This window comes from Novosphingobium sp. KCTC 2891 (assembly GCF_025938155.1).
Taxonomy (GTDB): domain Bacteria; phylum Pseudomonadota; class Alphaproteobacteria; order Sphingomonadales; family Sphingomonadaceae; genus Novosphingobium.
In genome coordinates this window covers 109593-162912 of record NZ_JAPCZG010000004.1, presented here as the reverse complement: position 1 = coordinate 162912, position 53320 = coordinate 109593, and the positions used below count along the sequence as shown (strand labels likewise).

61 protein-coding genes and 1 riboswitch (1 of these 62 running past the window's edge) are annotated in these 53320 nt (G+C 67.3%); of the genes, 43 read left to right on the top strand and 18 right to left on the bottom strand.

Annotated elements, in window-relative coordinates:
* Nucleotides 1–54: 54 nt before the first annotated feature.
* Together OLX02_RS09780 and OLX02_RS09775 are read left to right on the top strand one after the other, a co-directional pair.
* Nucleotides 55–924 (top strand): 3-hydroxyacyl-CoA dehydrogenase NAD-binding domain-containing protein, encoded by an 870-nt coding sequence (locus OLX02_RS09780; protein WP_264422362.1) that lies wholly within the window; start codon nt 55–57, stop codon nt 922–924.
* Between the two features lie 66 nt (nt 925–990).
* Nucleotides 991–1356 (top strand): hypothetical protein, encoded by a 366-nt coding sequence (locus tag OLX02_RS09775; protein ID WP_264422361.1) that lies wholly within the window; start codon nt 991–993, stop codon nt 1354–1356.
* Here OLX02_RS09775 and OLX02_RS09770 read toward each other — a convergent pair.
* A complete protein-coding gene (locus OLX02_RS09770; protein ID WP_264422359.1) occupies nt 1350–1685 on the bottom strand; it encodes a hypothetical protein in 336 nt (111 codons plus the stop codon). The genes OLX02_RS09775 and OLX02_RS09770 overlap by 7 nt on opposite strands.
* A gap of 154 nt (nt 1686–1839) precedes the next feature.
* Here OLX02_RS09770 and OLX02_RS09765 point away from each other — a divergent pair, with 154 nt between their 5' ends.
* Entirely contained in the window at nt 1840–2187 is a 348-nt protein-coding gene (locus OLX02_RS09765; protein ID WP_264422757.1) for a DMT family protein, read from the top strand.
* Nucleotides 2188–2190: 3 nt separating this feature from the next.
* Here OLX02_RS09765 and OLX02_RS09760 read toward each other — a convergent pair whose 3' ends face one another.
* Nucleotides 2191–2373 (bottom strand): hypothetical protein, encoded by a 183-nt coding sequence (locus OLX02_RS09760; protein ID WP_264422357.1) that lies wholly within the window; start codon nt 2371–2373, stop codon nt 2191–2193.
* Nucleotides 2374–2506: 133 nt separating this feature from the next.
* On the opposite strand from OLX02_RS09760, the gene OLX02_RS09755 reads away from it, so the two are divergent.
* A complete protein-coding gene (locus tag OLX02_RS09755) occupies nt 2507–2965 on the top strand; it encodes a thermonuclease family protein (RefSeq protein WP_264422356.1) in 459 nt (152 codons plus the stop codon).
* Between the two features lie 10 nt (nt 2966–2975).
* Here OLX02_RS09755 and OLX02_RS09750 read toward each other — a convergent pair whose 3' ends face one another.
* Nucleotides 2976–3611 (bottom strand): TetR/AcrR family transcriptional regulator, encoded by a 636-nt coding sequence (locus tag OLX02_RS09750; RefSeq protein ID WP_264422354.1) that lies wholly within the window; start codon nt 3609–3611, stop codon nt 2976–2978.
* A gap of 216 nt (nt 3612–3827) precedes the next feature.
* On the opposite strand from OLX02_RS09750, the gene OLX02_RS09745 reads away from it, so the two are divergent.
* Nucleotides 3828–5522 (top strand): bifunctional metallophosphatase/5'-nucleotidase, encoded by a 1695-nt coding sequence (locus OLX02_RS09745; RefSeq protein ID WP_264422755.1) that lies wholly within the window; start codon nt 3828–3830, stop codon nt 5520–5522.
* Here the strand turns inward: OLX02_RS09745 and OLX02_RS09740 are convergent.
* Together OLX02_RS09740 and OLX02_RS09735 are read right to left on the bottom strand one after the other, a co-directional pair.
* Nucleotides 5497–6285 (bottom strand): DUF1295 domain-containing protein, encoded by a 789-nt coding sequence (locus tag OLX02_RS09740; RefSeq protein ID WP_264422352.1) that lies wholly within the window; start codon nt 6283–6285, stop codon nt 5497–5499. The two genes, OLX02_RS09745 and OLX02_RS09740, sit on opposite strands and share 26 nt — an antisense overlap.
* Nucleotides 6278–6892, bottom strand: coding sequence for a lysophospholipid acyltransferase family protein (locus OLX02_RS09735; protein WP_264422350.1), 615 nt, complete (start codon nt 6890–6892; stop codon nt 6278–6280). Before OLX02_RS09735 ends, OLX02_RS09740 begins: the two co-directional genes overlap by 8 nt.
* 98 nt (nt 6893–6990) lie before the next feature.
* On the opposite strand from OLX02_RS09735, the gene OLX02_RS09730 reads away from it, so the two are divergent.
* The 5 genes from OLX02_RS09730 (at nt 6991) to OLX02_RS09710 (ending at nt 11845) form a co-directional block, all read left to right on the top strand.
* Nucleotides 6991–7800, top strand: a complete 810-nt coding sequence (locus OLX02_RS09730) for a histidine phosphatase family protein (RefSeq protein WP_264422347.1) — start codon at nt 6991–6993, stop codon at nt 7798–7800.
* A complete protein-coding gene (locus OLX02_RS09725) occupies nt 7793–8680 on the top strand; it encodes an NAD(P)H-hydrate dehydratase (protein WP_264422346.1) in 888 nt (295 codons plus the stop codon). The genes OLX02_RS09730 and OLX02_RS09725 overlap by 8 nt, the downstream gene beginning before the upstream one ends.
* A 64-nt stretch (nt 8681–8744) precedes the next feature.
* Nucleotides 8745–9212 carry a MarR family winged helix-turn-helix transcriptional regulator gene (locus OLX02_RS09720; RefSeq protein ID WP_264422345.1) on the top strand — a complete coding sequence of 156 codons (468 nt, stop codon included), beginning with the start codon at nt 8745–8747 and terminating at the stop codon, nt 9210–9212.
* A complete protein-coding gene (locus OLX02_RS09715; RefSeq protein ID WP_264422344.1) occupies nt 9205–10275 on the top strand; it encodes an HlyD family secretion protein in 1071 nt (356 codons plus the stop codon). Before OLX02_RS09720 ends, OLX02_RS09715 begins: the two co-directional genes overlap by 8 nt.
* The gene (locus OLX02_RS09710; protein WP_264422343.1) at nt 10259–11845 is read left to right on the top strand and encodes a DHA2 family efflux MFS transporter permease subunit; all 1587 of its coding nucleotides are present in this window, start codon (nt 10259–10261) and stop codon (nt 11843–11845) included. The genes OLX02_RS09715 and OLX02_RS09710 overlap by 17 nt, the downstream gene beginning before the upstream one ends.
* A 31-nt stretch (nt 11846–11876) precedes the next feature.
* Here OLX02_RS09710 and OLX02_RS09705 read toward each other — a convergent pair whose 3' ends face one another.
* Both OLX02_RS09705 and OLX02_RS09700 read right to left on the bottom strand, forming a co-directional pair.
* Nucleotides 11877–12539: a ferritin-like domain-containing protein gene (locus OLX02_RS09705; RefSeq protein ID WP_264422341.1), complete on the bottom strand. Its 663-nt coding sequence runs from the start codon at nt 12537–12539 to the stop codon at nt 11877–11879.
* A 7-nt stretch (nt 12540–12546) separates the two neighbouring features.
* Entirely contained in the window at nt 12547–13101 is a 555-nt protein-coding gene (locus tag OLX02_RS09700; protein WP_264422339.1) for a glutathione peroxidase, read from the bottom strand.
* A 159-nt stretch (nt 13102–13260) separates the two neighbouring features.
* Here OLX02_RS09700 and OLX02_RS09695 point away from each other — a divergent pair, with 159 nt between their 5' ends.
* Nucleotides 13261–13686, top strand: a complete 426-nt coding sequence (locus OLX02_RS09695; protein WP_264422338.1) for a DUF983 domain-containing protein — start codon at nt 13261–13263, stop codon at nt 13684–13686.
* Between the two features lie 12 nt (nt 13687–13698).
* On the opposite strand, the gene OLX02_RS09690 is transcribed toward OLX02_RS09695, so the two are convergent.
* The 4 genes from OLX02_RS09690 to OLX02_RS09675 all read right to left on the bottom strand — a co-directional run bounded on the left by OLX02_RS09690 (nt 13699) and on the right by OLX02_RS09675 (nt 17014).
* The gene (locus OLX02_RS09690; RefSeq protein WP_264422336.1) at nt 13699–14835 is read right to left on the bottom strand and encodes an NAD(P)H-dependent flavin oxidoreductase; all 1137 of its coding nucleotides are present in this window, start codon (nt 14833–14835) and stop codon (nt 13699–13701) included.
* 121 nt (nt 14836–14956) lie between these two features.
* A complete protein-coding gene (locus OLX02_RS09685) occupies nt 14957–15640 on the bottom strand; it encodes a glutathione S-transferase family protein (protein ID WP_264422335.1) in 684 nt (227 codons plus the stop codon).
* 28 nt (nt 15641–15668) lie between these two features.
* Nucleotides 15669–16304, bottom strand: a complete 636-nt coding sequence (locus OLX02_RS09680) for a CoA transferase subunit B (protein WP_264422333.1) — start codon at nt 16302–16304, stop codon at nt 15669–15671.
* Nucleotides 16304–17014, bottom strand: a complete 711-nt coding sequence (locus tag OLX02_RS09675) for a CoA transferase subunit A (RefSeq protein ID WP_264422331.1) — start codon at nt 17012–17014, stop codon at nt 16304–16306. The genes OLX02_RS09680 and OLX02_RS09675 overlap by 1 nt, the downstream gene beginning before the upstream one ends.
* A gap of 91 nt (nt 17015–17105) precedes the next feature.
* Here OLX02_RS09675 and OLX02_RS09670 point away from each other — a divergent pair, with 91 nt between their 5' ends.
* Nucleotides 17106–17978, top strand: coding sequence for a LysR family transcriptional regulator (locus OLX02_RS09670; protein WP_264422329.1), 873 nt, complete (start codon nt 17106–17108; stop codon nt 17976–17978).
* A gap of 40 nt (nt 17979–18018) precedes the next feature.
* On the opposite strand, the gene OLX02_RS09665 is transcribed toward OLX02_RS09670, so the two are convergent.
* Nucleotides 18019–18675, bottom strand: coding sequence for an HAD-IA family hydrolase (locus tag OLX02_RS09665; RefSeq protein ID WP_264422328.1), 657 nt, complete (start codon nt 18673–18675; stop codon nt 18019–18021).
* Nucleotides 18676–18828: 153 nt separating this feature from the next.
* On the opposite strand from OLX02_RS09665, the gene OLX02_RS09660 reads away from it, so the two are divergent.
* The 4 genes from OLX02_RS09660 (at nt 18829) to OLX02_RS09645 (ending at nt 23511) form a co-directional block, all read left to right on the top strand.
* Nucleotides 18829–19608: a universal stress protein gene (locus tag OLX02_RS09660; RefSeq protein ID WP_264422326.1), complete on the top strand. Its 780-nt coding sequence runs from the start codon at nt 18829–18831 to the stop codon at nt 19606–19608.
* Nucleotides 19609–19663: 55 nt separating this feature from the next.
* Nucleotides 19664–20140: a COG3650 family protein gene (locus OLX02_RS09655; protein ID WP_264422324.1), complete on the top strand. Its 477-nt coding sequence runs from the start codon at nt 19664–19666 to the stop codon at nt 20138–20140.
* A gap of 23 nt (nt 20141–20163) precedes the next feature.
* The gene (locus tag OLX02_RS09650) at nt 20164–20913 is read left to right on the top strand and encodes a class I SAM-dependent methyltransferase (RefSeq protein WP_264422322.1); all 750 of its coding nucleotides are present in this window, start codon (nt 20164–20166) and stop codon (nt 20911–20913) included.
* 285 nt (nt 20914–21198) lie between these two features.
* Nucleotides 21199–23511, top strand: a complete 2313-nt coding sequence (locus OLX02_RS09645) for a CDC48 family AAA ATPase (RefSeq protein WP_264422320.1) — start codon at nt 21199–21201, stop codon at nt 23509–23511.
* 36 nt (nt 23512–23547) lie between these two features.
* Here the strand turns inward: OLX02_RS09645 and OLX02_RS09640 are convergent, their stop codons facing one another.
* Entirely contained in the window at nt 23548–24864 is a 1317-nt protein-coding gene (locus tag OLX02_RS09640; protein WP_264422318.1) for a sensor histidine kinase, read from the bottom strand.
* A 191-nt stretch (nt 24865–25055) separates the two neighbouring features.
* Between OLX02_RS09640 and rpmH the strand changes: the two genes are divergently transcribed.
* The 7 genes from rpmH (at nt 25056) to dapE (ending at nt 30262) form a co-directional block, all read left to right on the top strand.
* Nucleotides 25056–25190, top strand: coding sequence for a 50S ribosomal protein L34 (rpmH, locus tag OLX02_RS09635; RefSeq protein ID WP_264422316.1), 135 nt, complete (start codon nt 25056–25058; stop codon nt 25188–25190).
* Nucleotides 25191–25258: 68 nt separating this feature from the next.
* Entirely contained in the window at nt 25259–25642 is a 384-nt protein-coding gene (gene rnpA / locus OLX02_RS09630) for a ribonuclease P protein component (protein WP_413630184.1), read from the top strand.
* Entirely contained in the window at nt 25639–25848 is a 210-nt protein-coding gene (yidD, locus tag OLX02_RS09625; protein ID WP_264422313.1) for a membrane protein insertion efficiency factor YidD, read from the top strand. Before rnpA ends, yidD begins: the two co-directional genes overlap by 4 nt.
* Before the next feature lie 52 nt (nt 25849–25900).
* On the top strand, nt 25901–27697 hold the full coding sequence (gene yidC, locus OLX02_RS09620; RefSeq protein ID WP_264422311.1) for a membrane protein insertase YidC: 1797 nt from the start codon (nt 25901–25903) through the stop codon (nt 27695–27697).
* A gap of 14 nt (nt 27698–27711) precedes the next feature.
* On the top strand, nt 27712–28365 hold the full coding sequence (gene yihA / locus OLX02_RS09615) for a ribosome biogenesis GTP-binding protein YihA/YsxC (protein ID WP_264422753.1): 654 nt from the start codon (nt 27712–27714) through the stop codon (nt 28363–28365).
* A 98-nt stretch (nt 28366–28463) separates the two neighbouring features.
* A complete protein-coding gene (locus tag OLX02_RS09610; RefSeq protein WP_264422309.1) occupies nt 28464–29132 on the top strand; it encodes a glutathione S-transferase family protein in 669 nt (222 codons plus the stop codon).
* Nucleotides 29129–30262: a succinyl-diaminopimelate desuccinylase gene (gene dapE / locus OLX02_RS09605; RefSeq protein ID WP_264422307.1), complete on the top strand. Its 1134-nt coding sequence runs from the start codon at nt 29129–29131 to the stop codon at nt 30260–30262. The genes OLX02_RS09610 and dapE overlap by 4 nt, the downstream gene beginning before the upstream one ends.
* Before the next feature lie 13 nt (nt 30263–30275).
* Here the strand turns inward: dapE and OLX02_RS09600 are convergent, their stop codons facing one another.
* The 4 genes from OLX02_RS09600 to OLX02_RS09585 all read right to left on the bottom strand — a co-directional run bounded on the left by OLX02_RS09600 (nt 30276) and on the right by OLX02_RS09585 (nt 33834).
* Complete coding sequence (locus tag OLX02_RS09600) at nt 30276–30851, bottom strand: Smr/MutS family protein (RefSeq protein ID WP_264422306.1); 576 nt, start codon at nt 30849–30851, stop codon at nt 30276–30278.
* Nucleotides 30848–32035 (bottom strand): murein transglycosylase A, encoded by a 1188-nt coding sequence (locus tag OLX02_RS09595; RefSeq protein WP_264422304.1) that lies wholly within the window; start codon nt 32033–32035, stop codon nt 30848–30850. The genes OLX02_RS09600 and OLX02_RS09595 overlap by 4 nt, the downstream gene beginning before the upstream one ends.
* 26 nt (nt 32036–32061) lie before the next feature.
* Nucleotides 32062–32739, bottom strand: a complete 678-nt coding sequence (locus OLX02_RS09590; RefSeq protein WP_264422302.1) for a Tim44/TimA family putative adaptor protein — start codon at nt 32737–32739, stop codon at nt 32062–32064.
* 150 nt (nt 32740–32889) lie between these two features.
* A complete protein-coding gene (locus OLX02_RS09585; RefSeq protein WP_264422301.1) occupies nt 32890–33834 on the bottom strand; it encodes an AraC family transcriptional regulator in 945 nt (314 codons plus the stop codon).
* Between the two features lie 203 nt (nt 33835–34037).
* Here OLX02_RS09585 and OLX02_RS09580 point away from each other — a divergent pair, with 203 nt between their 5' ends.
* From OLX02_RS09580 to OLX02_RS09560, 5 genes are all read left to right on the top strand, one after another.
* On the top strand, nt 34038–34817 hold the full coding sequence (locus tag OLX02_RS09580; RefSeq protein WP_264422751.1) for an inositol monophosphatase family protein: 780 nt from the start codon (nt 34038–34040) through the stop codon (nt 34815–34817).
* Between the two features lie 12 nt (nt 34818–34829).
* Nucleotides 34830–35276 (top strand): gamma-glutamylcyclotransferase, encoded by a 447-nt coding sequence (locus OLX02_RS09575; RefSeq protein WP_264422299.1) that lies wholly within the window; start codon nt 34830–34832, stop codon nt 35274–35276.
* 84 nt (nt 35277–35360) lie between these two features.
* Nucleotides 35361–36647 (top strand): amidohydrolase family protein, encoded by a 1287-nt coding sequence (locus OLX02_RS09570; protein WP_413630144.1) that lies wholly within the window; start codon nt 35361–35363, stop codon nt 36645–36647.
* A 172-nt stretch (nt 36648–36819) separates the two neighbouring features.
* Nucleotides 36820–37026, top strand: a complete 207-nt coding sequence (locus OLX02_RS09565; protein ID WP_264422297.1) for a cold-shock protein — start codon at nt 36820–36822, stop codon at nt 37024–37026.
* Between the two features lie 102 nt (nt 37027–37128).
* Nucleotides 37129–37326, top strand: a complete 198-nt coding sequence (locus tag OLX02_RS09560) for a hypothetical protein (RefSeq protein ID WP_264422296.1) — start codon at nt 37129–37131, stop codon at nt 37324–37326.
* Between the two features lie 46 nt (nt 37327–37372).
* On the opposite strand, the gene OLX02_RS09555 is transcribed toward OLX02_RS09560, so the two are convergent.
* Nucleotides 37373–39238 (bottom strand): methyl-accepting chemotaxis protein, encoded by a 1866-nt coding sequence (locus tag OLX02_RS09555; RefSeq protein WP_264422294.1) that lies wholly within the window; start codon nt 39236–39238, stop codon nt 37373–37375.
* 130 nt (nt 39239–39368) lie between these two features.
* Nucleotides 39369–39483: riboswitch (SAM-I-IV-variant riboswitch) on the top strand.
* A 67-nt stretch (nt 39484–39550) separates the two neighbouring features.
* Between OLX02_RS09555 and OLX02_RS09550 the strand changes: the two genes are divergently transcribed.
* The 15 genes from OLX02_RS09550 to OLX02_RS09480 all read left to right on the top strand — a co-directional run.
* The gene (locus OLX02_RS09550) at nt 39551–40456 is read left to right on the top strand and encodes a homoserine O-succinyltransferase (protein WP_264422293.1); all 906 of its coding nucleotides are present in this window, start codon (nt 39551–39553) and stop codon (nt 40454–40456) included.
* Between the two features lie 175 nt (nt 40457–40631).
* Nucleotides 40632–40835 (top strand): 50S ribosomal protein L35, encoded by a 204-nt coding sequence (rpmI, locus tag OLX02_RS09545; protein ID WP_264422291.1) that lies wholly within the window; start codon nt 40632–40634, stop codon nt 40833–40835.
* Between the two features lie 13 nt (nt 40836–40848).
* Complete coding sequence (gene rplT, locus OLX02_RS09540; RefSeq protein WP_264422289.1) at nt 40849–41208, top strand: 50S ribosomal protein L20; 360 nt, start codon at nt 40849–40851, stop codon at nt 41206–41208.
* Between the two features lie 184 nt (nt 41209–41392).
* Nucleotides 41393–42289, top strand: a complete 897-nt coding sequence (locus OLX02_RS09535; RefSeq protein ID WP_264422288.1) for a helix-turn-helix domain-containing protein — start codon at nt 41393–41395, stop codon at nt 42287–42289.
* A gap of 61 nt (nt 42290–42350) precedes the next feature.
* Nucleotides 42351–43439, top strand: a complete 1089-nt coding sequence (gene pheS, locus OLX02_RS09530) for a phenylalanine--tRNA ligase subunit alpha (protein ID WP_264422286.1) — start codon at nt 42351–42353, stop codon at nt 43437–43439.
* Nucleotides 43436–45835 (top strand): phenylalanine--tRNA ligase subunit beta, encoded by a 2400-nt coding sequence (gene pheT, locus OLX02_RS09525; RefSeq protein WP_264422284.1) that lies wholly within the window; start codon nt 43436–43438, stop codon nt 45833–45835. Before pheS ends, pheT begins: the two co-directional genes overlap by 4 nt.
* 60 nt (nt 45836–45895) lie before the next feature.
* Entirely contained in the window at nt 45896–46777 is an 882-nt protein-coding gene (locus tag OLX02_RS09520; protein ID WP_264422282.1) for an aldose 1-epimerase family protein, read from the top strand.
* Nucleotides 46774–47172 (top strand): hypothetical protein, encoded by a 399-nt coding sequence (locus tag OLX02_RS09515; protein ID WP_264422281.1) that lies wholly within the window; start codon nt 46774–46776, stop codon nt 47170–47172. The genes OLX02_RS09520 and OLX02_RS09515 overlap by 4 nt, the downstream gene beginning before the upstream one ends.
* Nucleotides 47173–47205: 33 nt before the next feature.
* On the top strand, nt 47206–48726 hold the full coding sequence (locus OLX02_RS09510; protein WP_264422279.1) for a peptide chain release factor 3: 1521 nt from the start codon (nt 47206–47208) through the stop codon (nt 48724–48726).
* A 59-nt stretch (nt 48727–48785) separates the two neighbouring features.
* Nucleotides 48786–49658 (top strand): alpha/beta fold hydrolase, encoded by an 873-nt coding sequence (locus OLX02_RS09505; protein WP_264422277.1) that lies wholly within the window; start codon nt 48786–48788, stop codon nt 49656–49658.
* A complete protein-coding gene (locus tag OLX02_RS09500) occupies nt 49658–50215 on the top strand; it encodes a pyridoxamine 5'-phosphate oxidase family protein (RefSeq protein WP_264422276.1) in 558 nt (185 codons plus the stop codon). The genes OLX02_RS09505 and OLX02_RS09500 overlap by 1 nt, the downstream gene beginning before the upstream one ends.
* 13 nt (nt 50216–50228) lie before the next feature.
* Complete coding sequence (locus OLX02_RS09495; protein ID WP_264422274.1) at nt 50229–50930, top strand: endonuclease/exonuclease/phosphatase family protein; 702 nt, start codon at nt 50229–50231, stop codon at nt 50928–50930.
* Between the two features lie 213 nt (nt 50931–51143).
* Nucleotides 51144–51482 (top strand): P-II family nitrogen regulator, encoded by a 339-nt coding sequence (locus tag OLX02_RS09490; protein ID WP_264422271.1) that lies wholly within the window; start codon nt 51144–51146, stop codon nt 51480–51482.
* A gap of 23 nt (nt 51483–51505) precedes the next feature.
* Nucleotides 51506–52921 carry an ammonium transporter gene (locus tag OLX02_RS09485; protein WP_264422269.1) on the top strand — a complete coding sequence of 472 codons (1416 nt, stop codon included), beginning with the start codon at nt 51506–51508 and terminating at the stop codon, nt 52919–52921.
* 237 nt (nt 52922–53158) lie between these two features.
* On the top strand, nt 53159–53320 hold the start of the coding sequence (locus OLX02_RS09480) for a putative bifunctional diguanylate cyclase/phosphodiesterase (RefSeq protein WP_264422268.1). The gene runs 2019 nt beyond the window's last position; 162 of the gene's 2181 nt are visible here — the first part of the coding sequence; its start codon is at nt 53159–53161; its stop codon lies off the right edge, out of view.

Genomic DNA, 53320 nt, shown 5'->3' with positions numbered 1-53320 from the left:
CAGCGCGCGCGCCCGAAGCTAGGCAGCGCGGATCATTCGGCAGGGAGGCAAGCGATGCGGACGGTAGCGGTGATCGGTGCGGGGCAGATGGGCTCGGGCATTGCGCAGGTCGTGGCGCAGGCGGGCCTCAGGGTGCTGCTTTCCGACGTGCAGCTCGATCTGGCCGAGAAGGCCAAGGCGAAGATCGCCAAGGGGCTGGCGCGGCTGGTCGAGAAGGAAAAGATCGCCGCCGCCGATGCGGAAAGCGCCCTTTCGCTGATCGTGCCTGTCGGCGACTATGCCGCGATGGTCGAAGCCGACCTGATCATCGAGGCCGCGACCGAGCGCGAGGACATCAAGCACAGGATTTTCGAGGCGGCGGGCAAGGTGCTGCGCGCGGATGCGATCATGGCATCGAACACCAGTTCGATCCCGATTACGCGCATGGCCGTGTCCTCGCCCGATCCGGCGCGCTTCATCGGCGTCCACTTCTTCAATCCGGTGCCGGTGATGAAGCTGGTCGAGGTGATCCCCGGCCTCGCCACGTCCGCCGCGACGGTCGATGCGGTGAAGGGCTTTGTCGCCCGCCTGGGCAAGGAAGCGGTGCAATCGGGCGACGAGCCGGGCTTCATCGTCAACCGCATTCTCGTGCCCATGCTGAACGAGGCGTGCTTCGTGCTGGGCAGCGGCACCGCCAGCGTGGCGGACATCGACAAGGGTTGCCGGCTGGGCCTCAACCATCCCATGGGGCCGCTCGAACTGGCGGACTTCATCGGGCTGGACACCTGCCTGGAAATCATGCGCGTGATCCATGGCAGCACCGGCGATTCCAAGTATCGCCCCGCGCCGCTGCTCGCCAAGTATGTCGAGGCGGGCTGGCTGGGCCGCAAAAGCGGCCGGGGCTTCTATGACTATTCGGGTGAGGTGCCGGTTCCCACCCGCTGAAGGTCTGGCCGCCGCCGGAACGAGCGGGCAGGTTGGCGCGTAGTCCTTTCGCAAGGAGACAGCGCCATGACCGACCGCAAGCCCATCTCGCCCGCTCAGAACGATGCTGGCGAAAACTTCGACGAGCGCGATCTCGCGCCCGAGGCGCACAATGCCGAGCAGGACGATGAAGGCGCGCAGGCGCAGACCATCGCCAACGAAGGCATCGGGCGCGGGTCTGGTTCCGGTGAAGATGGCGAGACCGAACGCGTGGGCGACGATCCCGACGAAATCGGCGGCACGACTCCGGATGTGGTCGATCACATGAAGCAGATGGTCACATCGGGCCGGATCGACATGGGCGCGTTTCGCGGTGAGCGCAGCGACGACGACGAGGAAGGCACGTACGGCGAGCAGGGCATCGACGACGACACCCCGCGCGCGCGTTACTGATCGGCCTGCTGCGCTGCTGCGTCGTCTCCGCCAGTTGCCGCGTTGTCGTCCTCGGGAAGATCGTTCACCGTTGAGGTAACGTCCTTGTCGCGGTCGTAGACGCGCACTTCGTAGCGCTTCTTGCCGTCGCTTTCCTGATCTTCGGCGGAGACCGGCTTTTCCTCTTCCTGCGCCCAGCGCGCGAACTTGTCTTCCGCGCTCTCGCTGGGGGCTTGCTCGGCCGGAGCGGTATCGCCGAACTCGCGGGTCGCGATGGTCGTTGCGCTGCCCAGGATCAGCACGCCCCAGAGAAGCGCGAACCAGCGGTTGCGGAAAAGAAGGGCGATCATCGCGCGGCTCCGGTTGGTATCGGCACGTCGCAACGGTAGCGTTTCGCGGTTAACAATCTGCCAAGCCCGTGCTCATGCCGGGTGCTGTCCGGGGATTGCGCGAGCCGCGCGGTGCGCGCAGGAAATGCGGCCAATCCTTGCGGAGCGTGCGGCGTTGCAGACGATCCTGTTGTTGTTCCTGTCGAATATCTTCATGACGACGGCTTGGTACTGGCATTTGCGAGGTGGCCCGCAGGTGGCCGAAAGCAGGCCCGTGGTGCTGGTGATCGCGGTCAGCTGGGGACTGGCGCTGATCGAATACTGCCTTGCGGTGCCGGCCAACCGGATCGGCTATGCCAACCGCTGGAGCGCGGGCCAGCTGAAGGTCGTGCAAGAGGCGATCGGGCTGACCGTGTTCGGCGGGTTCATGGTGCTGGTTCTGGGCGAACCGCTGCACTGGCGCCATTTCGCCGCCTTCGCCTGCCTGATGGGTGCGGTCGGGTTCATCTTCATCGGCCGGTAGGGCTCAGCGCGGCGCCGGGGGATCCTTGGCCCAGGGATTGACGTGAACCGGAGGCGGCGCGGGCGCGGCGGCCTCGGTCTCGTCGGGCGAGGGCGTCACCTGCCAGGCGGTGAACAGGATGCCGGCGGCCCACCACAGAGCCGACCAGCGACTCCGGAAGATCCGGCGAGAGCGAAAGCCAAGCATGACAGGCGTCCTAAGCCCCCGCCGGTTAAGATTCGGTAGGCCCCGCTCCTGCCTATGGTGTTTCTACTAAGTCACTCCGGCATAAGAATTTATCCGGAACGGAACCGCGCGGGATCATGATCATCTAGTCACGATGATCCGAGCTCTCACCCTCTCCTTCGCGGCGCTTCTGGCCTTCCTTGGCGGACGTTCCTGCACGTTCGCGCATCCGTTTTCCCAGGTCGGGGCAGACCGCGAGGCGGCCCGTTTTGCGCCGTGCGCGGCTGCAAAACGTGTAACCTGCATCGTCGATGGCGACACCTTCTGGTATCAGGGCACCAAGATCCGCATCGCCGATATCAATGCGCCCGAAGTGAGCCATCCCGGCTGCGCGCGGGAAGCGGCGCTGGGGGCGGCGGCAACGCGGCGGCTTACGCAACTGCTCAATGCCGGCCCGTTCTCGCTCGCCATCGAAGGGCGCGAGGTGGACCGCTATGGTCGCGCGCTGCGGGTGGTGCGGCGCGGCGGCGAGAGCCTTGGCGCCGTACTCGAACGCGAAGGGCTGGCCGAACACTGGCAGGGAAGGCGCGGCGACTGGTGCGCTGCCGCGTGATCGCGTCGGCTCAGGCTGCGCGAAGACCCGTCACGCCCTTGGCGCCCCGATCCGCGGCGGACAATCCATCGAACACGGCATCGATGATGCGCGCCAGCTTGTCCTCGGTCAGCCTGTCCATGAACATCATCATGGTGTTGATCGCGCAATAGGGCGCGACCATCTGGTTCACGAGGCTGATCGTCTCGTCGATGCCCAGGTCGGTAAAGTGCCCTTCGCCCATCGCCTCGCCGATGATCACGCCAAGGTAGTGATCGGCCAGATCGACGTAGCTGCGGACTTGCTCGAAATGCTCGTTGCCGATCTCGATATAGGTCTGGAAGGCGACCGGATCGGCTTCGTAATGCCGGCGCATCATGGTGAAGCGGCGGGCGAAGAACTCGTACATCTTGCGCCGGGCGGGCAGGTCGCTGGCGACCACGTCCTCCATCGCCTGTACCTTGGGGCGGAACCAGTATTCCGCCAGCGCTTCCAGCAGCGCTTCCTTGCTTTCGAAATAGCGATAGACATTGGCGGGCGACATGCCCGCGCGGATGGCCACTTCCTGCATCGTCAGCGCGGTGCTGCCGCGTTCCTCGATCAGTGCGGTGGCGATTTCGACCAGCCGCTCACGTTCGGCCTCGATGTCGGTCTGCGCGCGTCGCATCGCTTGTTCCTGTTCCCGGCGGGTGGGCATTTCGGAGTGATTGTAGGATCTGGTTCCCGAGGTTTCAATGAAAGGCGATGCCTTCACTGCGTCATCCATTCGGTCTAGGACCGGCAAGCTGTTGCAACCGTTACCAAAAGGCTGCCCGTGATCTCGCACACCCCTCGCGCTGTCGTTCTTCTCCTGCTCGGCACGCTGGCCGGCTGCGCGGCGCCGATGGCGGGCGGCGGTGGGCGTTCCGCCGCGCCGGTCGAAGTCGGCATCGTGGCCTTCAACGACTTCCATGGCAGCCTGGAACCGCCGCGCCAGTCGGTCGTCGCGCCCGATGGCAAGGGCGGGCAGGTGCAGGTGCCCGCCGGCGGCGCGGCATGGTTCGCCTCGGCGGTGGATAGCGTGCGCGGCAAATATGCCAACCACCTCACCGTCTCCGCGGGCGACATGATCAGCGCCTCGCAGCTTGCCTCGTCGCTCTATCTCGACGAGCCGGCGATCGGGGTGATGAACCGCGTCGGCGTCGATTTCAACGCGGTGGGCAACCACGAGTTCGACCGTGGCCGCGATGAACTGCTGCGGATGCAGAACGGCGGCTGCGCGAAGTTCACCGCCAAGGAGCCGTGCCAGCTTGAAAAGTTCACCGGCGCCACGTTCCGCTATCTCGCGGCCAGCACGCACGAGCCTTCGGGCGCCACGCTGTTCCCCGCCACCGGGCTGCGCAGCTTCGGCACGGGCAAGCGCCGCGTCACCGTGGGCGTCGTGGGTCTCACCCTGAAAGGCACGACCGATCTCGTCAGCCCCGCCGGCATTCGCGGGCTGACCTTCGCGGACGAGGCCGACACGATCAACGCCGCCGTCCCGCAGCTCAAGGCGCAGGGCGCGGATGCCATCGTCGTGCTGATCCACCAGGGCGGCAAGACGCAGGGCGCGCCCGATCCCAACGGCTGCAACGATCTGGTGGGAGAGATCCGCCCGATCCTGTCGCGGCTCGATCCGCGCGTCGACGTGGTCGTTTCGGGCCACACGCACTGGGACTATGTCTGCGACTGGAGCGCGGTCGATCCGGCGCGCCCGTTCCTGCTCACCAGCGCGGGCGTCTATGGCAAGGAACTGACCGACATCCGGCTGGAGATCGATCCCGCCGCGCACCGCGTCGTATCGAAGCAGGCGCGCAACGTGATCGTCCAGTCCGCGCCCTACACCTCGTCGAAGGGGCCGCTCGCCAACACGCCGCTGTTCCCGCAGTTCGCCCCGCGCGCGGACATTGCCGCCTATGTGCAGCGCTATGTCGATGCGTCGAAGGCCTTCACCGCGCGCGCCGTGGGCAAGCTGTCCGGCCCGGCCAGCAAGGGCGAGGGGCCGGAAAGCAACACCGGCGGCCCGCTCGGCAACCTCATCGCCGATTCGCAGCTGGAAGCGACGCGCGGCGCGGGGGCGCAGATCGCCTTCATGAATCCCTTCGGCATCCGCGCCGCGATCGTCCCGGCGGCGGACGGCACGGTGACGTTCGGCGACATCTACCAGGTCCAGCCCTTCGGCAACCAGGTCGTGACCGAGACGATGACCGGGGCGGAGATCAAGGCCGCGCTGGAGCAGGGCTTCGACGCCAATGGCCCGGAACAGGTGCTGGCCCCGTCACGCGGCTTTGCCTTCGCGTTCGACCGCACGAAGCCGGTCGGCAGCCGGATCACGGCGATGACGCTGGACGGCCTGCCGGTCGATCCGGCCCGCCGTTACCGCGTCACGGTCAACGGCTTCCTGGCGCTCGGCGGCGACGGCTTCTCGGTGTTCGCGGGCAAGCCCGAGGCGGTGACCGGGGCGACCGACATCGACGCGCTGGAAAGCTGGTTCCGCGCGATGCCCGTGCGCGACGTGCCGTCAGAGCCGCGTGTCAGTTCCGGGGCGGCAGGGGGATAAAGCCAGAGGTGCGGCGCACATAGTCGGCATAGCCCGGCCGGCGCTCGGCCATCCCCTTTTCCAGCAGCGGCTTGCCCGACCAGCGGGTGAGCGTGAAGGTGAGGAACAGCGGTCCCGGCAGGGCGGCCAGCGCGATGCCGGGGCCGGCTTCGGCCGCTGCCAGCCAGATGCCCCACCACGCGCAGCAGTCGCCGAAATAGTTGGGATGGCGGGTATAGCGCCACAGGCCGGTGTCGAGCACGCGGCCCTTGTTGGCCGGATCGGCGCGGAACCGGGCGAGTTGCCGGTCGCCCACCGTCTCGAACGCGAAACCGACCAGCCAGACGAGTCCACCGGCCATCGCCAGCGGCCCTGCCGCTGCGCCCGCGCTGGCGATGATGCCCAGCTGCGCGGGCAGGCAGGTCACGAACAGCAGCACCGCCTGCGGGCCGAACACCAGTTTCAGAGCGGCCGAGGCGAACCGCCCCTCGCGCTTTGCCCGGCCAAGAATGCGGGCATAGCGCGGGTCCTCGCCGTGCCCGCGCCACCGGACCAGCAGGTGAGCGGCAAGGCGCACGCCCCACGCCGTGGTCATTGCCGCGATCAGCGCTGCGCGTCCGCCCGGCGCGCCGACCTGCGCCCACGACACGGCTGCGAGCGCCGCCATGCCGCCCGCCCACACCGCGTCGATGAAGCTCACGTCCCCGATCCGCACGGCCAGCCGCCACAGCACGGCCATGCCCAGCGCCAGCGCGGCCGCGTTGAAAAGAAGCGCATCAGCCATCGAGCAGCTCCGAAAAGTCGGTGATGCAGCGGTCCGGGTGTTTCGGCGTCACGCTGCGATAGATCTCGGCGATCTGCGCCATGTCGGCGCGGTAATCGCCGGTCGGCATGATCGCCGGGCCAAGCCCGCCGGTCTTGGTGGCATAGTCCATCAGGCCCACCACCATCGGCACCCCCGCGCCCAGCGCGATCTGGTAGAAGCCGGTGCGCCACTGCTTTACTGCGCTGCGCGTGCCTTCGGGCGCGATCGTCAGCACGAAGCGGTCGCGCCGGGCGAACTCCGCGATCATCGCGTCCACCACGTTGCGCCGCGCCGACCGGTCGATCGATACCCCGCCCATGTCGCGCATGAAGCCGCCCAGCGGCCAGCGGAACAGGCTGTCCTTGGCCATGAAGTGCGCGTCGAGGCCGAGCGCGTTGGCAAGGCCCAGGAAATAGAGGAAATCCCAGTTCGACGTGTGCGGCGCGGCGATGATGACATAGCGCCCGCCCGGCGGCGGCGTGCCCACGGCCGTCCACCCCTGCATCCTGTAGAACCCCAGCAGCGCCCGCCGCATCGCGCGCGATGCCAGATTCGGCTGCCTCCGGGCCAGTTCGTGACCTTCCATCTCCCTCTCCCCCGTTCGCAGCCTACGCCCAAGCCGCGGCGCTGTCGAAGGGGAACGTGGGGGAACCGCAAGGCCTCCGGTGCCGTTGCCTGCATCGTATGACCAAGCACACCGGCCCGCATCCCGCTTCACCCACGCCTCCTCCCGCGATGCGCTGGCCCGCCGTGCTGTGGGTCGTGCGCCACGGCCAGAGCGCGGGCAACGTGGCGCGCGACCACGCCACCGAACTGGGACTGCCCCGCATTCCGCTCACGCACCGCGATGTCGATGTGCCGCTGTCTAAACTCGGGCAGGAACAGGCGCGCGCGTTGGGCCGCTGGTTTGCCGAGGCGCACGAGGACGGGCGTCCCGACGTGCTCCTGTCCTCTCCCTATGTTCGTGCGGTGCAGACGGCGCAGTTGTTCCGCGAGGAGGGTGGCTGCGCACCTGACGAACCGGTCTGCATCGACGAACGCCTGCGTGAAAAGGAGTTCGGGATTCTCGACGGGCTGACCACCACCGGCATCCGCGACCTGCAGCCCCAGCAGGCGGAGTTCCGCCGATTGCTGGGCAAGTTCTATCACCGCCCGCCGGGCGGTGAATCGTGGGTCGATGTGATCTTCCGGCTGCGCGCGTTGCTCGATACCGTATCGCTGCACCATGCCGGGCGCCGGGTGATGATCGTGGCGCACCAGGTCGTCGTGCTGTGCCTGCGCTACATTATCGAAGGACTGGACGAGGAGCGCATCCTCGCCATCGACCGCGAAGGCGATGTGGCGAATTGCGGGATTACCGAGTACCGGTTCGAGCGGCTCTCGAATGGTCACGGCCATCTCGCGCTTGCGCGCTACAACGTCACGGCGCCGATGGTGGCGGACGATACCGCCGTGACCGCCGAACCCGATGCGATGGTTGCCTCGCGTGGCTGACGGCGCGGACCTCCATGCGCTCGACAGCGACTGGCTGCGCGCACATCCCTTGCCCCAGCCGGCGGAGGACACCGACAAGAACGGGCGGGGCCGGGTGCTGGCCATCGGCGGCTGCACGATGGTGCCGGGCGGCATCCGCCTGACCGCGGAAGCCGCGCTGCGGGCGGGCGCGGGCAAGGTGCAGGTGGCGACCGTCGCCAGCGCCGCGCTGCCGCTGGGCGTGACCATGCCGGAAATCGCCGTCCATGCCATGCCAGAGGCAGCCAATGGCGAACTCGGTGTCTGCGGTCCGGCATTGCCGGACCTGATGGCCCGCGCCGACGCGGTGATCGCCGGGCCGGCGATGTCGTGCCGCGAGGCTGCCTCCCGGCTCGTTGCCGATCTGCTGGATGTGAACGCGAAGGCAGAACTGGTGCTGGATGCGGCGGCGCTGATGGTCCTGCCGGATCATGCCGACGCTCTCCGCCGCCGTACGCGGCCGGCGGTGCTGACGCCGCACGTGGGCGAGATTGCTGCGATGCTCGACGTGCCCGCAGACGAGATTGTCGCCGACCGCGTTGCGGCGGTGCGCCGCGCGGCTGATCGCTTCGGTGCGATCTGCGTGCTCAAGGGCGCGACCAGCCTTGTCGCCGCGCCCGATGCGGCCGTGCTTGCGTTTGCCGGCGGAGGCGTGGGGCTGGCCACCGGTGGGTCCGGCGATGTGCTCGCGGGTATCGCCGCCGGGCTCGCCGCCCGCGGTGCGCCCCCCCTGGAGGCGACTGCCTGGGCGGTGTGGCTCCATGGCGAGGCGGGGCGCCGCTGTGCAGAGCAGATGGGGCCGCTGGGCTTTCTCGCGCGCGAATTGCTGGCGCATGTGCCGGGCCTGATGCGCGCGCTCTGACTCCCCTATAACAAGTTATAGCCTTCTTGACGGTAGTAAGCATGGCTATTATCGCCACGACAGGATGCAGAACAACATCGCCTTTCTTGCGACCGATGTCGGCCGCCTGTTCCGCAAGCGCTTCGACCTTGTGGCGCGGGAATTCGGCGTTACCGGGCCGCAATGGCGCGTGCTCGCCGCGCTCCAGCGCACGCCCGGTATCAACCAGTGCGCGCTGGCGGCCTGGCTTGAAGTGGAGGCGATCACCGCAGGTCGTATGATCGACCGGCTGGAGAAGTCGGGCATGGTGGAGCGCCGGGCCGATCCTGCTGACCGGCGCGCCTGGCGTCTGTTCGTCACCGATGCCGCCGACCCGCTGATGGCGCGCCTGCGCGACTGCGCGGACCAGGTCTTTGCCGAAGCGCTCGAAGGCTTTTCCGATCCCGAACACGCCCAGTTGCTCGGCCTGCTGGAGCGGGTGCGGGGCAACCTTTCCGAAGAATCCCCGGTCGATCTCGAACCGGCGCCCAAAGCGAAACAGGCCCATGGCTGAAGCAGATCCGTTCCCCGCCAACCAGAACGCCGCCCAGGCCGCCCGCGAACACCAGTCGGAAACGCGGCGCAAGCGCGTTCGCCTGGCGCTGATGACGGTGGTCCCCATCCTGATCGTCGGCGCGGGCCTGTGGTACTGGTTCGGCAGCCCGGGCGAGGTCGAGACCGACAACGCCTACATCAAGCAGGACATCGTCTCGGTCGCGGGCGAAGTGAACGGGCTGATCGTCGCGGTCTCGGTGCGCGAGAACCAGCAGGTCAAGGCGGGCGACGTCCTGTTCACCATCGACCCGTCCTCGTTCAAGGTGGCGATGCAGCAGGCCGACGCGCAGATCGCCAATGCGCAGGCGCGCGTGACCGCGCTTCAGGCCGATGTCGGCGCCAACGCCGCCGACCTGGCCGGCGCGCGCGACGAGCTGTCGCTGGCGCAGGCCAACTATTCGCGCGAAAAGGCGCTGATGGAGCGCGGCTTCAACACGCGCGCCCGCATGGACGCGGCGAACTTCGCCGTCGCCAGCGCGCGCGACAAGCTGAACGCGCTCGACGCCGAAGTCGCCAAGGCGCAGGCGCAGCTCGCCACCGGGGCGCAGGTGCCCGGGGTCAATCCCGCCATCGCTGCCGCCCAGGCCACCCGTGCCAAGGCCGTGCTCGATCTCCAGCGTACGGTCATCCGCGCGCCCGCCTCGGGCAGGGTCACGCAGGTCAACCGGCTGCAGATCGGCCAGATGGTTTTCGCCGGCGTCCCGATGCTGTCGGTCGTGCGCGACGATGGCGCGCGGGTCGAAGCGAATTTCAAGGAAACCGATCTGGACCGGATGCGCGCGGGCCAGCCCGCCGAAATCCGGCTCGACGCCTATCCGGGCCTGCGCCTGAAGGGCCATGTCGACAGCATCGGCGCGGGCACCGGATCGGAGTTTTCGGTGCTGCCCGCGCAGAACGCCACGGGCAACTGGGTCAAGGTGATCCAGCGCGTGCCCGTGCGCATCGCCATCGACGAAAAGACCGACCGGCCGCTGATCGCCGGCCTGAGCGCCGCCGTATCGGTCCATGTCGGCAAGCACTGACGCCCGGCGGGCGGGCGGGGGTGCTGCGCGCCCGCCCGCGCATCCCGGAGCGCCGCTGCAGGTCGCCAATCGCCCTCTGCTGATCGCCGCCGTCATGGCCGCGATGGTCATGCAGATCCTCGACACGACCATTGCCAACGTGGCGCTGCCGCATATGCGCGCCTCGCTGTCCGCCACGCAGGAAACGATCACCTGGGTGCTGACAAGTTATGTCCTCGCCTCTGCGGTCGCGCTGCCGCTGGGGGGCTGGCTGGTCGCGAATTTCGGCCTGCGCCGGGTCTTCGTGATCTGCGTGGTGGGCTTCACGGTCGCTTCCGTCATGTGCGGCCTGGCCCAGAACCTGACCCAGATGGTGCTGTTCCGCGTGGCGCAGGGCCTGTTCGGCGCGTTCCTCGGTCCCTTCGCGCAGACGGTCATGCTCGATGTCTCGACGCCGGAGGAGCGGCCCCGGATGATGAGCATCTTCTCGCAGGGAATCATGCTCGGCCCCATCGCGGGGCCGGTGCTGGGCGGCTGGATCACCGAGAATTCGGACTGGCGCTGGGTGTTCTTCATCAATGTGCCGGTGGGGATATTCGCCGGCGTGGTGCTCATTGCGATGCTGCCGCGGGTGAAGTCTGTCCCGCAGCGCATGGACATCCTTGGCTGGCTGTTCGTGGCGCTGGCGCTGTCCTGCTTCCAGCTCATGCTTGACCGGGGCGAGACCAAGGACTGGTTCGGCTCGGGCGAGATCGTGACCTATGCGGTCGTCGCGGCGGCCGCTGCCTGGCTCACGGTGGTCCACCTCGCCATCACGCCGCGCCCGATCTATGCGCGGCGCATCTTCGCCGACCCCAATTTCGTGGTCAGCATGGGGTTGCAGTTCCTGATGGGCAGCATCCTCGTCTCCGTCTCGGCGCTGATGCCCGGCCTGCTGCAGAACATCTACGGCTATCCCGTGATCGATGCGGGCCTGCTGCTCGCGCCGCGCGGCATCGGGATGCTCGCCTCGATGATGATCCTGGGCAAGGTCATGGCCCGCATGGACCCGCGTCTCGCGCTCGCGATCGGGCTGGTCGTGACCGGCTGGTCGCTGCACATGATGGCGGGCTGGTCGCCCGATATGCCGACCTGGCCGATCGTCGTCTCCGGCGTGATCCAGGGAATCGGCATGAGCTTCACCTATATGCCGGTCAACCTGATCGCCTTCTCCACGCTGCCGGGCCAGTATCGCACCGACGCAGCGGGCCTGCTCAACCTGTGCCGCTCGATCGGGTCTTCGATCGGCATCGCGGTCGTCACCGTGCTGCTGTCGCAGGGCATCCAGCGCAACCATGCCGAACTCGCGGAGCGCGTCACGCGCATGAGCGTCCCGTTCGATCTCGACCGCATCACCGCCTATGGCGGCGCAGCAGAGACTGCGGCGCGGGTGATCGACGGCCTCGTCAACAAGCAGGCGGCGATGATCGCCTACCTCAACGATTTCTACCTGATGGCGCTGGTGTGCTGGGCGACGATCCCGGTGCTGTTCTTCGTGAAGGTGAACCGCAGCCCCACCGGCCCGCTGCCCCAGATGGCCGCCGACCACTGAGGACGGCCCTCCGGGGCGAGCGCATCGGTGTTCAACTCGCCGGTGCGGCTTCGTCCGGCCAGCGCGCCATGCGCGGGGTGCTTCGGCGCAGGAACAGCATCGGCAGCTTCACCAGCATCAGCGACTTGTGGATCCAGTAGTCGGCCCACCGCTCGCGCCACCGCGCGCGGGCGCGGCCATGCACGGCGAGCCACCGTTCGTAGGGTATCCAGTGATCCGGCTCGTCCTTCTCCACGATGCGGAACAGCCGGTTCATCACCGGGTCCGACCGGACGTGCCCGTTGCGCAGCAGCACTTCGACCTGCCGCATCCCGCGCTGCTCGGTCAGCATGATCACCCGGCACAACTGCTCGAACGCTTCCGGGCTGGAGACGATGGCGGCCGTGTCGAGTTCCTCGATCGTGCAGCCGAACACGCGCTGGATGAAATGGTCGATGTGCCCGCAGGTGCGGTCCACCATCAGCGGCATCCGCCCCTGCCGCTCGAACCAGCGCCGGAACATGACGTAGTGCTTGCGCTCGTCGCCGCGGTGCTTCTCGACCGCGGCGATGAAGTCCGCCTCGTCCGGGCACCGCGCCCGCACCGCTTCCAGCACGCGGTCGAGCGAGGTGTAGCCCCGGTACTCGTTGTAGATGTAGATCGAGGCGAGAACGTCGAGAAAACGCGCCCGGAACAGGGCGAGTGGGCCTGTCATGATGTCCTCAGGCCGTCCTCCCCAGTTCGGTCTCGATCGCGGTGACAAGGTCCGCATCGTCGGGCGCCACGGTCGGGGCGAAGCGCGCGGCCACGGATCCGTCTCGCGCGATCAGGAACTTCTCGAAGTTCCACAGCACTTCCGGGTCCGGGTTGGGCGTCATGCCATAGCCGCGCAGGCGTTCGCGGAAGGCTTCGGGATCGCCGCGCTTTTCCGGCACGGCGGCGGTCAGCGCTGCATAGAGCGGCTGCTTGCCTTCGCCCACCACGCTCGCCTTGGCGAACAGCGGGAAGCTCACGTTGAAGCCGGTTTCGCAGAAGGTGCGGATCTCGTCGTCGCTGCCCGGCTCCTGCGCGCCAAAGTCGTTGGCGGGAAAGCCCAGCACTTCCAGCCCTTGCGTGCCGTAGGTTTCCTGAAGCGCCTGAAGGCCCGCATATTGGGGGGTCAGTCCGCATTGCGACGCGGTGTTGACCACCAGCAGCACTTTGCCGCGATGCGCGCCAAGGCTGTCGGGCGAACCGTCGTTGCGGGTCAGGGCGATGTCGGGCAGCGGCTGGGTCATGTCGGCGTCCTCTTGTGTCAGGCTCTTCTTTCGGGCGCCGAATATGCGCGCCGTTCGGGCCTTCGACAATGGTCTGCGGTTCATGCGGTTCCGGGGAATGCGTCCTTGCCCTGTGCAAGGGGGCGTCCTATCTCGCCGGCGTAACCAAGGAAGCGTCGGATGGGTCTGTTCACCAACGAAAAGTTCCGCTGGATCGTCGAATCCGGATGGAAGGGACGCTGTCCGCGCTGCGGCAAGGGCAAGATGTTCGACGGCTGGCTCAAGCTGGCGGACAAGTGCGAAAGCTGCGGGCTGGACTACAGCTTCGCCAATGCCGACGACGGTCCTGCCTTCTTCGCGCTGTGCATCACCGCGTTCCCGCTCACGTTCGTCGCGGTGTGGGTGCAGGTTGCCTACGATCCGCCGTGGTGGGTCCACATGCTCACTTCGGTGCCGATCCTGGGCGTCGGCTGCCTTGCCACGCTGCGCCCGTTCAAGGGCTGGCTGGTCGCCTCGCAATACGTGAACAAGGCGGTAGAGGCGGGCACCGAGGGCCTCTGGGCCAAGCTCAATGCGCGCGATGCCGGGGACCAGCCGGAAGGCTGATCCCCGCCGGCGTCATTCGTCGCCGATCATCGCCAGCAGCCCACCGGCCGCTTCGGCGAACTCCTCGCGGAAGTCCTGCACCACGGCGCGGGCCGATCGGACCTGCTCGACCAGCCCCACGCCTTGCCCCACGAAGTAGCTGACCAGTTCCTTCGCACCGGCATTGCCGGTCGCGGCGGCTTTCTCGATCTGGCGGAACGAGGGTTCGGAGACGAGGCCCATCAGCGGCATCGGCAGCGCACCGGGGCTGCCCGGCCCGTCCCAGGCTTCGTGCCATGCCGATTTGAGCTGGCGCGCCGGCTTGCCGGTCCGGCTCTTGGAGCGCACGGTATCGCGCGAGCGGGCGGCGACCATCTTGTCGCGGAACGTCTCGCTCGTCTCGGCCTCGGTCGTGGCCAGCCACACCGAGCCGCACCACGCGCCCTGCGCGCCCATCGCCATCATGCCCGCCATCTGCGATCCGGTCATGATCCCGCCGGCCGCGAGCACGGGCGTCTCGTATCCCGCCTGCTTCAGCGCGCGGACCACTTCGGGCACCAGCACGATCGTCGCCACTTCGCCGCAATGCCCGCCGGCCTCGCCGCCCTGCGCCACGATGATGTCTACTCCGGCCGCCGCCTGGCGCAGCGCGTGTTCCTTGGCGCCCACCAGCGCGCCCACGGGGATGCCGCGCTTGTGTGCCTCCTCGATCATCCGGGGCGGGGCGATGCCCAGCGCGTTGGCGATCATCTTGATGGGATGGCGGAACGCCACTTCCATCAACGCGACGCCCACTTCGGGAGTGATGCCCACGCCTTCTGGCAGGGCCATGTCATCGGAGACGGCTGCCACGCCGTGGCTTTCCAGCACGCCAGTCGCGAAAGCGCGATGTTCGGGCGAGATCGCCTTGGCGCGTGCGGCATTGGTGGAAAGCGCTGTCACGCGCGGGTCGATGGTCTCGGGCACCAGCACGTCCACGCCGTAAGGCGCGCCGTCGATGTGCGCGTCGATCCACGCCAGTTCGCGCTCGAACTCCTCCGGAGAAAAGGCGGCGGCACCCAGCACGCCGAAGCCGCCGGCCTTGCTCACCGCCACCACCACGTCGCGGCAATGGCTGAACGCGAAAAGCGGGAATTCGCAGCCGACCATGCGGCACACGGCATTGTTCATGAAAGCCATCCTCTCTTGTACGCGGGTTCTTCGCGACCGCGCTTTTGACCGAGGATGTTCCACAACCAGTGCTGCAATTCCAGCCGGTTTTGACTAAGCGGATAATTAAAGGTGCGGCGGATCAGCCCTTGCGATAGTCTGCGGTGATCCGTCCGGCCTCGGCCAGTTCGGCCTCGTGGCTTTCCTCGCGCCACTCTTCGGCGAGCGCCTCTTCTTCCCACTGCCGCATCGCCGGGATGGCAAGGACATGGTCCACCCACGCCTGTCCGCGGCCCACGTCGAGGCCGTAGGTCCGCACGCGATACGCGACCGGGGCATAGAACGCGTCCGCCGCGCTGAACGCGGGGCCGGCGAGGAACGGTCCGCCGAAGCGGTCCAGCCCTTCCTCGAAAATCTCGCGGATGCGCGCCACGTCGCGGGCCAGCGCGGGGCGCATCGGCTTCGGCTCCACCCGCACGCCCACGTTCATCGTGCAGTCGTTGCGCAAGGCGGAAAATCCGCCGTGCATTTCCGCCACCACCGCCTGCGCCCATGCGCGCGCGGCCGGATCCGCCGGCCACACACCCTGGTGCCGGTCGGCCAGGTAGAGCGTGATGCCCAGCGAATCCCACACCCGCATCTCGCCGTCGATCAGCACCGGCACCTGCCCCGTGGGGGAAAAGGCGCGGAACTCATCGTAGTTTGATGGCTTGGTGAACGGCTCGATCCGGTCGATGAATGCGATGCCCAGCGCCTTCATCAGCACCCACGGCCGCAGCGACCAGCTGGAATAGTTCCGGTTGGCGGTGATGAGCGTGGTGGTCATGCCGTTCCCCTTGGCGCCAATGCGCGCGCTATCCGATGTAGTGCGCGGTGGTCTTCGCTTTCACTTCCTCTGCCGTGACGCCGGGCGCAAGCTCGATCAGGCGGAAGGGCGAGGAATGATCCGGGCGCTGGAACACGGCGAGGTCGGTCACGATCATGTCCACCACGTTGCGCCCCGTCAGCGGCAGGGTGCAGGCGGGAATGAACTTGGAGCTGCCGTCCTTGGCCACGTGCTCCATCACCACGATGATCTTCTTCACGCCGGCGACGAGATCCATTGCGCCGCCCATGCCCTTGATCATCTTGCCCGGCACCATCCAGTTGGCGATGTCGCCGTTCTCGGCCACTTCCATCGCGCCCAGCACGGTCAGGTCGATGTGCCCGCCGCGGATCATGGCGAAGCTCTGCGCACTGTCGAAATAGGCCGATTGCGGCAGTTCGCTGATCGTCTGCTTGCCGGCGTTGATCAGGTCGGGATCTTCGTCTCCGGCATAGGGGAAGGGGCCGATGCCCAGCATCCCGTTTTCCGACTGGAGCGTGACCGTCATCCCCGCCGGAATATGGTTCGCCACCAGCGTCGGGATGCCGATGCCCAGGTTGACGTAGAACCCGTCCTGCAATTCGCGCGCGGCGCGGGCGGCCATTTCATCGCGTGACCAGCTCATCAGGCCGTCTCCCTTTCGCGCACGGTGCGGAACTCGATCTTCTTGTCATAGGGCGCGCCCACGACCAGCCGCTGGACATAGACGCCGGGCAGGTGGATCGCATCGGGATCGAGGCTGCCCGTGGGCACGATTTCCTCCACCTCGACCACGCAGACCTTGCCGCAGGTGGCCGCGGGCACGTTGAAGTTGCGCGCCGTCTTGCGGAACACCACGTTGCCCGTCTCGTCCGCCTTCCACGCCTTCACCAGTGCAAGGTCGGCGAAGATGCCGCGTTCGAGGATATAGTCCTCGCCGCCGAATTCCTTCACTTCCTTGCCCTCGGCCACCAGCGTGCCAACGCCGGTCCTGGTGTAGAAGCCGGGGATGCCCGCGCCGCCCGCGCGCATCCGTTCGGCCAGCGTGCCTTGCGGGCAGAATTCCACCTCAAGCTCGCCCGAAAGGTACTGGCGCTCGAATTCCTTGTTCTCGCCCACATAGGACGAGATCATCTTCTTCACCTGCCGCGTGCGCAGCAGCTTGCCGATGCCTTCGTTGTCGATCCCGGCATTGTTGCTGGCAAAGGTCAGGTCCTTCACCCCCGCATCGCGCACCGCGTCGAGCAGGCGCTCCGGAATGCCGCACAGACCGAAGCCTCCGCAGGCGATCAGCAGCCCGTCGCGCAGCAACCCGTCCAGCGCGGCGGCGGCGTCGGGATAGACCTTCGAAGCCATGTCTCTCTCCCTTGTGGAATGGCCGCATGGTAGCGCGCCGGATCAATCGCAAATAGCGATACTTTTTTATCTGATCTGATAGATGTTGGCTATGAGAAGGCTTGCCCTCTATCACCTCGAAACCCTGCTGTGGATCGCCCGGCTCGGTACTTTCCGCGCCGCGGCGGAGCGGCTCAACACCACCCAGCCCGCCATTTCGGCGCGCGTCCGCGAAATGGAGGAGCGACTGGGCGTGGCGCTGTTCCGCAAGGAAGGGCGGGGCATGGTGCTGACCGCCCGGGGCCGCGAACTGGTGCGCGATTGCGAGCCGCTGTGGGCCGGGTTCGAGCGCGCGTTGCTGCGCGCTTCCGATTTTGCCGGGGCGACCGGCATCGTCCGCGTCGGCTCGGGCGAGATTGCCGCAGCGACCTGCCTGCCGGGGTTCGTCCACGCTGTCGAGCAGGAACTGCCTGGCGTGGCGCTGGAGATCGAGATCGACCTGACCGCGCGGATGCTTCAGCAGTTGCAGGCGGGCACCAGCGATCTGGTGTTCCTGGCCGGCCCCGTCGCCAGCCCCGGCCTTGTCACCGCGCCGATCGGATCGGTCGGCCTGGTCTGGGCGGCCAGCCCGGCCACCGCGCGCGCCGGCGGCTTTGCCCGGCCCCTGCCGGTATGGTCGCTGCCGGCCAATTCACCGATCCACGGCGTGATGCGTGAAACGCTGGCCGAGCGCGGCATCGCGCCCCGCGCCATCGGCACCTGCAACAACGTGCGGATGCTGGTGGAAATCCTCATCGGCGGAGAAGGCGCGGCGGTGCTGCCCGAACCGATGGTGCGGGGCGAACTGGCGGCGGGCACGCTGGTCGAAGTCCTGCCCCGCCCGAAGCGCAAGCTGCGCTTCGAGGCGGCGATCCGCGCGCGCGAGCAGGACCCGCTGATTCTCGAACTGTTCCGCCGCGCCTCGGCGCTGCGGATTGCGTCCTGATCCAGCCCGGGCGCCAGGACGCCCCGGGCGCTGGAAGGCTTCAGGCCGTCGCGAGCAGGTCCAGCCCGACCGCCGCCGAAAGGTCGGCCAGCGCCTGTTCGCCGCTCGTCACCTTGATCGCGTGCATCCCCAGCATCGCCGCCGGCTTGCAGTTGATGCCAAGGTCATCGAGATAGACGCAGGCCGCCGGCGTAAGGCCGAGGTGGTCGCACATCATCTGGTAGATGCGCGGGTCGGGCTTGCGCACACCGGCCTTGCTGCTTTCGATCACGTGCTCGAAACGGCCGAAGATCTGTTCCATCTCGTCCGCGCTGTCGCCGCTGCGCGCCATGCCCGCGCCGTGCCCGGTGGGGACGTTGTTGGTGATGCAGCCCAGGCGGAAGCCTTGGCCTTTCAGCGTGTCGAGCGCGCGGACCATCGCGGGACGGACCGCGCCCGCCAGCACGTCCAGCACCGCCCGGCCTTCCAGCACATGGCCCAGCGCGGCGGCTTCGGCGGCGAACAGCGTGTCGAACGTGTCGCGGTCGATCTCGGCCCGCTCGAACAGTGCCCAGGCATTGGTATCGGGATTGGCGGCGTTGATCGTGCGGATGAAGTCGCGGGGCAGGCCCCGGCTTTCCTCCAGCCGGTTGAACGCCTCGAACGGGGACGAGGTGATCACGCCGCCGAAATCGAAAATCACCGCGTCGAATGCCATGCCGTTCTTGTCCTTTGCCTGTCTGCCAACCTCCTTAACGGCTCGGTTAAGGTCTGCAAGCATCGTGGATCGCCGCTTCGATTTGACGTGGATCATGGTAGGCTGCGGCCCAGGGGGCGAAAGAAAGCCTCCTATAAGAGAAGGAGGATCCCCATGCGCTCCATTCTTTGTCCGGCCGATAGCGCGGCCACGCTTGACGACCGCGTCGAAACCGCCCTCGCGCTGGCCCGCGCCAAGTCCGGCCACGTGACTTTCCAGATCGCCACCCCGTTCGCGCAGATGGCCCTGTGGGAACCGTTCGGCGGTGCCGCGCTGTCCGCCGCCGCGATCAACGAAGTGCGCACCCAGGATGAAAAGCTCGCAGCCGAGCTCAATGCCCGGCTCGGCCGGCAGGACGTCGCTTTCGACGTGACCGTGATCGACGAGGGCCGCATCGAAGGCCTCGCCGCGGCCTCGCGCTTCGCCGACCTGATCGTCGCCAGCCTTGACGATCCCGCGCTGGAGGAAGTCGGCCTCGAAGTGCGCTGCCCGGTGCTGGCAGTGCCGCGCGGCACGCCGCTGCTGCGCTTCGACGTGCCGGTGCTGGTCGCATGGGATGGCGGGTACGAAGCCGCCAACGCCTTGCGCGCCTCGCTTCCTTTCCTGCGTATGGCCAGCGCGGTCCACCTGCTGACCGTGCGTGAGAAGTCCGAGGATTTCCCTGCGTCCGAAGCGGCCAGCTACCTTTCGCGGCACGATATCCATGCCGAAGTGCATGAAGCCGAGCCGAATGGCACGATCGCTTTCACCATCGAGGAAACCGCGCGCCGCCTCGGCGCGGGGCTGGTGGTGATGGGCCTGTTCGGCAAGAGCCGCCTGCGCGAGCTTCTGCTCGGCGGCGTTTCGCGCTCGCTGCTCGACCGCTCGCTGGTGCCGCTGCTGCTGGCGCATTGACCTCGGCACGGTTATGCCTGTCCCCGCAGTCCGGGGGCAGGAGAACCGAACGAGCGTGATTACACTCCGAAATGCCAGCACTGTTGCGGCAAGTTTCCTGTTGCTGGCGGGCTGTTCGCGGCCTGCGCCCGCGCCGGTCGATGCGACCGCGCCCGATGCCGCCGCCTCCGCCGAAGTGCAGGCGCGCGCCGCGCCCGGTTCGCCCGCTTCCCCATCTGCCGCAGCCGTCCCGGCGATTGCCATGCCCGAGCGGCTGCGTGCCGTGGGCACCGAGCCGTTCTGGGGAGCCGATATCGACGGCGCCACGCTCACCTACAGCACGCCGGAGTTTCCCGATGGCATCCGCATCACCGTGGCGCGCCAGGTCGGGGCGACGTTTGTCGAATATTCGGGAACGCTCGACGGAAAGCCGCTGACGCTGCGGATCGAGAAAGGTCCTTGCAGCGACGGCATGTCCGATCAAATCTACACCTATCGTGCCACCCGCGCGATCGGGCCGGATATCGAACGCGGCTGCGCGCGCCGGCGCTGAGCGGCGACAATGGGGAGAATACGATGAATCGCACGATCATCCTGGCCGCCGCGGCCGTGCTGGCCGCCGGGCAACCCTCGCTCGCCTCGGCGAAGCCCGATGACTATGCCGGAGCGCTGGCCGACAAGGCGCGCAGCGAAGCCAGCCGCAAGCTTGACGAGAGCCGGATGCCCGCCGCGATTCTCGACTTCGCGGGCTTCCGCAAGGGAGACACGATCGCGGATTGGGGCGCGGGCGGCGGCTACTATTCCGAGCTCATCGCCGATGTCGTGGGGCCGAAGGGCCGGGTCTATGCGGTGAACATGCCCGCCTTCCACAAGCCCGATGCGTGGGCGCCGCTGCTGAAGGCCCACCCCAATGTCCTGCCGATGGTGGTCCCGGCGCAGGCGCAACTGCTCGCACCCGCCAGTCTCGACGGCATTTTCGCGCATCTCGAATATCACGATCTCTACTTCGTCTCGGAAAAGTACCAGCATCCCGCGCTCGATGTGGACGCGGTGCTGCGCAACTGGTTCGCGGCGGTGCGGCCCGGCGGCCGCGTGGTCATCGTCGATCACGTGGGGCCTGCCGGTGATCCGCGCGATATCGTCGAAAAATTTCATCGCATCGATCCGGAGCGGGTGCGCGCCGATCTGGAGCGGGCCGGCTTTGTCTTCGACGGGGCCAGCGACGTGCTGCGACGCAGCGAGGATCCCCACGATATCGGGGTTTTCGACCCGTCGGTGCGCGGAAAGACCGACCGTTTCGCACTCAGGTTCCGTCGACCCGGCTGATTTCCGATGTCTTTTGTGCAAAAAATGCAACTAGGATGACCCATTTCGCACTTGCACAAAAACGGGGGTCGGAGCATATCAAAATTGCCTTTCAGGCATCCTCTCCCAAAACTTTCCGGCCCGGTTGGCAACAACCGGGCCATTTTTTTGCCCTGCTCCGGGATATTTCGGGTCACCCATGGGGACCAGGGGCACCTTCTTCCGCCTTCCGCGTTTGAAAAGCCGTCCATCGGTTCCTAGCTGAGGTTCCGGTGCATTTACGCACGGGACGGAAAGAAGGGGCCAATGGCAGAAGCGGCAACACTTCCCGAAAGCAAGGTCGTGCGGCTTCAGGTCGCGGGATCGCGGCAGGAGGAGAGCGGACACGGCATCGCGCGCATCAGCCGCGCGGTGATGGGCCAGCTCGGCGTGACCGAGGGCGACGTGATCGAGATCATCGGCAAGCGCAGCACCGCCGCGCGCGCCGTGCTTCCCTATCCCGAGGACGAAGGGCTGGAACTGGTCCGGCTCGACGGCCTGCAGCGCGCCAACGCCGATGTCGGCTCGGGCGAACATGTGGAAGTTCGCAAGGCGGACAGCCGCCCGGCGCAGCGCGTGGTCTTCGCGCCTGCCCAGCGCGACCTGCGCCTGCAAGGCCCGGCGGCCGCGCTCAAGCGCAATTTCGCCGGCCGTCCGCTGGTGACCGGCGATCTGGTGGCGACCGCGGGCCAGCAGCAGGTCAACCGCGGCGACATGCCGCCGCAGCTGCGCCAGATGCTCAACGCGCCGGCCTTCGCGCTGACGCAGATCCGCCTCACCGTCGTCTCGACCAGCCCCAAGGGCATCGTCCATATCGACGAGAACACCGAGGTGGAACTGCGCGCCGAGTACGAGGAGCCGCGCAGCAGCCGTGCCGACGTCAACTACGACGACGTGGGCGGCATGGGCGATACCATCCGCCAACTGCGCGAAATGGTCGAACTGCCGCTGCGCTATCCTGAACTGTTCACCCGCCTGGGCGTCGATCCGCCCAAGGGCGTGCTGTTGCACGGCCCGCCGGGAACCGGCAAGACCCGGCTCGCGCGTGCGGTCGCCAACGAAAGCGATGCCTCGTTCTTCACCATCAACGGCCCGGAAATCATGGGATCGGCCTATGGTGAGAGCGAGAAGCACCTGCGCGAAGTGTTCGAGGAGGCGACCAAGGCCGCACCCGCGATCATCTTCATCGACGAGATCGATTCGATCGCGCCCAAGCGCAGCCAGGTCACCGGCGAAGCGGAAAAGCGGCTCGTCGCGCAGTTGCTGACGCTGATGGACGGGCTTCAGGCCCGCTCCAACCTTGTCGTCATCGCCGCCACCAACCGGCCCGACGCCATCGATGAGGCACTGCGCCGTCCGGGCCGTTTCGACCGCGAGATCGTGGTCGGCGTGCCGGACGAAAGCGGCCGGCGCGAGATCCTCGGCATCCACACCCGCGGGATGCCGCTGGCCGGCGATGTCGATCTGAAGGAGCTGTCGCGCACCACGCACGGCTTCGTCGGTGCGGATCTTGCCGCGCTGGCGCGCGAGGCGGCGATCGAGGCCGTCCGGCGGATCATGCCCAAGCTCGATTTCGAGCAGCAGACGATCCCGCAGGACGTTCTCGACGCGCTCCGTGTCGAACGCGACGATTTCCTCCAGGCGCTGAAGCGCGTGCAGCCTTCCGCAATGCGCGAAGTCATGGTCCAGGCGCCGACGGTCGGCTGGGCGGACATCGGCGGCGTGGATGCGGCGCAGGAGCGGTTGCGCGAAGGCGTGGAACTGCCGCTGAAGAACCCCGAGGCCTTCCACCGCCTCGGCATCCGGCCGGCCAAGGGCTTCCTGCTCTATGGCCCTCCCGGCACCGGCAAGACCCTGCTGGCCAAGGCGGTTGCCAAGGAGGCGGAGGCGAACTTCATCGCCATCAAGTCCTCGGACCTGCTGAGCAAGTGGTATGGTGAAAGCGAGCAGCAGATCGCGCGGCTTTTCGCCCGCGCTCGTCAGGTCGCGCCCTGCGTGATCTTCATCGACGAGATCGACAGCCTCGTCCCGGCGCGCGGCAGCGGCGTGGGCGAGCCCCAGGTCACGGCGCGGGTGGTCAACACCATCCTTGCCGAGATGGACGGGCTGGAGGAACTCCAGTCGGTCGTGGTCATTGGCGCGACCAACCGGCCCAACCTCGTCGATCCGGCGCTGCTGCGGCCGGGCCGGTTCGACGAACTGGTCTATGTCGGCACGCCAAGCCTTGAAGGGCGCGCGCACATCCTGCGGATTCACACCGAGGGGATGCCGCTGGCCGGCGACGTGGACCTCGACGCGGTGGCGCGCGAGACCGAGCGCTTCACTGGCGCCGATCTGGAAGACGTGGTGCGCCGCGCCGGTCTCAACGCCATCCGGCGGGCGGGCGGCGAAGTGCAGCAGGTCAACGGCACGGACTTCGCCGAGGCGCTCAAGGATTCGCGCGCCACGGTGACGTCCGAGATGGAAGAGGATTATGGCCGGATGAGGGGCGAGCTGAAGAAGCGCGCCATGGACCCCGGCCCGATCGGCTTCATCGCGCCCGGCATGGTCCAGCCCACGCGCGAATCGAAGCACGGATGAGCCAGGAAGGGGGAGGGCGCCAGCTCTCCTCCTTCTTCATCCCTCGCGCGGGAAGTCCATCTCCACCACGATCCCGTGGCTTTCAAAGCGCCGCGTGATCTTGCCGCCCAGCTGGCGTTCGGAACTGCGGATCAGCATCGTGCCGAAACCTTCGCGGCCGGGCTTGCCGCCCTGCGGAATGACCGCGGGCGCATCGCTGTGCTCTTCCCAGACGACGCGCACACGGCCCTCGTTCTCGCGCCAGTCCACCCGCAGCAGGCCGCCGGGGCTGGCCCATGCCCCGTACTTCACCGCATTGGTCACCAGTTCATGGAGCACCAGCCCCAGCGGCGCCGCGTGCCTTCCGGAAATCACCAGCGAGCCGCCGGTCAGTTCGCAGCGCTCGCTGGAGGAACGGTAGGGCGCGATCGCCTTGCCGATCAGGTTGGCGATATCGACATGGCTTTCGCCCGGTGCGCCCTGCGTCACGTCGTGCGCGGTGACCAGCGCGTGGATGCGCTTGGCGATGCGGTCCACCGCGGGTGCGGCCGGGGCATCGCCCCGCGCCGACATCTTCACGATAGCCAGGATCACCGCGAACAGGTTCTTGACCCGGTGGTTCAGCTCCTTGGCCAGAATGTCCGCCCGGTCGCGCGCCTCGGCGATGGCATCGGCGTTGGAAGCAGCCGCTTCGGCCCGCGCCGTGCGGATCGCCTGCCACAGGCCCAGCACGAGCGCGATCACGATCACCACGAACAGCAGCGCCAGCGACGGCACCACCCGCGCCTCGGCCGCCGCCGCGCGCTGTGTCGCCTCGTCCAGATGGACGCGCTCGATCATCTCCAGCTTGGCCACCGTGGCGCGCAGGTCATTCATGGCCAGCTGGCCTTCGTCGCTGAGGATGCGGGTATTCGCATCGACGATGCGCCCCTGCTCGACCAGCCGCACGGTCCCGGCCATTTCGGCCCACTTCGCGTCGCCCAGCCGGTCGATTTCATCCAGCAGCGCGGTCTGCTTCTCCGTGGCCTCGTCGCCGATGCGCTCGCGCAGCGCCTGCGCCTGGCGCTCGTAGTCCTCGCGGCCGCGGAAATACGGCTCGAGGTAGCGGCGGTCATTGGTGATGAAATAGCCGCGCTGCGCGGTCTCGCCGTTGATCGTCGCGGAAACCAGCCCGTTGAGCGCGGCCAGCACGGCCGACGTGCGCGTCGCCTGCGTGCGCTGTACGCGTTCCGCCTCCACCGTGGCGAAGATCATCGTGAACGTGCCGAGCAGGGCCATCGCGACGACTGCGAAGAGGATAAGCGAAGGAACGCGGGGCGCGCGCTGCCACCACCGCACGGGCGGCCGGGGAGCGGCGTTTGGATCTGGGACCATGCGCGGGGCCTAACGTAAGTTCACCGAGCCAGCAACCGGCCAGCGCCCCCGATTGCGGCCGGCGGAAGGGCGGCGCGGCCTTGCAATGCTTGACCTTCGCCCCGCTGTCCCGTATCGGCCGCCCCCTGATTCCGCATCCCGTCGCTTGCGGCGGTGATCAACCATTCGATTCGAGCGAAAAGAGCAGAGCCATGAAGCGCACTTTCCAGCCCAGCAACCTCGTGCGTGCCCGTCGTCACGGTTTCCGTACCCGTACGTCCACCGTCGGTGGTCGCAACGTGCTGCGCGCCCGTCGTGCCCGCGGCCGCAAGAAGCTGTCGGCCTGATCGCTTCGGCGTCAGCCGTACCCGTGGCAGACGCGCCGGCACCGGGCCGGGAACCGCGCCTCGCCACGATCAGCAAGAGGGCGGACTTTCTGGCCGCCAACCGCGGAATCCGGGTCGCAAGGCCCGGATTCGTGCTGTTGGTGAACCCGCTTGCCCGCCCCGATGGTTCGCGCCGGTTCGGCGTGACCGTCACCAAGAAGATCGGCAACGCGGTCGTCCGCAACCGCATGAAGCGCCGCTTCCGCGCATTGTTGCGCGAACTGCTGCCCGATCAGGGCATGGCGGGCGCCGACCATGTTCTGATCGGCCGTGAAAACGGGATCGAGCGCGACTTCGGCCTGCTGCGGCAGGAACTGGTGCAGGCGCTCTCCCGCGCGCTGGCGGGCAAGGGCGATCCGCCCCGTTCGCGCGGCGGCCGCGGCAAAGGCCCGGCCAAGGGCCCGCGCAAGTGAAACGCCTGCTGATTCTCGTCGCGCGCGGCTGGCAACTCGGCCCTTCGCGCGTCCTCCCGCCATCGTGCCGCTACAGTCCTTCGTGCTCGCAATACGCGATCGAAGCGCTGGAAAAGCATGGTGCGATTAAGGGTGGCTGGCTTGCCATGAAGCGGCTATTGCGCTGCCATCCTTGGGGCGGCCACGGCTACGATCCGGTGCCCTGATCCGGGAAACTCCCCGATCTTCCTGCTCAACGACCTGACTACGCGAGGCATAGTGGAAAACCAGCGCAAACTGATCTTGACGGTGGTGCTCATGGGCCTGCTGCTGATCGGCTGGGACATGGGACTGCGGTATTTCTATCCGCAACCGGCCCAAAAGCCCAAGGCAGAGGCGACCGCCTCTCCCGCCTCCAACGGCAATGCCGCCCCGGCCAAGCCGACCCGCGAAGGCGGGTTGCAGAGCCCGGCCGATGTCGCGCTCGAAAAGCAGGATCTGGTCCAGGCGCTGGCCGCCGGCAACCGCGTCGCGGTCGAGGGGCCGGGCCTGAAGGGCTCGATCAACCTCGTGGGCGGCGTGGTCGATGACCTGACGCTCGCTCGCCACCGCGAATCGATCGACAAGGACAGCGCCCCCGTCCGCCTGTTCTCGCCCGCCGGCACCCCGGCGCAGCACTTCGCGCAGATCGGCTGGGTGGGGCAGGGCGTACAGGCGCCCGACGCGCGCACCGTGTGGCAGGTCCAGGGCAGCAAGCTGACCCCGGCCACTCCGGTGACGCTGACCTGGTCCAACACCACCGGCCAGACTTTCGCGATCCGCTATGCGATCGACGCCAACTACATGATCACCGCGGCGCAGACCGTCACCAACGCCGGCGCCGCGCCGGCAGTGGTGCGCCCCTTCGCGCTGATCAACCGCACGGACAAGACCGCCAGCCTCGATACCTGGCAGGTCCACTCCGGCCCGATCGGCGCGTTCGACGGTTCGGTGACGTTCGCCAACAACTACAAGGACGTGCTCGCCGCCGGCCAGGTGGCTCCGGCGGGCAAGCCCAACTGGATCGGCTTCACCGACATCTACTGGCTGTCGGCGCTGGTGCCTGATGCCAATGCCAAGGTCGACGGCGATTTCCGCAGCCTGGGCAACGGCCTGTTCCGCGCCGACGTGATCTATCCGCCGGTCACCGTCGCACCGGGCCAGCAGCAGACCCAGTCCATCCGCCTGTTCGCCGGCGCCAAGGAGAACAAGGTTCTCGAAGGCTACGAAGCGCAGGGTGTGACCAACCTTTCGTTGTCGATCGACTGGGGCTGGTTCCGCTGGTTCGAGAAGCCGATCTTCTGGCTGCTCGATTCGCTGTTCCGCGCGGTGAAGAACTTCGGCGTCGCGATCATCCTGCTCACGCTGATCGTGCGCGGCATGATGTTCCCTGTGGCCCAGCGCCAGTTCGCCTCGATGGCCGCGATGCGCGCCATCCAGCCGAAGATGAAGGCGCTGCAGGAACGCTACAAGGACGACAAGCAGAAGCAGCAGCAGGAAATCATGGCGCTGTACAAGCAGGAGGGCGTCAATCCGCTCGCCGGCTGCCTGCCCATCTTCCTGCAGATCCCGGTGTTCTTCGCGCTCTACAAGGTGCTGGTGCTGACCATCGAGATGCGTCACCAGCCCTTTGCACTGTGGATTCGCGATCTTTCCGCGCCTGATCCGCTGCACGTGCTCAACCTGTTCGGCCTGCTGCCGTTCACGCCGCCGAGCTTCCTCGGCATCGGCCTGCTCGCGATCCTGCTTGGCATCACCATGTGGCTGCAGTTCAAGCTCCAGCCCGCGGCGATGGACCCGGCGCAGCAGCAGGTCATGGGAATCATGCCGTGGATGATGATGTTCGTGATGGCGCCGTTCGCGGCCGGCCTGCTGATCTACTGGATCACGTCGAACCTGCTCACCATCGGGCAGCAGAAGTATCTCTACAGCCGGCACCCGCAGCTGAAGGCGCAGGCGGCGAAGGACCAGCCCGACAGCGACCGCCCGGCGGCGCGCGACAAGAAGGCGGCGCCGCGCGGGCCGAAGGCACGTTGAGCGAGCCCCTGGCCATGACGCCCGAAGAGGAAGCCGCGCACGCCGATCTGATCGAACGTGCCCGGTTGCTCTTTGCCGGCCGCGTCGAGTTCCTGAAATCGGCGCCCTCGCTCAAGTTCCTGCCCGATCCTACGGTGCCGGAAGTGGCCTTCGCCGGCCGTTCGAACGTCGGCAAGTCGTCGCTGCTCAACGCGCTGACCGGCCGCAAGTCGCTGGCGCGCACGTCGGTCACGCCGGGCCGCACGCAGGAACTCAACTACTTCGAAGTGGGCGAGCCGACGCGCATGCGGCTGGTCGACATGCCCGGCTACGGCTTTGCCAAGGCACCGCCCAAGGTGGTCGAGCAATGGCGCAGGCTGGTGCGCGATTTCCTGCGCGGGCGCGTCGTGCTCAAGCGCACGCTGCTGCTGATCGACAGTCGGCACGGCATCAAGCCGGTCGATGTCGAGATGATGCAGATGCTCGACGAGGCCGGCGTCGGCTACCGCGTGGTGCTGACCAAGGCGGACAAGATCAAGGCCAGCGAACTGGAGCAGGTCATCGCCGAGACGCAGGCTGCCGCGCGCAAGCGTACTGCCGCCTATCCCGAAGTGCTGGTGACCTCGTCCGAAAAGCGCATGGGTATCGAGGAACTGCGCGCCGCCGTGCTGCAGGACGCCGAACAGTAAGCGGGATCGGCTCGCCGGGTTCTTCGTTCAGCCTCGACAGGCGTTTGCTGAATGTCTAGTCGGCATCGGTGACAGGCCAGCGGCAAGAGGGGCAGGCGATGAAGCTCGTCATCGGCAACAAGAACTATTCCAGCTGGTCGCTGCGCGCCTGGCTGGCGTGCAAGCAGTCCGGCCTTTCGTTCGACGAGATCATGGTCCCGCTCTATGGCGAGGACTGGGACGAACGGAAGAAGGAGGACGACGATCTCGCCCCTTCATCCGGCAAGGTGCCGATCCTGTGGGACGGCGAAGCGGTGGTGTGGGACAGCCTCGCGATCATCGAATACCTGGCCGACAAGGTGGGGCGCGACCGGTTCTGGCCCAAGGACGATGCGGCGCGGGGCATGGCCCGCTCGATGGTCGCGGAAATGCATTCCGAATATTTCGCGCTGCGCCGGCAGATGCCGATGAACATCCGCAAGCGGGTGGAAGGCGTCGCCGTCACCCCCGAAGTGCGCGCCGATATCGTCCGCATTCTGACGCTCTGGGCAGAGGCGCGCGCGCGCTTCGGCAAGGGCGGACCGTTCCTGTTCGGCACGTTCAGCGCGGCCGACATCATCTACGCGCCCGTCGTCTCGCGCTTCATCACCTATGGCGTGCCCGTGCCGGGCTTTGCCGTCGCCTACATGCAGGCGGTGTGGGAGCATGACTGGGTGGAAACGTGGGTCGCCGCCGCCGAGGACGAGGAATGGACGATCGAGCAGTTCGAGGGACCGCAAGCCGCATGACCAGCAGCCTTGACCCCGTTTCGCTGGCCGAACGCCTGATCGATTGCCCCAGCGTGACCCCGGCGACGGGCGCGGTGTTCGATTGCCTTCAGGCGATGCTCGAACCGCTGGGCTTCGCGGTCCACCGCTTCGTGGCGGGCGAGCCGCCCGAAGGGCCGGTGGAGAACCTGTTCGCGGTGCGCAAGGGGCCGGAAGGCACGCGCCATTTCGCCTTCGCGGGCCATCTCGACGTGGTGCCACCGGGAGAGGGTTGGTCGAGCGGGCCGTTCGAGGCCGAACGGCGCGGCGACCTGCTCTACGGCCGCGGCGCGGTCGACATGAAGGGCTCCATCGCCTCGTTCGTGGCCGCGGCCGCCGAAATTCCTGCCAGCGCGGGCACGCTCAGCCTGATCATCACCGGTGACGAGGAAGGCCCGGCCAAATACGGCACCGTGCCCCTGATCGAGCATATGCGCGCAGTGGGCGAGCTTCCCGACCTGTGTCTTGTCGGTGAACCCACCTCGGTTCACCGGTTGGGCGACATGGCCAAGATCGGCCGGCGCGGCTCGGTCAACATCTGGCTTTCGGTGAAGGGCGCGCAGGGCCACGTCGCCTATCCGCACCTTGCCGACAATCCGATCCCGCGCCTTGTCGCCATGCTTGCCGAGCTTGATGCATTGGTGCTCGACGAGGGGAGCGACTGGTTTCAGGCCTCGAACCTCGAAGTCACCGACATCGCGGTGGGCAACCCCGCCACCAACGTCATCCCGGCCGAAGCACGTGCGCGCATCTCGATCCGCTTCAACGACCTGCACACCGGGCAGGCGCTGGCCGACCGCGTGACTGCCATCGCGCAGCGTCATGGCGGCGAGGCGCGGGCGGTGATTTCGGGCGAGAGCTTCGTCACCCTGCCGGGCGCGTTTTCGGATCTGGTCGTTGCTGCCGTCATGGCCGAAACCGGCCTCACGCCCGAACTGTCCACCACCGGCGGCACTTCCGACGCGCGCTTCCTGCGCGCGGTGTGCCCGGTGATCGAGTTCGGCCTGTGCAACGCCACGATGCACAAGACGGACGAGGCGGTGGCGATGGAGGATCTCCACGTGCTGGCGCGCATCTATCGCCGGATCGCGGAAGCCGCGCTGAAGCCGTGAACGGCCGGGGGACCTAGCGCCCCTTGCGCAGCACGATATAGACCGCGCCCGAGCCGCCATGGCGCGGTTGCGCCGGGCGAACTGCGGCGATGGCCCCAGCGTGCGGGCTGTGCGCTAGCCAGTCGAGCAGCTTGGCGCGGATCGCGCCGCGCCGTTCGCCACGCTCGTCGTGATGGCCGTGCGGCCGGTGCTTGCCCGCAATCAGCAGGATGACCCGCGCGCCCATCGCCAGCGCCTGGCCGATGCCGCCGACAAGTCGCGCGTGCGCCATGTCGAGGTTCATGCCGTGCAGATCGATGGTCAGATCGGGCATGAGCGCGCCGCGCGCCAGCTTGCGGTCCCAGCTGGCATCGAGGCCATGCGCGGTAAGCGGGCGCGTGGGCACTGCCGGCGGCGCGGCAACCGGCAGGGCAGGCGGAACGCGGCCCTTGGGCTTTTTCGCGGCGAGGGCGGCAGGCGAGGCAGCCACAGGGGCGGCGGCCACGACCACAGATGCGGCGCGGGGGCGGGGATGGAGCGGCGTGACCGTATCGGCGACCTTGCGCCACAGCTCGGCTTCCTCGGGGCTCAGCCCCCGGGGTGTCCTCATCGTGCGCCCAGCCTTTGCAGCGTGCCTCTGGGCAGCAGGATCAGCGCCCGGCCGCGCGCGCTCATGCCGCCCGCGATGCGCCGGGCATCCTCGCCCGCGCCCCAGAAGCTGTCGAAACGGTTGGCGCCCTTGATCGCCCCGCCGGTGTCCTGCGCCACCCACAGCCCGCTTGCCTCGGGCCGGTCGGTCTGGAGCCACACCGGTGCGCCCAGCGGCACGAAGGCGGGATCGGCGGCCACCGTGGTGCGGCCGCGCACCGGTACGCCCAGCGCGCCGACGGGGCCTTCGCCGGTGTTCTCGCGGAAGAACACGTAGCTGCGGTTCTGCCGCATCAGCGCGCGGCCTTCGTCTGGATGTTCGTGCAGGTAGCGCATGATGCCCTGCATGGAGCCGGGATACTGGCCGGGGCCGCTGCCGATCAAGCCCTGTGCGCGCATCACTGTGCCTAGCCCGGTGTAGTCCCAGCCGTTGACGGCGGCATAGCCCAGGCGGATCACGCTGCCGTCGGGCGCGCGCAGCCGGCCAGATCCCTGCACCTGGAGGAAGAACAGTTCGGCAGGGTCCGCCGCCCAGGCGATTTCCAGTCCCTTGCCCGCCAGCGCGCCGTCCTCGATCGCGGCGCGGTCCCAATAGGGCACGAAGCGGCCGTTCCCGTCATAGCGGCCCAGCGGCTGGCGGCCGTCGGGCAGGGGCGCGGCATCGCCCGGCCGGGCACGGACAAGGTCCGGGGGAGGGGCATAGACCGGTACGTCGAACCCCGGCTGACGGACTCGGACGCCCGCGATCTCGGGTTCGTAGTATCCGGTGACGAAGGAGCTTCCGGTGCCGACTTCGGCGGTTTCGAACCAGTTGGCGAAGAAGCGCGCGGCATCGCTGGCGGGCCAGGTGGCGGCGGCGGTGCAGGTCGAAACCCAATCGGTGGGACGGGTCAGGCCGCTGCCATCGTTGCGGCGCGTCAGGCGGGGGCAGCTGGCCACGAAAGAGGCGAGTGCGGTGCGCGCGTTATCGTCGCGAAAGCCAAGGCCGGCGGGGGTGGGGCCGGGCTTCACCCCGATGAGCGCGGCGGTGGCGGGTTGCGGCGGCGGGCGCGTGCCCACCACCGGCCCGCCGGTTTCGGGGATGATCCGCCCGCAGCCTGCGAGCAGCGCCAGACTCATGAGCAGCCCTGCGGCGCGGCGTCGCATCGAAAGCTTGCTCCCGGCGTGAAACGTCAGGCTTCGTCGGTTTCGTCGAGCAGCCAGTCCGGATCGCGCGAGGTGAGATCGCGCGAGAACGTCCACAGGTCGCGGCTCTCGATGGCATCGTCGAGCGAGCCGGCGATGACGGTGCCGGCCGAGTCGCGGGTGACCGAGGCCACGTCGGCCACGAAGCGCACGGTGACGCGGGCGACCGGCGCGGCGTATTCCGCCGAAACGATCTTGGCGTCCTCGATGCGGATCAGGCGGGCGTCGAGCGTCTCGCCGGCGGCCAGGCGCGCGTCGATGGCCGAAGCGAAGCCTTCGTAGACATCGCGGTCGCACAGCTGCGAGAGTTCGTCCTTCTCGCCGCGCCAGAAGGCTTCCAGCACCATGCCGTAGGCGCTGCGCGCACCGGTCAGGAACTGGCCCACGTCAAAGCGTCGGTCGGCCGCCACAATGGCGCGAATCCCGGCTTCCGCAGGGGATTCAAAGCCGCTTGCCTCGGGCAGAGCGGGAACCGGGCGACCGGCCACGCCAGGCTTTTCGGGCAGGCGCGGCGCGAGCGCGCGGGGCGCGGGCGAAGCGTCAGGCTGCTCCACGCGGCGGCGCAGTGGCTCATCGTTCTGTTCCGGACGGCGGCCCAGAACCGAATAGAGCCGCAAGCCCAGGAAAGCGGCGATCATCGCCAGGATGACAATCTCAACAATCACACGCAGTCGTCCCGAAAGCAGGCCCCACAGGGTCCGGGCCATCGTCCGGCCATGGGGCAATGGTTTACCGTGCCTCAAGTAGGTACGAATTACAAATGAACAACGCGTGGACGTTGGTCTGGTGCCAACCCGCGACAGGCGGCACTTCGCTTATTGCCAGGGCCGGATGCCGCCGGGCGCGATGCGGTCGATGGTTTCCAGCCGCCGTGCCTGCCGCGTTTCCAGCGCCAGCGTGATCAGGGGCTGCGGCGTTTCCACGAATTGGCGCGGGCTCATCCCGAAAAGTTCGGTAAATTCGCGGATCAGGTGGCTCTGGTCGTAATAGCGCAGCGCGAGCGCCTCTGCCTCGTCCTGGTCGGCAACGCCGCGCAAGTGGCTCGCCATGTCGAGCGCGCGCGCACGGCGGAGGACCTGCTTGGGCGCCATGCCGAAGTCGCGTCGCACGATTCGTTCCAGCCGGCGCTGGTCGATGGCCCAGTCACGCGCCAGCGCGGCGATGCTGGTGGTGGGATCGGTAAAGGCGGCTGCCTCGAACCGCGTCGATACCGGATCGGGTTCCAGCGCGCGGCGTTTCGCGATCAGGTCGCGCATGTGCCGCTCCATCGCGAGGCACCACTCCTCGGGGCTGGCGCCCGGCTTGAACAGGGCGAGCCATTCGGCCGTGGACTGGCCCAGCGTATCCACGTCCACCAGCCGGTCGACATGGTCGGGAAGGCGGCTCAGGCCCAGGACGTGGCAGGTGCCGGGACGCAGCGCCATGCCCACGCTGGTGAAGCTGCCCGAAACCGCGATTCCCATGCGGCGCGCGTTGGGGCCGAAGAACAGCGCCGCCCGCCCCATCTGGCGTTCGCCATCGGCGGTCTGGGCCGCCCAGTCGCCGCGCAGTTGCACGCGCAGGAACGCGGTGTCGCAGAACAGCCCGCACTCCAGCCGGTAGTCGGCAGGCGCATCAACGTCGGTGACGTAGAGCCGCGCGATCCACGGCGCGAGATCCGGTGCCGGCGCGCGGTTGTACGAAATGGGCTGACCATCGCGCGTCGCGCCGCCGCTGGAGGCAAGGGACCGGTCGAATGCCGGCCTCGCTCGGTTTGGCATGATGCTCCCCATTCTTCCCCATCGCATGTCCGGATCGCTAGCGTGCCCCCGCAGCTCCGGACTGTGATGCGCGTCACGTTGCGGACGCAATTCGGGTTAATCACGAAACGAACCGCGCTCCAAGCCCCGAGAACGCGGTATTTTTCTCCAAGATGGGCGAATCCTTGACCGTGGCGCGCCCGCTGGGCCATGCCGCAGCCATCATGAAGCTCGACGACGATATCGCCCTCGCCCTGCGCCTCGCCGATGCGGCGGGCGACGCCATCCGCCCTTATTTCCGCAGCGCCGTTGCAGAGCGCAAGGGCGATGCGACCCCGGTCACGCTGGCCGATCGCGCCGCGGAAGAGGCGATGCGCCGCATTCTCACCGCGGAAAAGCCGCGCGATACCGTGATCGGCGAGGAACTGGGCGCGACGGCCGGATCGTCCAACCGCAGCTGGGTGCTCGATCCGATCGACGGAACAGCCGGATTTCTGGCCGGGCGCCCCCTGTTCGGCACGCTGATCGCGCTGGTGGTGGAGGGATTTCCGGTGCTCGGCATCATCGACCAGCCGATCATCGGCGAACGCTGGATCGGCGCGCTGGGCCGCCCGACCACGCTTAATGGCCGCGAGGTGCGCACTCGCCCATGCCGCGTTCTGGGTGATGCCACGCTGGCGACGACGGGGCCGCATTACTTCGACGATCACCAGGGCCAGCATTTCATGGCACTGGCGGCAAAGACCGATCACAAGCGCATGGTGATGGGCGGCGATTGCTACAACTATGCCATGCTGGCGACGGGCCAGATCGACGTGGTCTGCGAAGCCAATCTCAAGCTGCACGACTGGGCGGCCCTGGTGCCGGTGGTCGAAGGCGCGGGCGGCACGATGGCCGACTGGAACGGCGAACCGCTCCATGCCGGGTCGGACGGGCACGTCCTTGCGCTGGGCGATCCGGCGCGGCTGGAGGACGTGGTCGAGGCGCTCGCCTGCGGCCACTGAGGACGCACCGCGATGCCGAGCCTGCGGTTGTTCTTCTACGGCACGCTCACCCACGAACACGATAACCCGGTCACCCGCCGGGTCCTGCCCCTGCTGCGCTGCATCGGGCGCGCATCGGTGGCCGGGCGGCTCCACGCCGTGCCGCATGGTGCCGGGTGGTATCCGGTGCTCACGGCAGGCCGGGGGCGCGTGCATGGATGGATATACGAGGCAGGATCGGCGTTCGACGCGGCGGCCTTGCGCCTGCTCGACGCTTACGAGAGCGCCGACGCACGCCGGCCCGGCCGGTCGGACTACATCCGCGAAACGGCGCAGGCCACGGCAGGGCGGCGGCGGATGCCGGTGCAACTCTATCGCTACCGCCGGCCGATCCATCCGGGCCTGAAGCCTGTTCCGGGCGGGGATTTTTCCACCTTTCTGGCACTGCGCAGATGGCGGGCATTCGGATCGCTGGCGTGATCCCCCCGCTTGCCTGATCCCGTTGCGCGTGCAACCAGTTGCGTGAACGTGACAGACGTCCAACTGACAGACAGGGGAGCACAGATGCGCAAGGTTACGGCGGCGACCACGGTCGCGGCACTTCTTTCGGCTGCGGCGATGCCGGGCATGGCTGCGGCGAAGACCGTGGTGGTCCGTGCGGCGCACATGATCGACGTGGTGGCGGGCAAGCGCGTCGATGATGCGCAAGTGGTCGTCACCGATGGCCGCATCGCTGCGGTGGGGCGCAAGGGCGATGCGGTGCCGGCAGGCGCCGATGTGATCGACCTTGGTCCGCGCACCCTGCTGCCGGGCCTGATCGACATGCACGTGCACCTGACGGGCGACCCGAGGTTCTCGGGCTATCGCGGGCTGGAATATACCGACGCCTTCTGGACCGTGGTGGGCGTGAACAGCGCGCGCAAGACGCTGGAGGCCGGCTTCACCACCGTGCGCAACGTGGGGTCGGGCGACTATGCCGACGTCGCGCTGAAGCAGGGGATCGAACAGCGCTACATCACCGGCCCGCGCATCGTGCCTGCCGCCTATGCGCTCGGCGCAACGGGCGGGCACTGCGACGTGACCGAATTTCCGCCCTCGATGGAAACGCCGGTGCCGGGCGTCGCGGATTCGCCGGACGGCTTCCGCTCGCTGGTGCGCAAGATGCGCAAGTACGGGGCCGAGGTCATCAAGATCTGCGCCACCGGCGGCGTGTTTTCCAAGACCGATTCGGTCGGCGCGCAGCAGATGAACGATGCCGAACTGAAGGCCGTGGTCGATGAGGCGCACATGCTGGGGATGCGGGTGGCCGCGCACGCACATGGCACTGCCGGTATCAACGCGGCGCTGCGTGCGGGCGTCGATACCATCGAGCACGCCAGCCTGGCCGATGCCGAAAGCTTCCGGCTCGCCAAGGAAAAGGGCGCCGCGCTCGACATGGACATCTACAATGACGATTACATCCTGGCTGAGGGCGAGAAGAACGGCGTGTTCGCCGAAAGCCTCGAAAAGGAGCGGATGATCGGGCGCAAGCAGCGCGAGACGTTCCGTGCCGCGCACGCCGCCGGGGTGACGCTGCTGTTCGGCACCGATGGCGGGGTTTATCCCAATGGGAACAACGCCTTGCAGTTCGCCAAGATGATCGAATGGGGCATGACGCCGATCGAGGCGATCCGCGCCGCGACCGTCACTGCCGCCCGGTTCCTTGATCGGACCGGCGACGTCGGCGCGATCGAGAAGGGCCGCTACGGCGACCTGATCGCGGTGGATGGCGACCCGCTCACCGATGTCCGCACGCTTGAAAAAGTGGCCTTCGTGATGAAGGGTGGCGAAGTGGCCAAACCGGCGTCCTGACCTTTTCCGGGACGCGCGCCTTGCAATTTTGGCCCGGTGCGCCCATCTCATCCGATGCTATCGTCGCTGCGACGGAATTTGCGGCCGCAGGGTCACTCCTTCCTTTCTCACGCTACAAGCTCCGCCGGCGCTGTTGCCGGTGGGTCCCTGTTTTCGTGAAAGGAAACATTCCATGCCCGTAGGCACCGTCAAGTTCTTCAATATCGACAAGGGTTATGGCTTCATCGCGCCGGACGACGGCGCGCCCGACAACTTCGTCCACATCAGTGCGGTCGAACGTTCGGGCATGGCCACCCTGACCAAGGACCAGCGCGTCCAGTACGAGGTCGAGGCTGACAAGCGCGGCAAGATGGCTGCGGTCAACCTCCAGTCGGCCTGATCCGCTGGTGCTGAGCGCCGGGGGGCTTCGGCCTCCCGGCGTGCCGGTCCGTCCGGCTGGCCCCTCGGGCCGAAAATACCCAGAGCTGAAGGAGAGAGGCCGATGTCCGTGTCCGGAAGCCACTATATGCGACAGGCGCAGATCTGCGCCGACATGGCCGCAAACACCACCTTGCCCAACCAGCGCGAGATTTTCCTGCGCTCCCAGTCCGCCTGGGAAGAAATGGGCCGGCGTGAAGAATCGATGAAGGCGACCCGCGAGCGCCTTGCAGAAGAAAAGGCGGCGAAGCTGGAGGACTGATCCTCCCGCCTGCCGCCCTTCCGCATTCCGGCCGATAAGGCCGTTCTCAGAATTCCGACCAGTCGTCGCCGCCGAACGAGGCATTGGCGACCCGCTTTGGTGCGGGCGTCCACACCGGTTCGTTGTCGGCCCTGTCTGCCTTCACCGCGACCTTGACGGGCGTAGGTGCCGGGGCAAACGACACGTTGCGGACCGGCGGAGCCTGATCGGGCAGGCGGAACTGACGCACCTGGTCCATCAGATCGGCGGCCTGCGTGGCGAGGCTCTTGGCCGCAGCGGTCGATTCCTCGCTCATCGCGGCGTTCTGCTGGGTCATCTTGCCCATTTCGGCGATCGCGCCGTTCACCTGCACCAGGCTGGCAGACTGCGCTTCGGACGCTTCGGCAATCTTGGCCATCAGCCCGCTCACCTGCTTAACCTGGTCGGCGATGCGGCCAAGCGCGTTGCCCGTCTCCGAAACAAGGCCCACGCCCGTGGCGACCTCTCGCGAGGCCTGGCTGATGCGGCCCTTGATGTCGTTGGCGGCCTCTGCCGAGCGCTGCGCCAGCGCGCGCACTTCGGTCGCCACCACCGCGAAGCCCTTGCCTGCCTCGCCCGCACGCGCCGCCTCGACTCCGGCGTTGAGCGCCAGGAGATTGGTCTGGAATGCGATCCCGTCGATCAGCGAGATGATCTGCTCGATCTCGCGCGAGGTCTGCTCGATCGCATCCATCGCGCCGATCGCGCGGCGCACCACGTCTTCCGAAGCCGTGGCTTCGGCGGTAGCGCCGGTCACCGCGCGGTTGGCGTCCTGCGCGGCATCGACCGACTGGGCGACGGTCTGGGTGACCTGCGCCAGCGCGGCAGCCGATTCCTCAAGGCTGGCGGCCTGCTGTTCGGTGCGCGAGGAAAGGTCTTCCGATGCCTGGCGAATTTGGCCGGCGCCCGAATCGAGGCTGGTCGATACCTGCCCGAGCGTGGTCAGCGTTTCCGCCAGGCTCTGGGCGGCGCGGTTGTAATTGGTCTTGAGCGCGGCGAACACGCCCGGCAGGTCGGCGTCGATGCGATGGGTCAGGTCTCCTTCCGAAAGGCTGGAGAGCGCGGTGCCGACACTGCGCACGATCAGCGCAGCCTGTTCTTCCTTCGAGCGTTCGGCGGCCACGAGCAGGTCGCGCAGCGCCCCGGTGGCACGCGAAAGGTCGCCCACTTCATCGCGGCGCTCGGTGTTGCGCGCGACCACGTCGGTGCGTCCTTCGGCGAGCGAGGCGATCGTCCGCGTCACTTCGACCAGCGGATTGGCGATCAGGCGGGTCAGCAGCACCAGCATGGCTGCGGCGAGCGCCAGTGCGGCCACGGTGACGACGACCAGGATGATCCGCGCGTTGCTGGCGATGCCGGCGGCTTCGACCGCCTTTTCCTTCATCACTTCGGACTGCGCGCTCTGGATCAGGGTCGCTGCCTTGTCGATCTGGTCGAACGCGCCATCGTTGGCGCGGAAGGCGGCGAAGGCCTCCTCGTTGCGATTCTGAGCGGAGAGCGCCAGCATCGGATCCGCCTTGCGGTAATAGGCATCGCGCAGCGGGATGAAGGCGGCCAGCGCAGCCTTCGTCGTCGGCAGATTGAGACGGGGCTTGAGCCATTCGACGTTGCGGTCGATGGTCTGCCGCGCCTGTTCCACGTCGCGCGTCGCGCTGTGCAGTTCCTCGGGCGTGGTGGAAAGGATGTGGGTCGCCTCGGCAACCCGCAGATCGGACACGGCCGAATTGACAAGCGCGGCAGCCTCCAGCTTTTCACGCCGCGAAACCGCCAGATCCTGCGCCACGTCGGACAGGCTTCCCAGCCCGATGAAGCCCACCGCGCCAACCCCCAGCAGGGCTAGGATCAGGGCACTGAGTGCAAGCAGCAGCTTGCGGGAAATCGGAAGGTCGGCCATCGTTTGCTCCGGTCTGCAGGACGATGCGACTTAACCCCTCCACTCTCACCGTTTCCGGAAACCGGCCTTACGGGATTGTACGCAACCGGGGGGCGGTTGTTGCAATCGTGACCGCCCGGCGTTAGATAGCCCGCAGCATCAAGAGTTGGGGAAGACGCCCCGACGCCAACCTGCCGATCATTTCCGGGCAAGGTGGCACCTCCGGCTGGAGGGATGTGGCCGGTCCGGCAACAAAGCGGAAGCGAGCCTCATTTCCTTCTGTCCGGCGGAACCGGCGTCTGTCCCTGCCATGCGACAGGAAAGCGAAACGCCGTGCCGATCAGGATTGCCGATACCCTCCCCGCCCGCCGCACGCTCGAAGCCGAAGGCGTGATCGTGATGGGCGAGACCGAGGCCGCGCGGCAGGACATCCGTCCGTTGCGCATCGCGCTGCTCAACCTGATGCCCGACAAGATCACCACCGAAACCCAGATCGCGCGCGTGCTCGGGGCCACGCCGATCCAGGTCGAACTCGAACTGGTGCGGATTTCCGACCACGTCAGCAAGAACACCTCGGCGGGGCATCTCGCCGAATTCTACCGGCCGTGGTGTGAAGTGCGGGCCGAGAAGTTCGACGGGCTGATCGTCACCGGCGCGCCCGTGGAAACGCGCCCGTTCGAGGAAGTCACCTACTGGGACGAACTGCGGCGGATCTTTGACTGGTCGCAGACCCACGTCCATCGCACGCTGTCGGTGTGCTGGGGGGCGATGGCTGCGCTGCACCACTTCCACGGCGTGGAAAAGCACACCCTCGACACCAAGGCAGCGGGCGTGTTCACGCACACCAATCGCGCGCCGTCCAATCCGTGGATGCGCGGCCTGCCCGATGTGTTCGACGTGCCTGTCTCGCGCTGGTCCGAAGTGCGGCGCGAGGATCTGCCGGAAGGGCGAGGGCTGTCGGTGCTGGCCGATAGCGACGAGACCGGGCTGTGCCTGATCGACGATCCGGCGCACAATGCGCTGCATATGTTCAACCACCTCGAATACGACACGCTCACGCTGGCCGGCGAATATGCGCGGGACGAAGGCGGCTATCTGCCCAGGCACTATTTCCCCGGCGACGATCCGCACGCGGCCCCGGTCAACACCTGGCGCGGGCACGGCCACCTGCTGTTCGGCAACTGGATCAACCAGACGTACCAGTCGACTCCGTTCGACCGGCGCGACATCGGCCTGTAAGGCACCGCCAGCGGAGCTTGGCCCTGGTCCTGATGGAGCCAGGCAAAGACTCCGCCTTGCCTTTCGGGGTCGCTTCCATTAGGGGCGCCCCCTTCAACCGGTACGGATTGGATGACTCGCCTGGCCAGTAGGGCTGCCACGGCGTGTCGGACGTGCCGATACAAAGGAGACGAAAATGCCCAAGCTCAAGACCAAGAGCGGCGTCAAGAAGCGCTTCAAGCTCACGGCTACCGGCAAGGTGAAGCACGGCGTCGCCGGCAAGCGTCACCGCCTGATCAGCCACAACGCCAAGTACATCCGCCAGAACCGCGGCATGGACGTGATTTCCGACGCCGATGCGAAGGTGATCAAGAAGTGGGCGCCCTACGGGCTGAACTGAGGAGCGCTGACTTATGAGCCGTATCAAGAGGGGTGTTACCACCCGCGCAAAGCACAAGCGGATTCTGGAACAGGCGAAGGGCTATCGTGGCCGTCGCAAGAACACCATCCGCGTTGCCCGTCAGGCCGTCGAAAAGGCCGGCCAGTACGCCTACCGCGACCGCAAGGTGAAGAAGCGGACCTTCCGCGCTCTGTGGATCCAGCGCATCAACGCTGCGGTCCGCGCTGAAGGCCTGACCTATTCGCAGTTCATCCACGGCACCAAGCTTGCCGGGATCGAACTGGACCGCAAGGCCATGGCCGACCTCGCGATGAATGAAGGCGGTGTGTTCACTGCCATCATCCAGCAGGCGAAGGCCGCTCTCCCGGCGTAATGCCGATGGGGGCACTCCCGGCTTGATGCCGGGCAGGGCACTGGAACAAGGGGCGCTGGCCATCGCGGTCGGCGCCCTTTTTCGTGCGCGCCGATTTTGCCTGCCATCAAAGACTTGCCTAAGGACTATCCCATAGGGTCTGGTCAGAGTATGGCCATTTCCCAGAGGGCAAAAGGGGCGCACATTGACCGGGGAAGTATCCGTCCGGGTACGATTTCATCAGCCGCCTGCGGCGCTGCGCCCTTATTTCACCACGTTCTACATCACCGAAATCACGGTGCCGTCGGGCGGTGCCGTGCTGGACTACCTCCATCCGGAATGGGCCAATCTTCGGATATTTCAGGGAAGTTTACCGGATTCGGATATCGGCGGCCATGATCCGCTGTGCGGTGCGCCTGCTACATTCACCGGGCCGACCAGCACATCGGTGCGCTTTTCCATCGGCACCACCCGCATTTGGGGGATCGGCTTCCTTCCCCTCGGCTGGGCGCGATTCGTCGATGCGCCGGCCCACGTCTATGCCGACCGGCTGATGGACCCGCTGGAGGAGCGCATCTTTGCGCCTTTCCGCCCGCTGATCGAAAACGTCTTCGGCGAATGCCCGGACAAATCGGCCGAACTGGCGCGGATCGCCGATTACTTCACCGATTGTCCTTCCGCGGAAGTGCCTGACGAGGCCCGGATCTCGGCCTGCCACACGGCCCTCATCGATCCCGAAATCGCCAGTGTCGCCGATCTGGCCGTGGCGACGGGGTTGCCGCCGCACACGCTGGAAAGGCTTTGCCGCCGGCATTTCGGTTTCCCGCCAAGCCTGCTGCTGCGCCGCCAGCGCTTCATGCGCAGCCTTTCGCAGTACATGCTCGACCCGTCGCTGAAGTGGATCGGCGCGATCGACGGGCACTATCACGATCAGGCGCAGTTCGTGCGCGACTTCCACCGCTTCATGGGCATGAGCCCCAGCCACTACGCCGCCCTGCGGCATCCGGTGCTTTCGGCGGTGATGCGCGCGCGGCAGGAGGCGGCCGGTGCTGCGGTGCAGGCGCTGCATCCGCCGGCGACGAAGCACCCCGCCGCAAGGTAAGGCACAGGGGCTGCGTCGGCCCGCTTGGATTCGCGCGCGTTTGGCGCTAGCGCGCGACGCGATGGAACAGCTTGAACAGACCCTCGCGGCGATTGCCGCAGCGGATACGGCCGATGCGGTCGAGGCAATCCGCGTGTCCGCGCTCGGCAAGCAGGGGTGGGTTTCCGCCCTGCTCAAGACGCTCGGCGGCATGACTCCGGACCAGCGCCAGAGCGAAGGGCCGAAGATCCACGCCGCGCGCGAGGCGGTGACCGCCGCGCTGGGCGAACGCAAGGCCGCGCTTGAAGGCGCTGCGCTGGAAGCCCGGCTCGCGTCCGAAACCGTGGACCTGTCGCTTCCCGCGCCCGAAGCGCCGAAGGGTTCGATCCACCCGGTCAGCCAGGTCATGGAAGAACTGGCCGAAATCTTCGCCGACCTTGGCTTTGCCGTGGCGAGCGGGCCGGAGATCGAGGACGACTGGCACAATTTCACCGCGCTCAACATGCCGGAAACGCATCCGGCGCGCGCGATGCACGATACCTTCTACTTCCCCGACAAGGACGCGCACGGCCGCTCGATGCTGCTGCGCACGCACACGTCGCCCGTGCAGATCCGCACGATGCTGGCCGAGGGCGCACCGCTGCGGATCATCGCGCCGGGCCGCGTCTATCGCTCGGACAGCGATGCCACGCACACGCCGATGTTCCACCAGATCGAAGGCCTCGTCATCGACAAGGGCATTCACCTCGGCCACCTCAAGTGGACGCTGGAAACCTTCCTCAAGGCCTTCTTCGAGCGTGACGACATCGTGCTGCGCCTGCGTCCCAGCTACTTCCCCTTCACCGAGCCTTCGGTCGAAGTGGACGTCGGCTATACGCTGGTGAACGGCAAGCGCGTGGTCGGCGGCGGCGGCGATGTCGCCAACGGCGGCTGGATGGAAGTGCTGGGCAGCGGCATGGTCAACCGCAAGGTGATCGAATACGGCGGGCTGGACCCCGACGAATGGCAGGGCTTCGCCTTCGGCACCGGCGTCGATCGCCTCGCGATGCTCAAATACGGCATGGACGACCTGCGCGCCTTCTTCGACGGCGATGCGCGCTGGCTGGGCCACTACGGTTTCGGGGCGCTCGACGTGCCGACCCTCTCCGGCGGCGTGGGAGTGCGGCCATGAAGTTTTCGCTTTCCTGGCTCCAGGACTATCTCGACACCGATGCCGACGCGGCGACGATCGCAGCACGGTTGACCTCGCTCGGGCTCGAAATCGAAGGCGTCGAGGACGCTTCGGTGTCGTTAGGTGCCTTTCGGGTCGCGCGTGTCCTGACCGCCGAAAAGCACCCGCAGGCTGACAAGTTGCAGGTGCTCTCTGTCGATCTTGGCGATGGAAAGCCCTTGCAGGTGGTCTGCGGCGCGCCCAACGCCCGCGCCGGACTGGTGGGCGTGCTGGGCCTGCCGGGCGCGGTCGTGCCCGCGAACGGCATGGTGCTGAAAGTCGCGGCGGTGCGCGGCATCGAATCCAACGGCATGATGTGCTCCACCCGCGAACTGGGGCTGGGCGAGGATCACGAGGGCATCATCGAGCTGCCCGAAGACGCGCAGTTGGGGATGTCCTACGCCGACTACGTCGGTTCGGACCCGGTGTTCGACGTGGCCATCACGCCCAACCGCCCCGATTGCATGGGCGTTTACGGCATCGCGCGCGATCTGGCGGCCGCGGGCCTTGGCACGCTGAAGCCGCTGGCGACCGGCGGCACGACGGGCAGCTTCCCCTGCCCGGTGGAAATCCGCACCGACGATGCCGATGGCTGCCCGGCCTTCTATGGCCGCGTGATCCGCGGCGTGAAGAACGGCCCGTCGCCGCAGTGGCTGCAGGACCGGCTCAAGAGCGCGGGCCAGCGACCGATCTCGGCGTTGGTCGACCTGACCAACTACGTCATGCTCGGCTATGGCCGTCCGGCCCACGCCTATGATCTCGCCAAGCTGAACGGCGCGGTCGTGGCGCGCCGCGCCGCCGATGGCGAGGGCGTGACCGCGCTCAACGGCAAGCACTACCTGCTCGACCACGAAATGACCGTGATCGCCGACGATGTCGGCGTGCACGACATCGCCGGGATCATGGGCGGCGAGCATTCGGGCTGCGCGGACGAGACGACCGACGTCCTGCTCGAAATTGCCTATTTCAACCCGCAGCGCATCGCGCGCACCGGGCAGACGCTGGCGCTGGCCAGCGACGCGCGCGGCCGGTTCGAGCGCGGCGTGGACCCTGCGTTCCTCGAGGCCGGCATGGATATCCTGACCCGCCTGATCCTTGAGGTTTGCGGCGGCGAGGCGAGCGAAGTCGTGCGCGCGGGCACTCCGCCTGCGGGGCAGAAGACCGTGGCCTACGATCCGGCGCTGGCCGGACGGCTGGGCGGCGTTGACGTGCCGCTGGACGAACAGAAGCGCATTCTGGGCGCACTCGGCTTCGGCGTGGTCGAAACGGGCGAGCACTGGGCGGTTTCGGTGCCCACGTGGCGCCCCGATGTCGATGGCGCGCCCGACGTGGTGGAAGAAGTGATCCGCGTCCACGGGCTGGACGCGGTGCCTTCCACGCCGCTGCCGCGCGCCGAAGGGGTGGCCAAGCCCACCGCCACGCCGGTGCAGGCGCTGGAGCGGCGCGTGCGCCGCGCGGCGGCATCGCGCGGGCTGAACGAGGCGGTGACGTGGTCGTTCCTGCCCGAAGCCCAGGCCGCACACTTCGCCGATGGGCAGCCGGTCTGGACCCTCGCCAATCCTATTTCCGAAGACCTCAAGGCGATGCGGCCTTCGCTGCTGCCGGGCCTGCTCAGCGCGGTTGGGCGCAATCTCGATCGCGGCGCATCGTCGGTGCGCCTGTTCGAGGTCGGCCGGCGCTATCTGCGCGGCGAGGGCGGTGCCAGCGACGAGAAGCTGAGCCTGGCCGTGGTGCTGGCGGGCGAGAAGGTGGCGCGCGGCTGGAACAGCGGCAAGGCGCAAGCTTTCGACGCGTTCGATGCCAAGGCCGAGGCGCTGGCGCTGCTGGCGGAAGCCGGCGCGCCGGTCGAGAACCTGCAGGTCATGGGCGAGGCGGGACCGCAGTTCCACCCGGGCCAGTCGGCCACGCTGCGGCTCGGGCCGAAGCAGGTGCTGGCGCGCTTCGGCATGCTCCATCCGGCCACTGCCAAGGCGTTCGACCTCGATGGTCCGGTCGCGGTGGTGGAACTGTTCCTCGATCGCATCCCCGCGAAGAAGGGCGCCAGCGGCTTTGCCCGCACGCACTTCGCGCCGCCGGCCTTGCAGGCGGTGACGCGCGATTTCGCGTTCCTGCTGCCGCTGGGCGTGGCGGCGGGCGACCTGCTGCGCAGCGTGAAGGGCGCGGACAAGGCCAATATCGTGGCGGCGCGCGTGTTCGACGATTTCCGCGGCGCAGGTGTGCCCGAAGGGCACAAGAGCCTGGCGGTGGAAGTCACGCTCCAGCCCTCCGACAAGAGCTATGACGAGGCGGCCTTGAAGGCGATTGCCGAGAAGATCGTCGCGGCGGCGGCCAAGCAGGGCGGAACCCTGCGCGGCTGAACGGCTTGACGCGGTGCAGCATGGTTTCCACACAGGAAGCCTGCTGCACCGCGAGGCCTCATGACCGACCTGCTGACGATTTCCTCCGGCGACCTTTCCGCGCGGATCAATCCGCTGGGTGCGGAGCTGTGGTCGCTGACGGACGCGCAGGGCCGCGAGTACATGACCGACGCAGATCCGGCGTTCTGGGGCGGCCACGCGCCCTTGCTGTTCCCCATCGTCGGCTCGCTCGCGCAGGACCGGTTGCGGCTGGACGGCGCGGACTACGCACTGCCCCGACATGGTTTTGCCCGCCGCAGCACGTTCGCGCTGGCGGGGCAGGGCGAGGATCATCTGCGCTTCCGCCTGACCGATTCGCCCGATACGCGCGCCGTCTATCCCTTCGCTTTCGTGCTGGAGATGGCCTTCCGGCTGGAAGGCATGACGCTGGCGATGGAGGCGAGCGTGACCAATCCGGGGCAGGCCGACCTGCCGTTCAGCTTCGGCTATCACCCCGCGTTCGCCTGGCCGCTGCCCGGCAATCCCGACAAGGCGGCGCACAAGCTGGTGTTCGAGAAGGCCGAACCGCAGGACGTGCGCCGACTGGGCAAGGCGGACGGGTTGTTGCTGCCCGGCGGCGAGGCCACGCCGGTGACGGGGCGCGAGCTTGCCCTGACCGAAGACCTGTTCCGCGCCGATGCCATGGTCTGGACCGATCTGGCCAGCCGCCGCCTGTCCTACGGCGCGGACGGCGGCGCGTGGCTTGATGTGGCGTTTCCCGACACGGCGATGTTCGGGCTGTGGCAGGTGCCGGGTGGACGCTACATCTGTCTGGAGCCTTGGGCAGGCCACGCCGATCCGGTGGGCTTCGACGGCGATTTCCGCGAGAAACCCGGCGCGGTGCTGCTGCCACCAGGCGAGACCGCACGGTTCCGCATGGCCGTGTCGGTGCGGCCGTCATGAGCGGGTGTTCGGCCGCGCCGGCACGCAAGCCGAAGCGTCCCTGGCTCGGCTGGGTCCTGCTGTTGGGCGCGCTTGGCGGGCTGGTGATCTTCGCCGCGACGTTCGGACACCGGCGGCAGGCGGAGGAGATGCGGCACCTGCTGTTCGCCAACTCGGCGCTGTCGGCGGCGCAGTTGTCCACCTGCCTGATGGAGCGCCTGCCATTGGAAGGCCGCTGGTTGCCGGGCGAGGGCAGTCCCGAGAGGGTCGGCGCCTGGAATGGCGCGCGCGACCTGATGGTCGAGGTTTTCGACGCTGGGGCCAAGGGCCGGCGCGTGGAAATTTCCTCGCTTGGCGGACGGTCGCTGCGCCCGGCGGAGGCCGAAGCGCTGCGCCGCTGTCTTGCTGGCGGGTGACAGGCGCGCAGCCCTCGGCTAGGGGCGCATTCCATGTCCAATCGCCGTACCTTCGCCATCATTTCGCACCCCGACGCGGGTAAGACCACGCTGACCGAAAAGCTGCTGTTGCAGGGCGGCGCGATCCACCTGGCGGGTGAGGTCAAGGCGCGCGGCCAAGCGCGGCGCGCGCGGTCGGACTGGATGAAGATCGAGCAGCAGCGCGGCATTTCGGTCACGTCCTCGGTCATGACCTTCCAGAAGGACGGGATCGTCTTCAATCTGCTCGACACGCCGGGCCACGAAGACTTCTCGGAAGATACCTACCGCACGCTGACCGCAGTCGATTCGGCGATCATGGTGATCGACGCGGCCAAGGGCATCGAGCCGCAGACCCGCAAGCTGTTCGAGGTGTGCCGGTTGCGCTCGGTGCCGATCATCACCTTCGTCAACAAGGTGGACCGCGAAGGCCGCTCGGTGTTCGAGACGCTCGACGAAGTGGCCGATGCGCTCGCGCTTGACGTGGTGCCGATGTCGTGGCCGATCGGCATGGGCGGCATTTTCGAGGGCGTGCTGGACTTCGCCACGAACACCATTGCGCGCCCCGAAGGGGACAGCCGTGAATTCCTGGGCAAGCGGGAACCGGCGGTGGATATTCCCGAGGACATTGCCGACGAGATCGAGCTGGCGCAGGCCGGCTATCCCGAGTTCGATCTCGAAGCCTATCGCCACGGCGACCTGACGCCGGTCTATTTCGGATCCGCGCTCAAGAACTTCGGCGTGGCCGAACTGATCGACGCGATCGCCCGCTATGCGCCGCCGCCGCGGCCGCAATCGTCGGACCAGGGCACGATCAATCCCGAACGCGCCGACGTGACCGGTTTCATCTTCAAGGTCCAGGCCAACATGGACCCGCAGCACCGCGACCGTATCGCGTTCATGCGCATGGTCTCGGGCACTTTCAAGCGCGGCATGAAGCTGACGCCTTCGGGCCTTGGCAAGCCGATCGCGGTGCATTCGCCGATCCTGTTCTTCGCGCAGGACCGCGAGATCGCGGATACGGCGGAAGCGGGCGACATCATCGGCATTCCCAACCACGGCACGCTGCGCGTGGGCGATACGCTGTCGGAAAAGAACGACGTGCGCTTCACCGGGCTGCCCAACTTCGCGCCGGAAATCCTGCGCCGCGTGGCCCTGAAGGACCCGACCAAGACCAAGCAGCTGCGCAAGGCGCTGGACGACCTTTCCGAGGAAGGCGTGATCCAGGTGTTCTACCCGGAGATCGGCAGCCAGTGGATCGTCGGCGTGGTCGGCCAGCTTCAGCTCGACGTTCTGATCTCGCGGCTTGAGGCGGAATACAAGGTGGAGGCGGGGCTAGAAGCCTCGCCCTTCGATACCGCGCGCTGGATCAAGGGATCGGATGCGGCGATCAAGAACTTCGCCGACTTCAATCTGTCGAACCTGGCCAAGGACCGCGACGGCGATCCGGTGTTCATGGCGCGGTCTTCGTGGGACGTCAGCTATCAGCAGGAACGCAATCCGGAATTGACGTTCAGCGCCACCAAGGAAAGGTAGCCGCGACAAGGGGGGCAACCGGACTTGCACCCGCGCGCCAACGGTTGCAGGAAGCAGGGATGAACCTGCTTGGCCCCACCTCGAACACCTTCATCTCCCAGCGCCTTCGGCTGCACTATGTGGATTGGGGCAATGCGGACAAGCCGCCGCTGCTGCTGATCCACGGCGGGCGCGACCATTGCCGGTCGTGGGACTGGACGGCCGAGGCACTGCGCGAGGACTGGCACATCATCGCGCTGGATCACCGCGGCCACGGCGACAGCGAGTGGAACTCCGACGGCAACTACCGGACGATGGACCTCGTCTATGACGTGGCGCAGCTGATCCACCAGCTCGACCTCGCACCGGTGACGATCGTGTCGCATTCGTGGGGCGCGAACACGAGCCTGCGCTATGCGGGCCTGTTCCCCGAAAACGTGCGCAAGCTGGTGGCGATCGAAGGCATCTTCCCCACGCCCGAGCGCGAAGCGCTGCTGAAGAACGTGCCGTTTGCCCGCCGCGTGCGCGATTTCATCGGCGAGAAGCGCAAGGCCGCCGGCCGCCTGCCGCGCCGCTATGCCAGCCTCGAAGACGCCTATGCGCGCATGAAGAGCGAGAACCCGTACCTGACCGACGTGCAGGCCCGGCACCTCACCATCCACGGCATCAACCGCAATGAGGACGGAACTTTCAGCTGGAAGTTCGATCCCCACCTCAACGTCGATGGCGCGCCCTATGACATCAGCCTGGAGCAGCTCCACGGGCTGTGGAATGCGATTTCGTGCCCGACGCTGCTGCTGAACGGCGCGGATTCGACTGCGGGCAACCCGGAACGCGATGGGCGCATCCAGCATTTCCGCAATGCGCAGGTGGTCGAGTTCGAGAACGCGGGACACTGGCTGCACCACGACCAGTTCGACCGCTTCATCGCCACGCTGAAGGATTTTCTCTGATGGCTACCTTCACCGATCGGATCCTCCCCGACCATGAGGCGATGATCGGTGCCCAGAGCGTGTTCTTCGTCGCCACGGCCGCAGCGCAAGGGCGCATCAACCTGTCGCCCAAGGGGTATGACAGCTTTCGCGTGCTCGGACCGAACCGGGTCGCCTACCTCGACCTTGGCGGATCGGGCAACGAGACTCACGCCCATCTCGAGGCGGACGGGCGCATCACGGTGATGATGTGCAATTTCGCGCAGCCGCCATTGATCCTGCGTCTCTATGGCCACGGGCGCGCGGTGCTGCCGCAGGATGCCGACTGGGAAGAGCTGGCCGGCCATTTCGATATCCTGCCGGGCACCCGCCAGATCTTCGAGATCACCGTTGAGACCGTGCAGACCAGCTGCGGCTGGGGCGTGCCGGTCATGGAGCTTTCGGCGGAGCGGCCGACGCTGGTCAAGTACCACGCCCAGGCCGATGCGCAGGCGTGGATGACCAAGGTTTCCGGCCGCACCAGCAGCATCGACGGATTGCCGACCCGGCCGACCGACCGCTACTTCGGGCCGCAGTAGGGCACTGCACGGCGTGTCTTCGCTCTGCCTCAAGTTTGCCAGCTACAACATCCACAAGGGCGTCGGGCTGGACCGGCGGCGCGATCCCGATCGCATTCTCTCGATCCTGCGCGAGATAGATGCCGACGTGATCGCCTTGCAGGAGGCGGACCGCCGGTTCGGCAGCCGCGAGGCGGTGATCCCGCGGCAGTCGCTCGACGAACATAGCCCGTGGCAGGCGGCGGCGCCGGGGATGCGTCCGCTGAGCATGGGTTGGCACGGCAACGTGCTGCTGGTGCGTCGGGAGATCGAGATTCTCGATGTGCGCGCGGTGGCGCTGCCCACGCTCGAGCCGCGCGGCGCGGTCTGTGCCGATCTCGCCAGCGAAGGTCGGCGCTTCCGCGTGGTGGGGATGCATCTCGACCTGTCGGGACTGCGGCGCCGGCACCAGGTGCGCGCGGTGTGCGACCATGTCGCCGAGGGCGAGGCCGCGCCGGTGGTGATCATGGGCGATCTCAACGAATGGTCGCTGCGCGGCGGCGCGCTTGCGGAATTCGATCCGCATCTCACCGTGCTCAGCCCGGGCCGGAGCTTTCCCGCGCGCCGTCCGCTGGCCGAACTCGACCGCATCGTGGTGAGCCAGGAATGGGGCGTGGGGGATACGGGGGTCCACCATAGCCCGCTGTCGGCGGTGGGTTCCGACCATCTTCCGGTGTTCGCCAGCCTCACGCTCTGACCTGCGCGCTCCGGAAACGGGCAGAATGGTTGCCTAAAAATTAGGCAAATATCCCGCGGTGCCCAAGATTCGAGCGCGCTCAAGCGTTTGAACTGCCGTCCGGTTCCCATGCATCGCTGATTTGCGGCCAATTTTGAAATTGGCACGCGCCTTGCTTTTCTCCTGATGTCGGCGGGGGTTGCCCGGCTGGACAGGCCGCAAAAGGGGGCATGAATGAAATTCATCATCGCCATCATCAAGCCGTTCAAGCTCGACGAGGTGCGTGAAGCGCTGTCGGCTCTGGGCGTTGCCGGGATGACGGTGTCGGAAGTGAAGGGTTTCGGCCGGCAAAAGGGCCAGACCGAGATCTATCGCGGCGCCGAATATTCGACCAACATGCTGCCGAAGGTAAAGATCGAGATCGCTGCGAGCGACGATCTTGCCCCGCAGATTATCGAGACGATCCAGCAGGCCGCCAGCACCGAAGCGATCGGTGACGGCAAGATCTTCGTGCTCGACCTCGCCTCCGCCACGCGCATCCGCACCGGCGAAACCGGCGATACCGCGCTGTGACTTCCGACATGAGGGGAACCCATATGATCCGAAAGATGATCAGTGGCGTTGCCGGGCTGGGGCTTTCGCTCGGCGCCGCGACGACCGCTTTCGCGCAGGCGGCCGGGCCGATCAAGGCACCCACCGCCGAGCAGATGGCCACGATGGTCAACAAGGGTGACACCACCTGGATGCTTCTGTCCGCCACGCTGGTGCTGCTGATGAGCATCCCGGCGCTGGCGCTGTTTTACGGCGGCCTCGTCCGCACCAAGAATATGCTCTCGGTGCTGATGCAGGTCTTCATGATCGTCTCGGTCGCGGCCCTGTGCTGGGTCAGCTGGGGCTACTCGATGGCCTTCACCGGCGGTTCGCCTTATGTGGGCGGCCTTTCTAAGGCGTTCCTGATGGGCGTTTCGGCTTCGACCTACGCGGCCACGTTCTCGAACAACGTCTACATTCCCGAATACGCCTACATCGTGTTCCAGATGACCTTCGCCTGCATCACGCCGGCGCTGATCGTCGGTGCTTTCGCGGAACGCGTGAAGTTCACCCCGCTGATGATCTTCACCGTGCTGTGGCTGACGCTGGTCTATTTCCCGATGGCTCACATGGTGTGGTACTTCGCGGGTCCGGACTTCCTTTCGGACAACACCGCCGATGCCGGCCTGCTCTATGGCTGGGGCGCGCTGGACTTCGCCGGCGGCACCGTGGTCCACATCAACGCCGGTATCGCTGGCCTCGTCGGCTGCCTCATCATCGGCAAGCGCGTCGGTTTCGGCAAGGAAGCCACCCCGCCGCACTCGCTGACCATGACCATGATCGGCGCCTCGCTGCTGTGGGTGGGCTGGTTCGGCTTCAACGCCGGCTCCAACCTTGAAGCCAACGGCCTCGCTGCGCTGGCCTTCATCAACACCTTCGTCGCCACCGCTGCCGCCGCCGTCTCCTGGTCGCTGGTCGAGCAGTTCAAGCACGGCAAGCCGTCGATGCTGGGTGCCGCCTCGGGTGCCGTCGCCGGCCTCGTCGCCATCACTCCGGCTTCGGGCTTCGCGGCTCCGATGACCTCGATCGTCCTCGGCCTCGTCGTCTCGCCCATCTGCTTCATCTTCGTCTCGACCGTGAAGAACGCGCTCAAGTACGACGATACGCTCGATGTGTTCGGCGTGCACTGCATCGGCGGCATCGTCGGCGCCATCGGCACCGCGATCGTCGCGGACCCGGCGCTCGGCGGCCAGGGCTGGATGGACTACACCGTGTTCCCCGCCGTCGCCGGCAAGTACGACATGGCTGCCCAGCTGATCACCCAGATCAAGGCAGTGGTCCTGACGCTGGTTCTCTCGGGCGGTGTCTCCGCGATCCTCTTCTACCTCCTCGACAAGACCATCGGTCTTCGTCCGACCGAGGAAGCCGAGCGCGAAGGCCTCGACATCAACGAGCACGGCGAGCGCGCCTACAACTACTGATCACCCAGCTTGGCGGGGCCGGGGGACCTGAACCTCTCCCTCTCTCTCCCGATCCCGCCAGACGATGTTCCTCCTGCGAACAGACTAAGGCCGGAAGCGCTAGCCCGCTTCCGGCCTCTTTTCTTTGGGCTATGCAGCGCTCTGCCGAGCGCTCTTCTCGGTTAACCGCCTCTCAAGCATCTCTACGTAGGGTGCCCTATCCCCGGGAACTTTGCCGGGGCTTGCAGGGGACGGAATTTGGCCATCGGCAAGACGCGCGGCGTGTTCAGGTTTGGCGGCGAGGGCGGCGCGCGGGGCGACCGCCTCCTCGACGGCGCCAGGGCGGCCGGCCTGTGCCGGGCCTACGAGGACCTGAACCTCGGTGCCTTCTGGTCGACGGACGCGGACGGGCGGCTGACC

What these genes read in the sequence shown, in the direction of transcription:
- OLX02_RS09780 (WP_264422362.1), top strand. Translation starts at nt 55, where the DNA reads ATGCGGACGGTAGCGGTGATCGGTGCGGGGCAGATGGGCTCGGGCATT.
- OLX02_RS09775 (WP_264422361.1), top strand. Translation starts at nt 991, where the DNA reads ATGACCGACCGCAAGCCCATCTCGCCCGCTCAGAACGATGCTGGCGAA.
- OLX02_RS09770 (WP_264422359.1), bottom strand. Translation starts at nt 1,685, where the DNA reads ATGATCGCCCTTCTTTTCCGCAACCGCTGGTTCGCGCTTCTCTGGGGC.
- OLX02_RS09760 (WP_264422357.1), bottom strand. Translation starts at nt 2,373, where the DNA reads ATGCTTGGCTTTCGCTCTCGCCGGATCTTCCGGAGTCGCTGGTCGGCT.
- OLX02_RS09755 (WP_264422356.1), top strand. Translation starts at nt 2,507, where the DNA reads ATGATCCGAGCTCTCACCCTCTCCTTCGCGGCGCTTCTGGCCTTCCTT.
- OLX02_RS09750 (WP_264422354.1), bottom strand. Translation starts at nt 3,611, where the DNA reads ATGCGACGCGCGCAGACCGACATCGAGGCCGAACGTGAGCGGCTGGTC.
- OLX02_RS09745 (WP_264422755.1), top strand. Translation starts at nt 3,828, where the DNA reads ATGGCGGGCGGCGGTGGGCGTTCCGCCGCGCCGGTCGAAGTCGGCATC.
- OLX02_RS09740 (WP_264422352.1), bottom strand. Translation starts at nt 6,285, where the DNA reads ATGGCTGATGCGCTTCTTTTCAACGCGGCCGCGCTGGCGCTGGGCATG.
- OLX02_RS09735 (WP_264422350.1), bottom strand. Translation starts at nt 6,892, where the DNA reads ATGGAAGGTCACGAACTGGCCCGGAGGCAGCCGAATCTGGCATCGCGC.
- OLX02_RS09730 (WP_264422347.1), top strand. Translation starts at nt 6,991, where the DNA reads ATGACCAAGCACACCGGCCCGCATCCCGCTTCACCCACGCCTCCTCCC.
- OLX02_RS09720 (WP_264422345.1), top strand. Translation starts at nt 8,745, where the DNA reads ATGCAGAACAACATCGCCTTTCTTGCGACCGATGTCGGCCGCCTGTTC.
- OLX02_RS09715 (WP_264422344.1), top strand. Translation starts at nt 9,205, where the DNA reads ATGGCTGAAGCAGATCCGTTCCCCGCCAACCAGAACGCCGCCCAGGCC.
- OLX02_RS09710 (WP_264422343.1), top strand. Translation starts at nt 10,259, where the DNA reads ATGTCGGCAAGCACTGACGCCCGGCGGGCGGGCGGGGGTGCTGCGCGC.
- OLX02_RS09705 (WP_264422341.1), bottom strand. Translation starts at nt 12,539, where the DNA reads ATGACAGGCCCACTCGCCCTGTTCCGGGCGCGTTTTCTCGACGTTCTC.
- OLX02_RS09700 (WP_264422339.1), bottom strand. Translation starts at nt 13,101, where the DNA reads ATGACCCAGCCGCTGCCCGACATCGCCCTGACCCGCAACGACGGTTCG.
- OLX02_RS09695 (WP_264422338.1), top strand. Translation starts at nt 13,261, where the DNA reads ATGGGTCTGTTCACCAACGAAAAGTTCCGCTGGATCGTCGAATCCGGA.
- OLX02_RS09690 (WP_264422336.1), bottom strand. Translation starts at nt 14,835, where the DNA reads ATGAACAATGCCGTGTGCCGCATGGTCGGCTGCGAATTCCCGCTTTTC.
- OLX02_RS09685 (WP_264422335.1), bottom strand. Translation starts at nt 15,640, where the DNA reads ATGACCACCACGCTCATCACCGCCAACCGGAACTATTCCAGCTGGTCG.
- OLX02_RS09680 (WP_264422333.1), bottom strand. Translation starts at nt 16,304, where the DNA reads ATGAGCTGGTCACGCGATGAAATGGCCGCCCGCGCCGCGCGCGAATTG.
- OLX02_RS09675 (WP_264422331.1), bottom strand. Translation starts at nt 17,014, where the DNA reads ATGGCTTCGAAGGTCTATCCCGACGCCGCCGCCGCGCTGGACGGGTTG.
- OLX02_RS09670 (WP_264422329.1), top strand. Translation starts at nt 17,106, where the DNA reads ATGAGAAGGCTTGCCCTCTATCACCTCGAAACCCTGCTGTGGATCGCC.
- OLX02_RS09665 (WP_264422328.1), bottom strand. Translation starts at nt 18,675, where the DNA reads ATGGCATTCGACGCGGTGATTTTCGATTTCGGCGGCGTGATCACCTCG.
- OLX02_RS09660 (WP_264422326.1), top strand. Translation starts at nt 18,829, where the DNA reads ATGCGCTCCATTCTTTGTCCGGCCGATAGCGCGGCCACGCTTGACGAC.
- OLX02_RS09650 (WP_264422322.1), top strand. Translation starts at nt 20,164, where the DNA reads ATGAATCGCACGATCATCCTGGCCGCCGCGGCCGTGCTGGCCGCCGGG.
- OLX02_RS09645 (WP_264422320.1), top strand. Translation starts at nt 21,199, where the DNA reads ATGGCAGAAGCGGCAACACTTCCCGAAAGCAAGGTCGTGCGGCTTCAG.
- OLX02_RS09640 (WP_264422318.1), bottom strand. Translation starts at nt 24,864, where the DNA reads ATGGTCCCAGATCCAAACGCCGCTCCCCGGCCGCCCGTGCGGTGGTGG.
- rpmH (WP_264422316.1), top strand. Translation starts at nt 25,056, where the DNA reads ATGAAGCGCACTTTCCAGCCCAGCAACCTCGTGCGTGCCCGTCGTCAC.
- yihA (WP_264422753.1), top strand. Translation starts at nt 27,712, where the DNA reads ATGACGCCCGAAGAGGAAGCCGCGCACGCCGATCTGATCGAACGTGCC.
- OLX02_RS09610 (WP_264422309.1), top strand. Translation starts at nt 28,464, where the DNA reads ATGAAGCTCGTCATCGGCAACAAGAACTATTCCAGCTGGTCGCTGCGC.
- dapE (WP_264422307.1), top strand. Translation starts at nt 29,129, where the DNA reads ATGACCAGCAGCCTTGACCCCGTTTCGCTGGCCGAACGCCTGATCGAT.
- OLX02_RS09600 (WP_264422306.1), bottom strand. Translation starts at nt 30,851, where the DNA reads ATGAGGACACCCCGGGGGCTGAGCCCCGAGGAAGCCGAGCTGTGGCGC.
- OLX02_RS09595 (WP_264422304.1), bottom strand. Translation starts at nt 32,035, where the DNA reads ATGCGACGCCGCGCCGCAGGGCTGCTCATGAGTCTGGCGCTGCTCGCA.
- OLX02_RS09585 (WP_264422301.1), bottom strand. Translation starts at nt 33,834, where the DNA reads ATGCCAAACCGAGCGAGGCCGGCATTCGACCGGTCCCTTGCCTCCAGC.
- OLX02_RS09580 (WP_264422751.1), top strand. Translation starts at nt 34,038, where the DNA reads ATGAAGCTCGACGACGATATCGCCCTCGCCCTGCGCCTCGCCGATGCG.
- OLX02_RS09575 (WP_264422299.1), top strand. Translation starts at nt 34,830, where the DNA reads ATGCCGAGCCTGCGGTTGTTCTTCTACGGCACGCTCACCCACGAACAC.
- OLX02_RS09570 (WP_413630144.1), top strand. Translation starts at nt 35,361, where the DNA reads ATGCGCAAGGTTACGGCGGCGACCACGGTCGCGGCACTTCTTTCGGCT.
- OLX02_RS09565 (WP_264422297.1), top strand. Translation starts at nt 36,820, where the DNA reads ATGCCCGTAGGCACCGTCAAGTTCTTCAATATCGACAAGGGTTATGGC.
- OLX02_RS09560 (WP_264422296.1), top strand. Translation starts at nt 37,129, where the DNA reads ATGTCCGTGTCCGGAAGCCACTATATGCGACAGGCGCAGATCTGCGCC.
- OLX02_RS09555 (WP_264422294.1), bottom strand. Translation starts at nt 39,238, where the DNA reads ATGGCCGACCTTCCGATTTCCCGCAAGCTGCTGCTTGCACTCAGTGCC.
- rpmI (WP_264422291.1), top strand. Translation starts at nt 40,632, where the DNA reads ATGCCCAAGCTCAAGACCAAGAGCGGCGTCAAGAAGCGCTTCAAGCTC.
- rplT (WP_264422289.1), top strand. Translation starts at nt 40,849, where the DNA reads ATGAGCCGTATCAAGAGGGGTGTTACCACCCGCGCAAAGCACAAGCGG.
- pheS (WP_264422286.1), top strand. Translation starts at nt 42,351, where the DNA reads ATGGAACAGCTTGAACAGACCCTCGCGGCGATTGCCGCAGCGGATACG.
- pheT (WP_264422284.1), top strand. Translation starts at nt 43,436, where the DNA reads ATGAAGTTTTCGCTTTCCTGGCTCCAGGACTATCTCGACACCGATGCC.
- OLX02_RS09520 (WP_264422282.1), top strand. Translation starts at nt 45,896, where the DNA reads ATGACCGACCTGCTGACGATTTCCTCCGGCGACCTTTCCGCGCGGATC.
- OLX02_RS09515 (WP_264422281.1), top strand. Translation starts at nt 46,774, where the DNA reads ATGAGCGGGTGTTCGGCCGCGCCGGCACGCAAGCCGAAGCGTCCCTGG.
- OLX02_RS09510 (WP_264422279.1), top strand. Translation starts at nt 47,206, where the DNA reads ATGTCCAATCGCCGTACCTTCGCCATCATTTCGCACCCCGACGCGGGT.
- OLX02_RS09505 (WP_264422277.1), top strand. Translation starts at nt 48,786, where the DNA reads ATGAACCTGCTTGGCCCCACCTCGAACACCTTCATCTCCCAGCGCCTT.
- OLX02_RS09500 (WP_264422276.1), top strand. Translation starts at nt 49,658, where the DNA reads ATGGCTACCTTCACCGATCGGATCCTCCCCGACCATGAGGCGATGATC.
- OLX02_RS09490 (WP_264422271.1), top strand. Translation starts at nt 51,144, where the DNA reads ATGAAATTCATCATCGCCATCATCAAGCCGTTCAAGCTCGACGAGGTG.
- OLX02_RS09485 (WP_264422269.1), top strand. Translation starts at nt 51,506, where the DNA reads ATGATCCGAAAGATGATCAGTGGCGTTGCCGGGCTGGGGCTTTCGCTC.